Origin of the sequence: Porphyromonas circumdentaria (assembly GCF_900167105.1) — a bacterium.
Taxonomy (GTDB): domain Bacteria; phylum Bacteroidota; class Bacteroidia; order Bacteroidales; family Porphyromonadaceae; genus Porphyromonas; species Porphyromonas circumdentaria.
In genome coordinates this window covers 1-55,444 of record NZ_FUXE01000001.1, presented here as the reverse complement: position 1 = coordinate 55,444, position 55,444 = coordinate 1, and the positions used below count along the sequence as shown (strand labels likewise).

49 protein-coding genes, 1 tRNA gene and 3 pseudogenes are annotated in these 55,444 nt (G+C 43.2%); 34 read left to right on the top strand and 19 right to left on the bottom strand.

What is annotated here, in order from left to right; genetic code table 11:
• A partial coding sequence (locus B5D06_RS00265) for a tetratricopeptide repeat protein (protein WP_159442652.1) occupies positions 1–795 on the top strand: 795 nt, incomplete at its 5' end.
• A gap of 313 nt (positions 796–1,108) precedes the next feature.
• Here the strand turns inward: B5D06_RS00265 and mobC are convergent.
• Genes mobC through B5D06_RS00250 form a run of 3 tightly spaced genes read right to left on the bottom strand, consistent with a single transcriptional unit; the run spans position 1,109 to position 4,824 of the window.
• Positions 1,109–3,112: a conjugal transfer protein MobC gene (gene mobC / locus B5D06_RS00260; RefSeq protein WP_078736134.1), complete on the bottom strand. Its 2,004-nt coding sequence runs from the start codon at positions 3,110–3,112 to the stop codon at positions 1,109–1,111.
• A 51-nt stretch (positions 3,113–3,163) separates the two neighbouring features.
• Positions 3,164–4,447, bottom strand: a complete 1,284-nt coding sequence (mobB, locus tag B5D06_RS00255; RefSeq protein WP_078736026.1) for a conjugal transfer protein MobB — start codon at positions 4,445–4,447, stop codon at positions 3,164–3,166.
• Positions 4,444–4,824 (bottom strand): plasmid mobilization protein, encoded by a 381-nt coding sequence (locus tag B5D06_RS00250; protein WP_018964953.1) that lies wholly within the window; start codon positions 4,822–4,824, stop codon positions 4,444–4,446. The genes mobB and B5D06_RS00250 overlap by 4 nt, the downstream gene beginning before the upstream one ends.
• Here B5D06_RS00250 and B5D06_RS00245 point away from each other — a divergent pair.
• The 19 genes and pseudogenes from B5D06_RS00245 (at position 4,823) to B5D06_RS00150 (ending at position 21,454) form a co-directional block, all read left to right on the top strand.
• On the top strand, positions 4,823–5,026 hold the full coding sequence (locus B5D06_RS00245) for a hypothetical protein (RefSeq protein WP_039446385.1): 204 nt from the start codon (positions 4,823–4,825) through the stop codon (positions 5,024–5,026). The genes B5D06_RS00250 and B5D06_RS00245 overlap by 2 nt on opposite strands.
• Positions 5,027–5,373: 347 nt before the next feature.
• Entirely contained in the window at positions 5,374–6,159 is a 786-nt protein-coding gene (locus B5D06_RS00240) for a ParA family protein (protein WP_078736025.1), read from the top strand.
• A 3-nt stretch (positions 6,160–6,162) separates the two neighbouring features.
• On the top strand, positions 6,163–6,624 hold the full coding sequence (locus B5D06_RS00235; protein ID WP_078736024.1) for a DUF3408 domain-containing protein: 462 nt from the start codon (positions 6,163–6,165) through the stop codon (positions 6,622–6,624).
• On the top strand, positions 6,624–7,349 hold the full coding sequence (locus B5D06_RS00230; protein WP_078736023.1) for a hypothetical protein: 726 nt from the start codon (positions 6,624–6,626) through the stop codon (positions 7,347–7,349). Before B5D06_RS00235 ends, B5D06_RS00230 begins: the two co-directional genes overlap by 1 nt.
• 148 nt (positions 7,350–7,497) lie before the next feature.
• A pseudogene (locus tag B5D06_RS00225) lies at positions 7,498–7,698 on the top strand (DUF4134 family protein); the annotation flags it as partial.
• A gap of 630 nt (positions 7,699–8,328) precedes the next feature.
• The gene (ltrA, locus tag B5D06_RS00215; RefSeq protein WP_078736133.1) at positions 8,329–9,996 is read left to right on the top strand and encodes a group II intron reverse transcriptase/maturase; all 1,668 of its coding nucleotides are present in this window, start codon (positions 8,329–8,331) and stop codon (positions 9,994–9,996) included.
• Positions 9,993–10,214: a DUF4134 family protein gene (locus B5D06_RS09135; protein ID WP_050776220.1), complete on the top strand. Its 222-nt coding sequence runs from the start codon at positions 9,993–9,995 to the stop codon at positions 10,212–10,214. The genes ltrA and B5D06_RS09135 overlap by 4 nt, the downstream gene beginning before the upstream one ends.
• Positions 10,214–10,546 (top strand): DUF4133 domain-containing protein, encoded by a 333-nt coding sequence (locus tag B5D06_RS00205; RefSeq protein WP_078736021.1) that lies wholly within the window; start codon positions 10,214–10,216, stop codon positions 10,544–10,546. Before B5D06_RS09135 ends, B5D06_RS00205 begins: the two co-directional genes overlap by 1 nt.
• On the top strand, positions 10,543–13,047 hold the full coding sequence (locus B5D06_RS00200) for a TraG family conjugative transposon ATPase (protein WP_078736020.1): 2,505 nt from the start codon (positions 10,543–10,545) through the stop codon (positions 13,045–13,047). Before B5D06_RS00205 ends, B5D06_RS00200 begins: the two co-directional genes overlap by 4 nt.
• 22 nt (positions 13,048–13,069) lie before the next feature.
• Complete coding sequence (locus B5D06_RS00195) at positions 13,070–13,699, top strand: DUF4141 domain-containing protein (RefSeq protein WP_036844577.1); 630 nt, start codon at positions 13,070–13,072, stop codon at positions 13,697–13,699.
• 3 nt (positions 13,700–13,702) lie between these two features.
• Positions 13,703–14,746 carry a conjugative transposon protein TraJ gene (traJ, locus tag B5D06_RS00190; protein ID WP_026292168.1) on the top strand — a complete coding sequence of 348 codons (1,044 nt, stop codon included), beginning with the start codon at positions 13,703–13,705 and terminating at the stop codon, positions 14,744–14,746.
• A 24-nt stretch (positions 14,747–14,770) separates the two neighbouring features.
• Complete coding sequence (gene traK / locus B5D06_RS00185) at positions 14,771–15,394, top strand: conjugative transposon protein TraK (RefSeq protein ID WP_078736019.1); 624 nt, start codon at positions 14,771–14,773, stop codon at positions 15,392–15,394.
• Between the two features lie 4 nt (positions 15,395–15,398).
• A complete protein-coding gene (locus B5D06_RS00180; RefSeq protein WP_078736132.1) occupies positions 15,399–15,695 on the top strand; it encodes a hypothetical protein in 297 nt (98 codons plus the stop codon).
• Positions 15,667–16,893: a conjugative transposon protein TraM gene (gene traM, locus B5D06_RS00175; RefSeq protein WP_078736018.1), complete on the top strand. Its 1,227-nt coding sequence runs from the start codon at positions 15,667–15,669 to the stop codon at positions 16,891–16,893. Before B5D06_RS00180 ends, traM begins: the two co-directional genes overlap by 29 nt.
• A 26-nt stretch (positions 16,894–16,919) precedes the next feature.
• Complete coding sequence (gene traN, locus B5D06_RS00170; protein ID WP_078736017.1) at positions 16,920–17,870, top strand: conjugative transposon protein TraN; 951 nt, start codon at positions 16,920–16,922, stop codon at positions 17,868–17,870.
• Entirely contained in the window at positions 17,870–18,442 is a 573-nt protein-coding gene (locus B5D06_RS00165) for a conjugal transfer protein TraO (protein WP_143742525.1), read from the top strand. The genes traN and B5D06_RS00165 overlap by 1 nt, the downstream gene beginning before the upstream one ends.
• A 14-nt stretch (positions 18,443–18,456) precedes the next feature.
• The gene (locus B5D06_RS00160; RefSeq protein ID WP_078736015.1) at positions 18,457–18,909 is read left to right on the top strand and encodes a DUF3872 domain-containing protein; all 453 of its coding nucleotides are present in this window, start codon (positions 18,457–18,459) and stop codon (positions 18,907–18,909) included.
• Positions 18,902–19,342, top strand: a complete 441-nt coding sequence (locus B5D06_RS00155; protein WP_078736014.1) for a glycoside hydrolase family protein — start codon at positions 18,902–18,904, stop codon at positions 19,340–19,342. The genes B5D06_RS00160 and B5D06_RS00155 overlap by 8 nt, the downstream gene beginning before the upstream one ends.
• A gap of 150 nt (positions 19,343–19,492) precedes the next feature.
• Positions 19,493–21,454 carry a hypothetical protein gene (locus B5D06_RS00150; RefSeq protein ID WP_078736013.1) on the top strand — a complete coding sequence of 654 codons (1,962 nt, stop codon included), beginning with the start codon at positions 19,493–19,495 and terminating at the stop codon, positions 21,452–21,454.
• Between the two features lie 145 nt (positions 21,455–21,599).
• Here the strand turns inward: B5D06_RS00150 and B5D06_RS00145 are convergent, their stop codons facing one another.
• Genes B5D06_RS00145 through B5D06_RS00130 form a run of 4 tightly spaced genes read right to left on the bottom strand, consistent with a single transcriptional unit; the run spans position 21,600 to position 24,052 of the window.
• Positions 21,600–22,865 carry a PcfJ domain-containing protein gene (locus B5D06_RS00145; protein WP_078736012.1) on the bottom strand — a complete coding sequence of 422 codons (1,266 nt, stop codon included), beginning with the start codon at positions 22,863–22,865 and terminating at the stop codon, positions 21,600–21,602.
• A 4-nt stretch (positions 22,866–22,869) separates the two neighbouring features.
• Positions 22,870–23,292 (bottom strand): PcfK-like family protein, encoded by a 423-nt coding sequence (locus B5D06_RS00140; RefSeq protein ID WP_078736011.1) that lies wholly within the window; start codon positions 23,290–23,292, stop codon positions 22,870–22,872.
• Positions 23,293–23,313: 21 nt separating this feature from the next.
• Entirely contained in the window at positions 23,314–23,613 is a 300-nt protein-coding gene (locus B5D06_RS00135; protein ID WP_078736010.1) for a hypothetical protein, read from the bottom strand.
• 7 nt (positions 23,614–23,620) lie between these two features.
• Positions 23,621–24,052 carry a hypothetical protein gene (locus tag B5D06_RS00130; RefSeq protein ID WP_078736009.1) on the bottom strand — a complete coding sequence of 144 codons (432 nt, stop codon included), beginning with the start codon at positions 24,050–24,052 and terminating at the stop codon, positions 23,621–23,623.
• A gap of 1,393 nt (positions 24,053–25,445) precedes the next feature.
• On the opposite strand from B5D06_RS00130, the gene B5D06_RS00120 reads away from it, so the two are divergent.
• The 4 genes from B5D06_RS00120 to B5D06_RS08975 all read left to right on the top strand — a co-directional run bounded on the left by B5D06_RS00120 (position 25,446) and on the right by B5D06_RS08975 (position 28,701).
• The gene (locus tag B5D06_RS00120; protein WP_078736008.1) at positions 25,446–26,378 is read left to right on the top strand and encodes a polyprenyl synthetase family protein; all 933 of its coding nucleotides are present in this window, start codon (positions 25,446–25,448) and stop codon (positions 26,376–26,378) included.
• Complete coding sequence (locus tag B5D06_RS00115) at positions 26,363–27,094, top strand: hypothetical protein (RefSeq protein ID WP_078736007.1); 732 nt, start codon at positions 26,363–26,365, stop codon at positions 27,092–27,094. Before B5D06_RS00120 ends, B5D06_RS00115 begins: the two co-directional genes overlap by 16 nt.
• 16 nt (positions 27,095–27,110) lie before the next feature.
• Positions 27,111–28,364: an MFS transporter gene (locus B5D06_RS00110; RefSeq protein ID WP_078736006.1), complete on the top strand. Its 1,254-nt coding sequence runs from the start codon at positions 27,111–27,113 to the stop codon at positions 28,362–28,364.
• A gap of 190 nt (positions 28,365–28,554) precedes the next feature.
• Complete coding sequence (locus tag B5D06_RS08975; protein ID WP_184227843.1) at positions 28,555–28,701, top strand: hypothetical protein; 147 nt, start codon at positions 28,555–28,557, stop codon at positions 28,699–28,701.
• Here the strand turns inward: B5D06_RS08975 and B5D06_RS00105 are convergent.
• The 4 genes and pseudogenes from B5D06_RS00105 to B5D06_RS00090 all read right to left on the bottom strand — a co-directional run bounded on the left by B5D06_RS00105 (position 28,672) and on the right by B5D06_RS00090 (position 31,325).
• Positions 28,672–29,006, bottom strand: a pseudogene (locus tag B5D06_RS00105) (hypothetical protein). The gene B5D06_RS08975 and the pseudogene B5D06_RS00105 sit on opposite strands and share 30 nt — an antisense overlap.
• A gap of 134 nt (positions 29,007–29,140) precedes the next feature.
• On the bottom strand, positions 29,141–29,611 hold the full coding sequence (locus tag B5D06_RS00100) for a DUF1896 domain-containing protein (protein WP_078736005.1): 471 nt from the start codon (positions 29,609–29,611) through the stop codon (positions 29,141–29,143).
• Positions 29,612–29,646: 35 nt separating this feature from the next.
• On the bottom strand, positions 29,647–30,870 hold the full coding sequence (locus B5D06_RS00095) for a site-specific integrase (protein WP_078736004.1): 1,224 nt from the start codon (positions 30,868–30,870) through the stop codon (positions 29,647–29,649).
• 370 nt (positions 30,871–31,240) lie between these two features.
• Positions 31,241–31,325: transfer RNA gene (locus B5D06_RS00090), tRNA-Ser, on the bottom strand.
• Positions 31,326–32,415: 1,090 nt separating this feature from the next.
• On the opposite strand from B5D06_RS00090, the gene B5D06_RS00085 reads away from it, so the two are divergent.
• The 7 genes and pseudogenes from B5D06_RS00085 to B5D06_RS00060 all read left to right on the top strand — a co-directional run bounded on the left by B5D06_RS00085 (position 32,416) and on the right by B5D06_RS00060 (position 38,635).
• Entirely contained in the window at positions 32,416–32,904 is a 489-nt protein-coding gene (locus B5D06_RS00085) for an SPOR domain-containing protein (protein ID WP_078736003.1), read from the top strand.
• Entirely contained in the window at positions 32,905–33,936 is a 1,032-nt protein-coding gene (gene murB, locus B5D06_RS00080) for a UDP-N-acetylmuramate dehydrogenase (RefSeq protein WP_078736002.1), read from the top strand.
• Between the two features lie 31 nt (positions 33,937–33,967).
• Positions 33,968–34,636: pseudogene (locus tag B5D06_RS09005) on the top strand (MBL fold metallo-hydrolase); the annotation flags it as partial.
• Between the two features lie 156 nt (positions 34,637–34,792).
• Positions 34,793–35,488, top strand: coding sequence for a lipoyl(octanoyl) transferase LipB (gene lipB / locus B5D06_RS09000; RefSeq protein WP_234989530.1), 696 nt, complete (start codon positions 34,793–34,795; stop codon positions 35,486–35,488).
• Between the two features lie 113 nt (positions 35,489–35,601).
• A complete protein-coding gene (locus B5D06_RS00070) occupies positions 35,602–36,504 on the top strand; it encodes a diaminopimelate dehydrogenase (protein ID WP_078736000.1) in 903 nt (300 codons plus the stop codon).
• An 18-nt stretch (positions 36,505–36,522) separates the two neighbouring features.
• The gene (gene lgt, locus B5D06_RS00065; protein WP_078735999.1) at positions 36,523–37,395 is read left to right on the top strand and encodes a prolipoprotein diacylglyceryl transferase; all 873 of its coding nucleotides are present in this window, start codon (positions 36,523–36,525) and stop codon (positions 37,393–37,395) included.
• Positions 37,396–37,420: 25 nt separating this feature from the next.
• The gene (locus B5D06_RS00060) at positions 37,421–38,635 is read left to right on the top strand and encodes an FprA family A-type flavoprotein (RefSeq protein ID WP_078735998.1); all 1,215 of its coding nucleotides are present in this window, start codon (positions 37,421–37,423) and stop codon (positions 38,633–38,635) included.
• Between the two features lie 128 nt (positions 38,636–38,763).
• Here the strand turns inward: B5D06_RS00060 and cmr6 are convergent, their stop codons facing one another.
• The 8 genes from cmr6 to B5D06_RS00020 all read right to left on the bottom strand — a co-directional run bounded on the left by cmr6 (position 38,764) and on the right by B5D06_RS00020 (position 46,910).
• Positions 38,764–39,615, bottom strand: coding sequence for a type III-B CRISPR module RAMP protein Cmr6 (cmr6, locus tag B5D06_RS00055; RefSeq protein ID WP_078735997.1), 852 nt, complete (start codon positions 39,613–39,615; stop codon positions 38,764–38,766).
• Positions 39,612–40,049 (bottom strand): type III-B CRISPR module-associated protein Cmr5, encoded by a 438-nt coding sequence (locus tag B5D06_RS00050; RefSeq protein WP_078735996.1) that lies wholly within the window; start codon positions 40,047–40,049, stop codon positions 39,612–39,614. The genes cmr6 and B5D06_RS00050 overlap by 4 nt, the downstream gene beginning before the upstream one ends.
• On the bottom strand, positions 40,046–40,744 hold the full coding sequence (cmr4, locus tag B5D06_RS00045; protein ID WP_078735995.1) for a type III-B CRISPR module RAMP protein Cmr4: 699 nt from the start codon (positions 40,742–40,744) through the stop codon (positions 40,046–40,048). The genes B5D06_RS00050 and cmr4 overlap by 4 nt, the downstream gene beginning before the upstream one ends.
• A 13-nt stretch (positions 40,745–40,757) precedes the next feature.
• On the bottom strand, positions 40,758–41,945 hold the full coding sequence (gene cmr3, locus B5D06_RS00040; RefSeq protein ID WP_078735994.1) for a type III-B CRISPR module-associated protein Cmr3: 1,188 nt from the start codon (positions 41,943–41,945) through the stop codon (positions 40,758–40,760).
• A 1-nt stretch (position 41,946) separates the two neighbouring features.
• Entirely contained in the window at positions 41,947–43,551 is a 1,605-nt protein-coding gene (gene cas10 / locus B5D06_RS00035) for a type III-B CRISPR-associated protein Cas10/Cmr2 (protein ID WP_078735993.1), read from the bottom strand.
• Positions 43,541–45,067 carry a hypothetical protein gene (locus B5D06_RS00030; protein ID WP_078735992.1) on the bottom strand — a complete coding sequence of 509 codons (1,527 nt, stop codon included), beginning with the start codon at positions 45,065–45,067 and terminating at the stop codon, positions 43,541–43,543. The genes cas10 and B5D06_RS00030 overlap by 11 nt, the downstream gene beginning before the upstream one ends.
• A gap of 2 nt (positions 45,068–45,069) precedes the next feature.
• On the bottom strand, positions 45,070–45,282 hold the full coding sequence (locus B5D06_RS00025; RefSeq protein WP_143742522.1) for a hypothetical protein: 213 nt from the start codon (positions 45,280–45,282) through the stop codon (positions 45,070–45,072).
• 290 nt (positions 45,283–45,572) lie between these two features.
• Complete coding sequence (locus B5D06_RS00020; protein ID WP_078735990.1) at positions 45,573–46,910, bottom strand: nucleotidyltransferase family protein; 1,338 nt, start codon at positions 46,908–46,910, stop codon at positions 45,573–45,575.
• 852 nt (positions 46,911–47,762) lie between these two features.
• On the opposite strand from B5D06_RS00020, the gene B5D06_RS00015 reads away from it, so the two are divergent.
• Genes B5D06_RS00015 through ppdK form a run of 3 tightly spaced genes read left to right on the top strand, consistent with a single transcriptional unit; the run spans position 47,763 to position 54,989 of the window.
• Entirely contained in the window at positions 47,763–49,787 is a 2,025-nt protein-coding gene (locus tag B5D06_RS00015) for a fructose-1,6-bisphosphatase (RefSeq protein WP_078735989.1), read from the top strand.
• Between the two features lie 38 nt (positions 49,788–49,825).
• Complete coding sequence (locus B5D06_RS00010; protein ID WP_078735988.1) at positions 49,826–52,204, top strand: transglycosylase domain-containing protein; 2,379 nt, start codon at positions 49,826–49,828, stop codon at positions 52,202–52,204.
• A gap of 58 nt (positions 52,205–52,262) precedes the next feature.
• Complete coding sequence (gene ppdK / locus B5D06_RS00005) at positions 52,263–54,989, top strand: pyruvate, phosphate dikinase (protein ID WP_078735987.1); 2,727 nt, start codon at positions 52,263–52,265, stop codon at positions 54,987–54,989.
• Positions 54,990–55,444 lie beyond the last annotated feature (455 nt).

The window sequence follows — 55,444 nt, the reverse complement described above, 5'->3', positions numbered from 1 at the left end:
GAGCAACTAGCCTCTGAAACCCCGAAGGTCTATCTGCCCGACTTGGCGAGTAGCCTCAATAACCTAGGAGTTAACTACAACGATCAGAAGGATTATGGCAAGGCTCTAGAGGCTGGCTGTCGAGCTTTAGCCATATATGAGAAGCTGAGCGTAGAGAATCCTAAGACCTATCGGTCTAAAGTTGTATCAGTGCTATTCGATCTGGGATTCAGAGCTAACAAGCTCAAAGAGTACACCCAGTCCTCAGAGTACTACCAACAAGCAGCAAACATCTATGAACAGCTCTCGTCTGAGAATCCGAAGGCTTATCTGTCCGACTTAGCAAGCAGCCTTAATAACTTGGGGGCTAACTACAGTGAGCAAAGGGATTACGCCAAGGCGGTGGAGTACTACAGCCGTGCGCTCGCTATACGTGAGCAGCTCGCCAAGGGAAATCCCTCCTCGGTCTATCAGTTTGCTTTGATAAGGAGTCTTAATAGGCTAGGGGGTAGTTACAATGCCCAAGGGAACTATGCCAAGGCGGCGGAGTACCACAGGCAGGCATTAGCTATCTGCGAGCAGCTGGCCGAGCAGGATCCTGAGCGCTATCTAGGTTACTTGTCTATTGCGTTACAGAGTCTTGCGAGTAATTATAAGGAACTCAAGGATTATGGGGAGGCAGAAAGCCTATTGCTTAGATCCCTTGAGGTAAACAAACGCTTGGCACAGGATAAAAACGAGAGCAACACCATCTCGCTCCAGCACTACTCCTACAGGGTAAGTACCCAGAGGCTTGGGAGCTGTACAAGGCACTAGTACGCCTGCCTAACCCGTCAGCCGAAGGCAAAACCTTTGGGCACGGCTGTCTGAGTGATCTGGAGCGTCTTACGCAAGAGGGTCTAATCCCAGGTGAACACCTGGCAGAGGTCGCTCGGGTTGTAGAATGGCTTCGAGAGCGTTTGCCGTCGGATGAGAAATAAACTTTCAGCCCAAATTAAACCCTACAAACCAATGAACCATTTAAGGGCTTACAATATACCACAGTGTCAATTGGGATAAATTTCTTACCTGTTGGTTTCTTTTGTTTCTAGAAAAGCACAAGAACAATCGTTATTAAGAAGTAAAGATATTACACCTGGATTAAGTGACAGAATAGCGGATCCGCCTTAATCCGCCTGATTTCTGTATCCACAAGGCTTAGCACCTCTTGCTTTACTCGCTTATAGTTGGCTTCGATGGTCTCGTTGAGATTATCGGAGCCATCTTTGTTTGTGAACTCGGCAATGACGGGGATCGGCTCGTAGGCTTTGGTCTCGGCTGATACCTTAGCAACATCGACAACAATCTCTGCGTGGAAGATTTTCTGCTCGATGCGTTCGTCAAAGTTATCGGAGACCGCGCCGACAAACATACCCTGTGTGAGGTTGGAAATTTTGCTGGCAGGAATAAGGCTATCCATCTGTGTGGAGATAGAGGTAGACTTGTCGTTGCGGTTAATGGTCATCGATTGTCGTTGCTGTAGTACCTTACCGAAACGTTCGCTGAGAGTCTTGGCTGTTTCGCCCACGACCTGACCAGAGAAGACATTACCCACAGTATTCTGAATCACCTTGCTCTCCTTGTCACCGTAGTCACGAGTGAGCTGAGAGAAGTCCTGAAAACCGAGACATACGGCTACCTTGTTGCTTCGAGCCGTGGCAATGAGGTTGTCCAGCCCACGAAAGTAGATGGTGGGTAGCTCGTCAATAATGACGGAGGACTTGAGCTGCTTCTTCTTATTGATGAGTTTGACGATACGGCTGTTGTACAATCCGAGTGCCGCGGAATAGATATTCTGTCGGTCGGGGTTATTACCTACGACCAAGACCTTCGGCTCTTTGGGATTATTGATGTCGAGCGAGAAGTCATTTCCTGTCATGACCCAGTAGAGGGCAGGTGAAATCATACGAGAGAGTGGGATTTTAGCTGAAGCAATCTGCCCCTGTAATTGATCTTGTGCCCCGCCCTCCCAAGCATCCATAAAGGGCGAGAGGTAGTTGGCGAGTTCATCGTAGGCTGTGAGGATAGGAAAGATTTGAGCATAGGGGCGGTTAAGAAACTCAATAGCGTGCGGAAAGGTGCAATACTTGCCACCGTCGTAAATCTTGAGATACCAGATAATCGCAGCTAAGAGAATGATAGGCGACTCCACAAAGAAATCCCCCTGCTTCTGTATCCATGTGCGGTTAAGGTTCAGCATAATAGTATAGGCTGACTCGTAGGCGTCTGAGATGTCGGTCATAAAGGCTGGGTTGATGGGATTACAGCGATGGCTCTTGCGTGGGTCATCAAAGTTGATGACATAGAATCGGGGCTTCACTTCATACGCATCGAGATGATGACGCAGGTGGTTGTAAGCTATCTCCGAAAGGTCGGGGAACTTATAGTCGTAGATGTACATGGCAAAGCCCTTTTCAATCTGCTGCTTGATATAGTTGTTCACAATGGCGAAGGACTTACCCGAGCCAGGCGTACCGAGTACCATCGAGGCACGAAAGGGATTGACGATGTTAATCCAGCCCTTGTTCCATCGCTTTTTGTAGTAAAAGCGTGTCGGCAGATTGACCGAGTATTCGTTGGTCATTAGCCGTGTCTCCTGCATAAAGCTCTCGTTCTCGACATTGAAAACATCGTCCATGAGGTTGTTTTTGAGCAGGCGACTCATCCATACTCCAGCCATGAGGAGACAGATATAGCCCACTGAGAGGGTAAAGATGTAGAGCGAAGCTGCTCCGATCTTGCCGATGGGCAAAGCTAGTAGCCACCAGTTGAGGAAAAAGAAGACAAAGCCCACAGCGAGGACTACCCAAATCTTTGGCCAAGTGATTTTCTCCTCCTTGACACCCTTAGTGCCGAGACAAGAGAGGGCGAGGAAGACCACACAAAAGAGCTTTGTCCAAAGGATAGAGGAGAATAATCCTGTCGTTCGTTGAAAGTTCATCAGGATTTTGTCTGCAATGCCCAGCGTAAAGCCCCACTCATGAAAGGCTTCATAGCAGAACCAATAACAGTTGATGAGGAGGAATATCACGGATAATCCTCTCATAAAGTCCATAATTTTACCAAGGGCTCTCAAATCATCTTCTTGTGCCATAGTTTTAATATCATTTGAATGGTGTTCGAATCGTGTTATAATGCTGTTCATTTAGCCTTTTCTTCGCTTTAGTCTGATTTTGTTTTGCCTGCGGAGTTTGCGTTGCCAAGCCACCTCTTTCCAATCATCATTGCCTATTGGTAGAGATGTGTCACCTACCAGCTCTTCAAGGACTTCATCAATGAGATTATCGCCCGCTTTTTCTTGTACTAGCAGGCTCTGTGTAAGTTGCTTGTTGACTTGTTCTGAGGCTGCTATTTGGCCATAAAGCTCTTCGTTTAAGAAGTGGTTGTGCGTCAAGTCAGAGAAATAGGCTTCAAATTGATTGGCTCCATAGCCCTTTCCTAATCGAGAGCCATTGAGAGCCGCACCTGACTTATCGTCAATGAAAGTGATGCCGTAGATACGACCATTGTTATTCTTCCTGATGACTGCTCGTAGACCTTCATTCTCTAGTCTACGATGTAGCTCCTCCTCCGTTCGGGGAGAAGTTCTCATCACCTGTAAGACCCTTTGTCGTATGTTCGCCATAAGCGGTTTAATGTTCTGTTTGGATTGCTGTATCTTGTGTTGAACAGCAGAATAGCCTACCCCTCGTCCAATTTCTGAGGCATGGATAGGTGTACCTATCTTACTCCCCTTACCATCTATTGGGACATAGACCAGTCCGTTGTATCTCTTTCCTCGATACTCCGTTTTCACTTCCTCTACGGTAAGCTTATACTTAGTAAGAATTGCATTGAATTCCCCCAAAGAGCAGAAATGGTAGTGAGAAATGACGGAGCGGGCAACAGAGGCGATCTGTTCCCTTATATTGACTTTTCCCTGTTCCACACCTTGAATCGTTTCTATCTGATCTTTTCTTTGAGTTGTACTTGGAAGCAAGCCATACTTGCGTTCCAAGGTATCGGCTATCTTCTTACTTCGTCTCTTCTCAAATTGGTCATTCAGCTTGCACCCCTTTCCATCTATGCGTAGTGATACGATATGAATATGTTCGCGTGCAATGTCGTTATGCTTAAAGATGATATAGGGCTGCTTGCCATAGCCGAGTGCCTGCATGTACTCTTGGGCTATCCGAGCAAGAATATCGTCCGATAGTTTCTCATCGGGATGTGGATTGAGAGAGCAGTGAAAGACCACATTCTTCGTCCTGCATTTTTGGGGGATAAGTGCTTGCATATCGGCAAGAATTTCATTCATTGTGTACTTGCCACTAGTATTCTGATACAACCCCTGAGCCAAGAGTATTGTCGCCTCCTTAGCCTCCACTTTTTTGAAGTTGTAGCCGAGTGCTCCTCCGAGGTTTGCTGTGCCGGAAATCTTCGCAATCATCGCTTGCGGTAGTCTATAGTAAGGGCTATTGCCTGCTCTTGTAGGGCAATAATCTGTGAAGCATATTGCTCCAACTTTTGTAGCAAAAGTTGAGCTGTTTTCACCGAGTGGTAGCTGTTGATTGCCTTCACAACTTGATTGTAGAGGATGCCGATTTTATGAACTTGTGCCGTGAGTTCGGAGAGTTTACGATAGTATTCCACGGCTGATTTGTCTACGGTAATGACCTTAAAACTCTCTCCCAAAAGACGGGCACGCACGAAGTCTGACTTTGTTTCTGCTCCCGATTTGTGGAAGAGAGCAATGACCTTTTGTTGGTCTTTGGGATTGGGTAGGCGAGTATCCCACCTATCCCAACGTTCTATCTTTTCATTCATGGCTGTATTGTTGGTTAATGACGACTTTGGAGTCATTTTCTCCTCGCACCGAGGCAAGGGGGCTTTGTCGGCAGAAACGGAGTTTGTCGGACAAAGACACACCTTGCCGGTATCAAGAGATGATGCTGATGAAGCATCCACCCTCTTCGGGGGCTACTTCGATGGATATAGTTCTCCATTTTCTATTCCTCTGCAAAGTTAGAGGCTTGTTGTAACAGTCTCATCATAAGGGATATTCCGAGAATATCCTGCTATTTCCCGATGCTTCCCGAGGGGTTGAAAGCGACTGATTTACCAACTTATTTTGCAGCGGATTTAGGTCAGAACCGACTGACCGACCTAACTCAGAATAGACCAACCGACCTCCGTTTGTAAGTCGGTTCAAAAGTAGGAAAGTCACGATGTAGAGCAGTTATTGAATCCGTCAGTTAATCAAGATTTCAGTCGCTTAGTTTAGACTGAGTTATCTATTCACTAACGAATCAACCTCAGAGCATCGGTCGGTCACTAAATCCAAGAATCAGTTATTTCCGTAAACAGTTATCTGACATGAAAACACTCCCTATGCAAGCTCCCATTTATTTGGGCTTCGCCTCACAAAAAGGCGGTGTCGGCAAGAGCTCTCTTGCCGAAATCCTTGCCTCCATACTTTACTATGAGAAGCATCTCCCTCTCGTAGTGGTCGATTGTGACGGTACGCAGGAATCGTTCTATAAACTTCGAGAGCGGGAACGCAATCTCATTCAAGCTTCCAAGGAGCTGAGCGAACAGCTCAAAGTCTATTTTACCAAGTTTGGGCATCTGGCTTATCCCATTTTACGCTCCACCCCTGATGCGGCCTTGAAAGATGTCCAAAAGTATCTGGAAAGCTCGGAACGAAAGGAACGGTTGGTCATCTTTGACTTTCCGGGGCATGCCGGTACAGAAGCCCTTTTACAGCTCTCCATAGAGATGGATTATATCATCTCCCCCATAGAAGCCGATCCTCAGTCTCTGGTATCCGGTTTTGCCTATGCTCAAACCGTTCGGGACTTGGGTCTCAGTTTTGAAGACGCACGCATTCGAGACCTCCTGCTTCTTTGGAATAAAATCAATCGCAGTGCCAGTCCTGTGGTTGTCGACCACTATACAAAATATGCCCAAGAGGAGGAGATCAACCTGTTTGATACCCGTATCTACCATTCGGTGAAGTTTTCTCGAGAATTAGGTCAGGGAGGCGTCAAAGGCGTTTTCCGCAGTTCTTATTTACCACCCGTACCTGCCCTTCGTCTATCCACAGGGGTAGATGAATGGGTAGAGGAGGTTCTCCAACGTTTTCACCTTATCCTTGAATAAATCATGCCTTCCATCCAAGAAAAACGACAAAAAATATTGAGTGCCAAACTCCAAGAGATGGGCGATATCGGGGTTACGAAGCGTAGTGCAGAGGAGTCCCCCTTTTTCGACCACCCCGTTGAGTTAGAGCTACAAGAGGCTCCGATACCGACAGAGGAGACATCGGAGGATGCTATACCTACGATGACAAGATCTAAGGGCAACAAGGAGAGCGGATGCTCTTTTCAAGAGTACCAAAAACGCTTCTTTGCCCCCTCTCGTGATGGTATCGGGAAATCTGGCTTCACCATCCATGGGGAGATTCTGCAAACACTCCGAGATGTCCTTCGTGACGTCCGCTCCAAAGCGACACTTACAGCTTATATAGAGAACATCCTCTTGGAGCATCTCAAAGAACATCAGGCGATGCTTAATAAAACAGCGGCACAGTACAAACGCAATCCAACCATCAATTTAGACTTGTAATGATGCAAACGATACTATTGAATGTCCTGCTTCTCTTGGTTATCATTTGGGTGCTACTCCTCATTCTCTATACTTACTGCTCCAAATTCTCTCGAATGGGTAAGCAGGAGCAAGGGCAAGCAGCTCCTAAGGAGGAGCAGAACAGAGAGGAGAAACTACATGTTTTGGTGGGGAAAAGCAAGGGGCTTAGTCCCTCGGATTTCCCTAAAGTTCCCAAGACTTCCTCCTCCAAAAAAGCGCTTGAAAATGCCAATAACTTTGCGGAGTCCGAGGTGTCGGAGCAGCAAGAGAAAACCGAAGAAGTACCCACGATTAGTGAGGCAGAGAACGAACTCCATGTCGCTTATACCATGGACACCGTTGATGAGGATGAGGTCTTGAGAGAGGAACTGATGTTCACTCCCGATCCGACTCCGGAGGTTTCTCCATCGGCAATTCTTGCCCGTGACCTTGTGCGCATGGGACGCTGGAGCAAACATGACGACACTCTCGATGAAGAGGATGAAGCAGAAGTTCAGGCAACCCTCGGTAAAGTGCAAGGCACTGACTTGATTGAGAAGTACAAGGAAAATCTCAAGGCACAAGAATCGAAGCATACCAAGTTCTTGGAAGCCATGCGTCGTGCAGAAGAAGCTCAAATACAAAGCGATATGGTAAAAACGGAACACCTCCCAAGACAAGAACCTCAAGGAGACAACGAAAGAACCTTAGACTATTACCTCTAAAACACAAGCGGAGTAATGGATGGGGTAGCACATGAAGGCTACACGCAAGTAGTACCATGAAAACGAGCTACAGGGGTGCTCCCCATCCAGACCTCCCTACACAACAGAGAACAAACTATTCATAATCAATAACAATAAATCCAATAACATGAACAGAAAGAAAATCGCATTGATGTTGCTCCTTATCGCCACTGCGACGGCAGGAGCTTATGCACAGGGCAACGGTATGGCCGGTATCAACGAAGCCACCAAAATGGTGACGAGCTATTTCGATCCCGGTACCAAATTGATTTATGCCGTTGGAGCCGTGGTCGGCTTGATTGGGGGAATCAAGGTGTACAATAAGTTCGTGCGACGTGAAGTTGCGTAAGTGATTGTGTAACATCCTGATTACACCTCCAGTTCCGTCTGGAGTAGCCTACGGACACGTGCATGGGGAGTAATTCCTTTGTACGAAGCTGTCCCGACAAGGTAGCCTTTCCGAAAGGAGGAGACTGAACCGCGAGGGGAAGTCAACGGCTGATAATACCATTCAGCACGAGGAGCTTGGCTTAGCGGTATGGTCAACGAAAGTGAACTGTCCGATAAACATCGTAAAGTATAGCGAGCCAAAGGTATTGACAGGCTCGAACCAAAAAGGTAAGCAGTCGGCTGTTCCCTTGAATTTTGGGGACACACGGACATGAAGCACTGCCGGTGGAATAGACAGGACCTAACCTGCTTATTTGTCACTTATGTAAAACACGGTAAGCCCGTATCTCTCCCATCTTAATGGGTAAGCAAACCGTAAGGTGAGCCTACATGGGGTGCGGGTATAGGAAAGCGGAAAAAGCGAATGCCGTTCTGTAATGGAACGGATACGGATTGAGCCTCGGTCACGTGTGGCAAGGGCGACATCATCCGACACGAAAGTGGGCAGACTTCCGTATGGTAACACTTTACAAAATAGTTTACAGAACTTTTAAAGCAAGGAATGCAAATGAACAAGACGAAAGAATTGTGTGCGCCTGAAAACAGAAACCTCCACACACTCTGGTCGGAAATCGACTGGACACGGGCGGAGATGTATGTTCAAAAGCTGCAAGCACGTATTGTAAAGGCTCAGAGGGAAGGCAGACATAACAAGGTGAGAGCCTTGCAATGGACGCTTACCCACTCGTTCTACGCCAAGGCATTGGCTGTAAAGCGAGTTACTACCAACAAAGGCAAAGATACCGCAGGCGTTGACAAGGCTGTATGGTCATCACCGCTCGCGAAAGCCAAAGCCATCGGTTCACTCAAACGCCGTGGTTACCAACCGCAACCACTGCGCAGGGTGAACATCGAGAAGAAAAACGGCAAACTACGCCCCTTGGGCATACCGACAATGAAAGACAGGGCTATGCAGGCTCTCTATCTCATGGCACTCGACCCGATTGCAGAGACCACGGGTGACACCCACTCATACGGTTTCCGCAAGCACAGATGCACTCATGATGCCATAGAGCAATGCTTCATCCTGCTCTCTCGGACGTGTGCGCCCGAATGGATACTCGAGGGAGACATCAAAGGCTGCTTCGACCACATCAGCCACGAGTGGCTTCTCAACAATGTCCCAACGGACAAGGAGATACTACGAAAATGGCTCAAATGCGGGTTCATATTCAACGGCGAACTTTTCCCCACGGAAGAAGGTACGCCACAAGGAGGTATCATTTCGCCGACCCTCGCAAACATGGCTCTTGACGGTTTACAATCGCTTTTGGAAAACTGCATCGGAAAGTATAAGAAGAATTATAAAACTATTGTTCCCAAAATACATCTGGTACGCTATGCAGACGACTTCATCGTAACGGCAAAGGACAGAGAGACCATTGAAACAGTCATCCTGCCACTCGTGCGCAATTTCATGGCGGAGCGTGGATTGACACTGTCGGAAGAAAAGACGAAAATCACACATATCAGTGAGGGTTTTGACTTCCTCGGTTTCAATATCCGCAAGTTCCCCAACAACACACTGCTCACACAGCCGTCAGGCGATGCCAAGAAACGTTTCTGCGACAAAATCCGCAAGGTGATAGAAAGCAACAAGACTGCCAAACAGCATTCACTCATCAAAATGTTGAACCCGATTATAACGGGCTGGGGCAACTATTATAAATATGGTACGTCCGCAGAGACATTTCATCGGGTGGATTGGGAAATTCATCGAAAACTATGGCAATGGGCAAGACGCAGACATTCAAACAAGAGTAAGGGTTGGATTAAGGATAAGTATTTCAAGACCGTAAACGGACGGAAATGGCGTTTTGTGGCAGATATGGAGGAACGCTCGAAGATGCGTCAAATCACATTAGCATATCTTCCTGACATTCATCATGAAAAGTTCGCCAAGGTCAGACACTACGCAAATCCCTATGACCCTGCCGACAAGTCCTACTACGAATGGCGTGAGACCTATCGTATGAAGCAAACGCTCAAGGGCAGGGAAAGCCTCGTGAGGATTTGGAAAAGGCAGAACAGAACATGCCCTTTCTGTGGTGAACGTATAGACAGGGAGAGACCTTGGAGTATAACCGAAAGTATCATCGGGGGCAAAAAGGATTACAAACTTGTCCATACATCTTGCAAAACAAAAATGTCGAAACTTAAAATTGGTAGAAAATGAGACACTTGAATGAATATCAACATCATTTACGTGTGTTGCTTGAGCCGTATGATGCGAAAGTATCACGTACGGTTCTTAGAGGGGAAAGCCCCAGCAATGGGGCTGACCTACTCGACAGCTCGGGAGACCCTGACACAAGTAAGACGGCTGCTTCTTGGTTTGGGGCATGTATCTTCCTTATCGTGGCTGCCACCATCCTTAGAAGCTTCTTCCTCTAATGGGATCTTGGGAAATCAATAAAGGTGTAGGACACACAGTGGAGTTCAAGGGCTTGAAAGCTCAATACCTCTTTCTCTTTGCAGGAGGGCTTCTGGGGACTTTCATTGTCGTGGTCGTGCTGTATCTCTTGGGCATTAGTCAGCTCGTTTGCCTTGGCATAGGCGTATTGGGTGCCACGCTGGTGGTGTGGCAAACATTCGCTATGAACCGCAAGTATGGTGAACATGGGCTGATGAAGCTCGGAGCAGTACGCTCCCTCCCTCGTTACCTTTTGAACCGACGTACCGTTTGCCACCTCTTTCGTAACCTCAAATCACAAACGACAAGATGAGAAACAGCAGTAAGATGAGCACTCTGGAAGCGAAGTTTCCCCTACTATCGATTGAGCAGGGGTGCATCGTGAGCAAGGAAGCCGACATCACCGTTGCTTTTCGGGTGGAACTGCCCGAACTCTTCACGGTGACTTCGGCCGAATATGAAGCGATGCACTCGGCTTGGCATAAGGCGGTTAAGGTGCTGCCCAACTACAGCATCGTGCATAAGCAGGATTGGTTCATCACGGAAGAATACCAAGGTAAGCTCGCAGAGAGTGGGTTGAGCTTCCTTGCTCGCTCTTCGGAGCGACACTTTAATGAGCGTCCTTATCTGCACCACTCGGTCTATCTCTTCCTTACCAAAAGCAATAAGAAGCGTATGGCACAGCAGAGCAATTTCTCTACTCTCTGCCGTGGGTATCTTGTCCCCAAAGATATTGAGGATAAAGACTCTGTCTTCAAGTTTATGGAAGCCGTTGATCAATTTGAGCGCATCATCAACGACACAATGCTCATTCGTTTAGAGCGTATGACGGAAGAGGAGCTTGTGGGGACAAAGGAGAAAAGCGGTTTACTTGACCGTTATTTCTCTCTTTCCGATGAGCATCATGCTTCGCTGGAGGACATCCGATTGGGTGCCGACCTTGTACGTGTGGGCGACAATAGGCTTTGCTTGCACACTCTCAGCGACACGGACGACCTGCCAACGACTGTCAGCACGGATAGCCGTTACGAACGACTATCCACCGACCGCAGTGACTGCTGCCTCTCCTTTGCTTCGCCCGTAGGGCTGATGCTTCCATGTAATCACATCTACAACCAATACCTCTTCATTGAGGATAGCGATGCCAACCTGCAACGCTTCGAGAAGCAGGCAAGGAATATGCACTCCTTGGCTCGCTACAGCCGTAGCAACCAGATTAACGAGGAGTGGCTGCAAGAGTACCTCAATGTCGCCCATTCTCAGGGTCTCTGCTCCATCCGTGCCCACTTCAATGTACTGGCATGGAGTAGTGACAGCGAGGAACTGCGACAGATCAAGAACGATGTGGGGGGTGCCTTGGCTCTTATGGAGTGCAAGCCCCGACACAACACCATTGATGTGGCTACGCTCTACTGGGCAGGCATCCCCGGCAATGCTGCCGACTTCCCCTCGGAAGAGAGTTTCTATACTTTCATCGAGCCTGCGCTCTGCTTCTTCACAGCCGAGACAAACTACAAGAACTCACTTTCTCCCTTTGGCATCAAGATGGCAGACCGCCTGTCGGGTAAGCCCATACACTTGGACATCTCTGATCTGCCGATGAAAAAAGGTATCATCACCAACCGCAATAAGTTCATTCTTGGTCCGTCGGGGAGTGGCAAAAGTTTCTTTACAAATCACATGGTACGCCAGTACTACGAGCAGGGAGCACACGTCCTGCTTGTCGATACGGGTAACTCCTATCAAGGCTTGTGTGAACTCATCCATGGTAAGACGAAGGGCGAGGATGGTGTATACTTCACCTACACAGATGAGAATCCCATCTCTTTCAACCCCTTCTATACGGATGATTATCTCTTTGACGTGGAGAAACGAGAGAGTATCTGCACCCTGCTTTTGACTCTTTGGAAGAGTGCGGAGGAACAGATTACCAAGACCGAGGCGGGGGAGCTTGGTTCGGCTGTCAATGCCTATATCGAACTCATTCGTTCGGATAGAAGCATTACTCCCTGCTTCAATACCTTCTACGAGTATCTGCGTGATGTGTACCGAGAGGATATGGGTAAGCGAGAGATTGAGGTTACCCTCTCCGACTTCAACATCAACAACCTCTTAACGACCCTCAAGCAGTACTACCGAGGCGGTCGCTACGACTTTTTGCTGAACTCGGATAAGAACATCGACCTGCTCAGCAAACGCTTCATCGTCTTTGAGATTGATGCGGTGAAGGATAATAAAGACCTCTTCCCCGTGGTGACGATCATCATCATGGAAGCCTTCATCAATAAGATGCGTCGCCTCAAAGGCATCCGCAAGATGATACTCATCGAGGAGGCATGGAAGGCGATTGCTTCGGCCAATATGGCGGACTACATCAAGTATTTGTATAAGACCGTCCGAAAGTTCTTTGGTGAGGCAATTGTCGTCACGCAGGAGGTGGACGACATCATTCAGTCACCCATCGTCAAGGAGAGTATCATCAACAATTCCGATTGCAAGATCCTGCTCGACCAGCGTAAGTATATGACCAAGTTCGACGGCATACAGGCTATGTTAGGGCTTTCTGAAAAGGAGAAGAGCCAAATCCTCTCCATCAATCAGAACAACGATCCCAACCGTCTTTACAAGGAAGTTTGGATAGGCTTGGGTGGTATGCAGAGTGCGGTTTATGCGACAGAGGTATCGCTTGAAGAGTACCTCACCTACACGACCGAAGAGACCGAAAAGCTCGAAGTGATGCGCCTCTCGGAAGAATTAGGAGGAGACATCGAAATGGCTATCCGTCGTTTGGTCATGGAGAAACGACAGAAGTAAAACCCTTAAACAACAGTAACCTATGAAAAAGTACATCCTTATGGCTCTCCTTGGATTGAGCCTCTTTACTACACAAGCCCATGCTCAGTGGGTCGTAAGTGACCCTATGAACTTTGCGGGAAATATTGCCAATACGGTCAAAGAGATTGCCACAGCCTCCAAGACGGTCAAGAACACCTTGAACGGTTTCAAGGAGGTGGAGAAACTCTACAATGACACCAAGAAATATTACGATGCTCTCAAAAAGGTGAATAACCTCATCGGCGATGCCTACAAAGTGAAGGAGACCATCCTGATGGTGGGTGATATTTCAGAGATTTATGTCTCCTCCTATAAAAAGATGCTCAGTGATACGAATTTCCGTCCTACTGAGCTGGCTGCCATGGCTTCAGGCTACAGCAAACTTCTGGAACTGAGCGGAGAGAGTCTGAAGGAGTTGAAATCCGTTGCTAAGAGCAATGTCTTCTCTATGAACGACAGCGAGCGGATGCAAATGATAGACCGCATCTATAATACCGTTCGAGAGTATCGCTCTTTGGTGTCGTACTACACTCGAAAGAATATCTCCGTGAGCTATGTGAGAGCACGACAAAAGGGAGAGCTTGAGCAGGTACGATCCCTATATGGAAGTTCAGACATACGTTACTGGTAAGCCATGGATTTTTCAAGTTTACACGAACTGCTTCGTTCCACCTATCAGGAGATGATGCCCTTGGCCTCGGAGATGACAGGTATTGCCAAGGGGATAGCGGGCTTGGGAGCTCTGTTTTACATTGCCATACGTGTTTGGTCGTCACTGGCAAGAGCCGAGCCGATAGATGTCTATCCTTTGCTTCGCCCCTTTGTTTTGGGCTTCTGTATCATGTTTTTCCCTACGGTGGTACTTGGTACGATGAATGCAGTTCTCTCTCCCGTGGTGAAAGGCACAGAACAGATGGTACACAAGCAGGAGGGAACACTTGACAAACTGACTGCAGAACGTAACAAACTGCAGGAGGAGGCCTACCTGCGTAATCCCGAAACCGCTTATCTCGTCTCGAATGAGAAGTTTGACCAAAAGATAGAAGAGATGGGTATTATCGGTCCCGAAGATGCCGTAACCATTGCAGGGATGTATGCCGAACGTGCTGCCTACCAAACCAAGCGATGGTTCATGAAAAAGGTGCAAGACCTTTTGGAGCTTATCTTTCATGCTGCCGGTCTTGTCATCGACACACTCCGCACTTTCATCTTGATTGTTCTCTCCATCCTCGGTCCGGTTGTTTTCGGCATTGCCGTGTGGGATGGTCTTTCGGGGTCACTGACTGCATGGTTTTCACGCTACATCTCAGTCTATCTCTGGCTACCTGTCAGCTCCATCTTGACAGCCCTTCTGACAAAGATTCAAATCTTGATGATTCAGAAAGACATCGCCCTGTTAAGTGACCCCAACTACATCCCTGAAGTGGGCAGTTGGTACTATATGGTCTTTTTCCTTATCGGTATCATCGGCTACTTCTCTGTTCCGACCGTTTCGGGATGGATTATCGAAGCAGGAGGAGGTATCGGTTCTTATGGACGTAATGTGAATCAGACGGCTCAACGAGGAGCTCAGGGAGCTTATCTCGGAGGAAAAGCCGCTGCTGCAGGGGCAGGTGCTTCTATCGGTAACATCGGAGGTCGTATCAAAGGAGCTCTACTGAGAGGAAAAGGAAACTAATAAAGAAGAACAAACAGCATTTTTATGGAATTCAAATCACTCACCAATATCGAAACCTCATTCAAGCAGATACGGCTTTATGCCCTGCTTTTTGTACTGCTCTGCGTAGCAGTCTGCGGTTATGCGCTCCATGCCTCCTACTCTTTTGCCTCTCAACAGAGGGAGAAGATCTATGTTTTGGATGAAGGCAAGTCGCTCATCCTGGCACTCAGTCAGGATGCCGCAATGAATCGCCCCGTTGAGGCACGTGAGCACGTCAGACGCTTTCACGAACTCTTCTTTACGATTGCACCCGACAAGGCCGCTATCGAAGGGAATATGGAGCGAGCCTTTCAGCTCTGCGACAAGTCGGCTTTCAACTACTACAAAGACTTGGCAGAAAAAGGCTACTACAACCGAGCCATATCGGGCAATGTCAATCAGCGGATAGAGATCGACTCGATACATTGCAACTTTGAGAGCTACCCCTATGAGGTAACGACCTACGCTCGACAGTTCATCCTGCGTCAGAGTAACGTTACGGAGCGTAGTCTCATTACAACTTGCACGCTTCAGAACTCCGTCCGATCGGATAACAATCCACAGGGCTTCTTAATGGAGCATTTTCTTGTGCGTGAAAACCGAGATCTACAAACCTATAAACGTTGATGCCATGAGACAGACATTTACACGAGCTTATCTCCGTCTCCATCTTTGGTTGCGCCGGCGATGTGACAGAATGAGCCCTCGCAGACGAAAGATTTTTGTCTACACGCTGAGTCTGCTCTACCTCATTATCTCTTGTGTCATGATAGCCAACCTGTTTTTACCCAAGGCGGAGAAATCGTCCGCTAACATCATCGTGGAAGAGGTTGTCGATAGCCCTATCCCACGAGATAGCGTACGCCTCGATATGATTATGTACCAATTAGCTTGTAACAATGGAAAAGAAACAGAAAGAACAACTTAAGAAGATACTCATCTATAGTGGTATCGGCTTACTCTTTACGCTCTCTATGTGGTTTATCTTTCGTCCCTCTGAAAAGAGCGGAACAGAGGAAGAAAGGGGGCTGAATAAAGAGTTGCCTCAAGCCTCCGTGGAGCAGCTCCCCGAGAATAAACTCAAGGTCTATGAAATGGGAGAGCATTTGGAACAAGAGGAGATCTCCCGCAGTGAAATGGGCCAACTCTCCGATTACTTCGAGCGACAAGGAGAAGAGACGAACGACTCCGAACATACCTCCTCGGTCTCCAAAGTTGCCTCTTCGATGGAACGCTACGAGGAAAACAGTCGCCTTCTTTCCTCTTTTTATGATTATGACCCAAGAGATGAAGAGCGAGAAGCGATGCAGGCCGAGATAGAAGAACTCCGAGCTCGATTAGAGGTGCAAGAGAGCGAGCAGGATGAAGAGGAGAAACAGCTTGCCTTGATGGAAAGAAGTTACCAAATGGCATCCAAGTACATGACTCAAGCAACTCCTCCAAGTAATTCCCCTTCAGCTACCAATGCAAAGGAGGAAACTTCGGTTACCTCAGCTTCAACGACCCTACCCGAAGTGGAGTTGATGCCCGAACGGGAGCATTTGGTCTCTTCCCTTGAGCAACCGATGACAGACTCTGCCTTCATTGCCGAATATGCGGGAAGAGAACGTAACCTTGGGTTTCATTCGCTCTCGGCACAACGCCCCGCCCCCCTTCGTAACACTCTTCGATGCGTGGTGGATAGAACAACGACACTCCAAGAGGGAGACATTATTGTCCTTCGTCTGACGGAGGGAGCTCGGCTCCATACTCTCTCTCTGCCTCGCTACAGCCGTATCGTGGCTCAAGCTAAAATTGAGGGCAATCGTATGCGACTGCTTGTTCAAAGCATCGAGGTCGGAGGTTACATCTCCTCCGTCAAGCTCTCAGCCTACGACACAGACGGACAAGAGGGCATCTACATCCCCGGCTCTGAGAATCTATCTGCCCTCAAAGAAATGGGGGCGAACATCGGAGGCACTGTCGGTACCTCCTTCACCTTTGCATCTTCCGCTAAGGATCAAATCATCTCCGATGCCGCACGCGGTGTGATGCAGGGAGCTTCACAGCTTTTGCAAAAGAAACTGCGTACCGTTAAAGTGACACTTAAAGGGGGCTATCGCCTCTTTCTGCTACCAACTCAATAACAACCAAATCAGATATTATAAAGACAATGAAAAAACGGATTTTATCAGCCCTGATGCTCTGCTCATTCGGGCTAACGGCTTTTGCTCAAAAAGAATGTAGAGAAACAACACCTGCTCATTTACTCTCTTCAGGAGATCTCTTTCAAGGAATGAGCAGGGCGATTCCTGACGGGAGAGTCGTACTACCTTATGGCTTGGAAGTTACCTTCGACAAAACGGTGCACCTTATCTTTCCATCGGCCATTCGATATGTGGACTTGGGAAGCAATAACCTGATTGCAGGCAAGGCGGAGGATGCCGAGAATGTACTACGTGTCAAGGCTGCCGTTCGAGACTTAAAGACCGAAACAAATATGAGTGTCATCTGTGAGGATGGTTCTTTTTACTCATACAACGTAAAATATGCCGAAGAGCCCGAGAAGCTCAACGTTGAGATGAAAGACTTTCTCTCTCCGACAGACGGACGCCTACCCTCTAATCGTGCAGACATCTATTTCAAAGAGTTGGGCAACGAATCTCCCATACTTGTAAAACTGATGATGGAGAGTATCTACAAAAGTAACAAGCGTACCATTAAGCATATCGGGATACGACAGTTCGGAATGAGGTTTCTACTTCGTGGGCTTTATGCGCACAATGGGTTGCTCTATTTTCACACACGCATAGACAATGATACCAATATGCCCTACTCAGTGGATTTCATCACCTTTAAGGTCGTAGACAAGAAGGTTGCTAAGCGTACTGCGATTCAAGAGCATGTTCTGCAACCCTTGCGTGCCTATCATCAGATAATGTGGGTGAAAGGACAGAGTAGCGACCGAAGCATCTTTGCCTTAGAACAGTTTACACTTTCAGAAGATAAACAACTCGAAGTAACGCTCTATGAACGAAACGGAGGTCGCACGCTCTCTTTCTATGTGCAGAATGAGGATCTTCTGTTGGCTCGACGTATCGATAACCTTAAACTGAAGTGGTGATGAAAAGAATACTGTTTTTACTACTCATCGCAGGAGCTATGATATTTCCCTCATACGCTCAGCGTCTCATCCCTAAACAGCAAGGAGTGGAAATAGTGGGGAGTATTCTCCTTATTCGAGGAGAGAAACTCTTTCAACCTGAGAGGTTCGGAGTGGGAGTCGCCTTCACTCGCTATCTCAAGCAAGCGAACTATCTATTCCTTTCAACCGAATATGAACAGCAGACGCTACCTTATAGAACCTACGATGTCTTGATGCAGGATGCCCTACTGCAAGTAGGATATATGCATCCCATGCTCTCCGATAGGGGGAAGAATATCTTTACCTATTGCGGCATATCGGCTTTGGGTGGTTATGAAGAACTGAATAAGGGCAAAGAGCTACTACCCGATGGGGCAATGCTCCTTGACCGCTCTCGCTTTGTTTATGGCGGGGCGGTGCATAGCTCCATAGAGTATTTCCTCTCGGATAGGCTGCTCCTTGTTCTCAAGGCACAGGGGCGACTGCTTATCGGTTCAGATGTGCATCGTTTTCGTCCTGCAATATCGGCAGGTATTAAGTTTAACCTTTAAGCAACAAGAGAACAATGAAAAAGAAAATATTCAATACGCTGTGGGTCGTGGGGGTACTCACTTTCGCTGGGTTTTGTCTACCTGCTTGTAATCGGGAGCTGGATGTGCAGCAGTCTTACGACTTCGCTTTACAAACGATGCCCGTTCAAAAGGACATCAAGAAAGGCGAAACAGTCGAAATCCGTTGCTCGCTCAAAAGAGCAGGCAACTTTGCCGACACAAGGTACACCCTCCGTTACTTCCAACCCGAGGGCAAGGGCATCCTAAGAATGGACGATGGCTTCGTCTTCAAGCCTAATGACCGCTATCTCTTGACAAGGGAGGAGTTTCGCTTGTACTACACTTCGCAGTCGGCAGACCGCCAAACGATAGATGTGTATATCGAAGACAACTTCGGCAAAGTACAACAACAGACCTTTGCCTTCAATAATAAGAAGGCAGAGGAGGATAAAAAGCAAGATGGTTAAATGGATATTTGCATTCTGCCTGCTGTGCCTGTGGGCTTTGCCCTCTATGGCACAGAGGCGAGTGCGTTGGATAGACTTACCGTCTTTTGAGCGAGCTGTGCTTTGCGTCAAATACTTTGAGGGCTGGCACGGCAAGGAGCATTATCCCTATGTCGGCTATGGTCACCAACTCAAAAAGGGCGAGAAACTTACGGCAGGGATGACGGAGCGACAAGCCGATTCACTCTTGCGTGCCGACCTTTGGAAACGCTTTGAGATGTTTAAGGGCTATGGCAAAGATGCCTTGCTCTTGACGCTGCACTCCTACAATGTCGGTGTCGGTCGCTTGCTTGGCTACGGAAAACAAGGCAAAAGCAAGCTGCTTCGCAAGATTGAGCAAGGGGATAGGGAGTACTATAAGGAGTATCTATCCTTTTGCCATTACAAAGGCTAGGATTTGCGTGGACTACTTAGATACAGGAAGTCGGAGCTTGCCCTATTCTATATCCAATAAATCAAAAGATTTCTTTTTGTTAGGGCTATAATAAGTTATATTTGTATGGTATTTTGGTTAGCATTTAGTCAATACACAAAAAGGCATCTTATGGATGAAATTCTACGTACTTTATATCTGCGTTTAGATACTACGACCAACTACTTGGCAAAAAATGATGAGGCTCAATTGCTTGTGAAGATAATTTATCAAAAAACTAATGCGACTTTCAATGAAATCCTTGAAAGCTATCAAAGAATAGTACAAAATGCAAGCGAGCAACGATTGAAGGAATTAGTAGACGATTTATTGGAAAGGGAGGAAATATCCAAACGTCAAAAAAAATATTATATATCAAAGAATAAACGAGACAAGATAGAAAAAGCTCATGCAGAATCTCGAGAAAGATTTGTTCGAGTCGTCAAAACTTTTGAGCCGTATTTCTCGGAAACAAAGAACATAGAAATATGGCTCACAGATATAATGATGTGTTTTTTTAATGCTTTTTCAGATGACTGGATGTCTGATTTGTGTTACAATGTGAGTGCTGTTGCACGTCGTAAAGATAGCATATTAGATGTTATTCAAAAGCGTACATTAAACAACAAGCTCATTGATAAGAGAGATAAAGATTCATTAGCCAATAAGTTTATAGAACTTATTCTTAGGAAGGAGCCTGATATAACAGAATTCTTATGGGAATATGGAACTTCTGCTTTTGCTGCGAAACTTATAAAGAACTCATACTCTATTGATAATTTGACAATTGAAACCTTTAAGGATAGTTGTTGCATTCTCGATACTAATATATTAATGCACATCGGGTTAGAGTCTAGTGAATACTACAATTCATTTAAAGTTCTTGAGAACGTATTTTCTGAGTTTGGAATACACGCTGGAATTCTATATATAACCCAGCAAGAATATCTTACAGCGGTAAGATATAAAAAGGAGCAAACTCTCAAAGTTGTAGAACGGTATGACTGGGATGTTCTCAAAAAAACAGATGACCAATATCTTCAAACTGCTATACAAAGAGGTTGTACAACAGAAGATGACTTCTTGACTTTCTTCACACAACTGCTAAAAACACCAAGTTTTATAAATAAAAAAATCCCTATTAGCCTCTTGGATGATGATCGGACACTAGAGAGGAGAATCTCGGATGCCCAACAAGATGAAACAAAACGACAAGAATTAAATGCAATCTTTAGAAGTATTACTGGACATGACAAAAAAGAGAATGCATTACTACACGATGTTGGATTAATTAGTGGCGCAAACCATTTAAGAGAATCAGGTAAATATTTCATCATTTCCCAAGAAGTGTCTGTCAATGCCTATGCAAAGAAGAAACCTTCTGTTAATGATTTACCAGTCGCTATAAGAATAGAAACCCTGCTGAATGTTTTAGCCTTAAATGGAAGTAAACATACCATTAGTGATGATTATAAAATATTATTCGCAAATATAATTCGAGAAAATTTGCAGCCTAGTAAAAATACGTTTACGGTTCCAGACTTATCCATTATGCTGGAGAAAAATGAGCAAATATCGAAACTTCCATCAGATAAGATTGTCAATATTGCACGAGATATTCACAGAAAAAGATTATTGGGTGTTTCTGATGAAATAATCACAATGGATATGACAAGGCAAATTCAAGGCGCAAAAATAGAAGTCGTTGAAGACCTATCAAAGGCTCAACAAGAACTTTCTTCAGAAAGACGTGACAAGGAACATTACCGCATACAGGCAAGTAAAGGAGAGTCTGCTTTAAGAAAAAAAATAGACACCGAGGTTAGGGCTGAATATCGTAAAAAGTCTATTTCCTTTTGGATTAAGAAGATTGTGATACTACTCTTGACACCAGCATTATTAATTGTTATACTATGGCTTGCTGGGGTCAAAGAGCTTCTTAAAGAGCTGGCAATTGGGTTGCTTATTTTCGTAATCGGAGTGTTCTTTTCTAAGAATAAGAAGATATATAACGAACGAAAAAGAAGTAAGGAAGAAAATATCAATAAGGAAGTAGATCGTCGTCTTAATGAATTATTGAAAGAAGAGGGGTAATAACGTTTGATTACAGAGTTTTTACTCCCTTGCGACTTTCTTTTGCTTCTTTTCTTTAGGTCGCCTGCTCGGTTCAAAGACAAAGAAAAGAAGTCCCGAAGTGGTTTGTTTAATCGCTTCGGGGCTTTTTTTATAAGGGTAGGGCTTAGGCTACACGGCTCTGTATCTGCTTGATGTTTCGGTGTACGAGGTCTATGATGCGGTCGTGATACTCGGTGTTCTTGTTCTGCAAGCCACGGCATTGAATGACCTTCATCGTTTCAAGCGATACCTCAATGGTCTCTATCCGCTTGCCTTCAATGTGTGCCGATAGGATAAGGCTCTGTTCTTTGAGGTAGTACTCGTTGGTAAAAATGCAATGGTGCAAGACTTGCCCTTCCTCCATATACTCCTGCACACTCTCCAACACACGTACCTCAATCGTGCCGTCTGTAAAGGCTATGCCAAAGAAGTGGGATTTGAGGGCTTGAAAGCGCTCCTCATTCTCTATGGCTTTTTGTCGTCTTTGGGCTTCGGCTTCCTTATCTCGCTGTGCCTGCAACTTTCGCTGTGCCGTGTCGTGGGCATCCTGCAAGTCCTCGGGGCAAATGAAGTGGGCGTTGTGCGTGTCCTTGCCTAATCGTCTGAGCATATTCACATAGTCGCACCAAAGGGCAATATCCGTGATGTCGTAGCCCTTGCGCAGTGTGATTTTGTAGGCTTGCCAATACTCGTCTATCTTCCTTGCTCGGCTGAGGAAGTACCGCAGATGCTCCGTGCGTCCTGCCTTAATCAGTGTCTCGGCTCGGCTGTCCGTGAGTAGAGCTGGGATAAGCACAGAGGGGGCGATGTCGTGGCACTCGCCTGCAAAGCCATTCCTGCGAAGAGTGTCTATTGCCTTGACCTTGGGATATAGGGGGCAATGGGCGATAAAGCGATAGGCTTCATTCTCGTTACGAATAGCCATAGGCGAATAGTAGGCAAAGCTATCCACATAATGCCCCATAATTCTCTGTACGGCGACAATCGTCTGTCGTCCACTCTCGCTCCACCAATACTGCCCAATCTCAATGACTGAGGACACGGCTTGGTAGCCCTTCTCCATACCCACAATAAGTAGACACATACGCAAGACTTGATACCCTCCCGAAGTGGTTAGTACTGTAAAGTACTGCTTCTGTTGCAATTTCCTTTGATAGGTTTCTTTGACCTGCAAGCCTGCCCCACACTGGGGGCAGATGCAATGCTCGATAGACTCGTTCATCTGCCACGAATGCCCACAATCCATACAAGTGTTTTTCCCTTTGGGTAGGCGGTAGGCAAAGTGGTCGATACATTCACGGAATGCCCATTGCTTTTGTATCTTGGTTATCGGGTGGAGGTGCTTACTCTGAGCCAAGACGGCTTGCTCAAATTTATTTCGTGGTTTCATAGGCTTATAAATCAAATAGAGAGGGTTGGGGTATTGGGTCGCTGTTGATGCTTACCTTGGCTTTCACTCGCTTCGGCTCTTGTAACTTGCGTAGCTCTTCGGTTTGATACTGCTGTATCGCCTGCTTGCGTGCTTCGGCTTTCTCTTCTTCGGTGAGGACTATGGTGTGATTGACTACCACATTGCAGGCTACACGGCTACCCACTTCTAAATCGTCTTCATCATAGTAGTGGACTGCCATAGCGTAGATTTCATCGTCCTCAAAGCCATTGCACCCGCTCTGTCGCACCTGCTGTAAGATATAGGTGATGCAGTCCTCGATGTTCTTGCCGGGCTTCGCCAAGTTAGGAGTAAATAGGGGGTCTGTCATTGCTCTTTGATTAAGATACTCGGCTATGGTGCGTGTGAATTGTTCTGTTCCTTTCATTGTCTTGTTCTCTTTGGTGCTTTATTTCCCGATTGTCCATTCTCCATTTCGATAGACAGAGAGGCAGGCATATTCGTTACATAGCTCGTGGGATAGGCAACGCATATAGAGAGTGCCGTCGTGACTTAGGCTCTTGCCCAAGTCCTCAAATAGGCTTTTAGGGAAGTCCCAACGGCTGTATAGCTCGGCTTCAATCTGGAAGTCATCGTTTTGCTCATGCCAATCATCGGGGAAGTGTTCCTCTATAAATGCTCTAATTGCGTCTATCGTTTCTGCCTTCTCGCTTGATGCGTAGAATAGGTTGGTGCATATATTTGCCATAATCGTCTTAATGTTTAGGGATTTCTACTATCTGATTGATGTGCCTACATAGGTGTTTGCGTAGGCTGGTACGGTCGGGGGCATAGTACTCAGCCCATTGTCCGTATTGATTGACCAAGTATTTTTTCAGCACATCAAAGAAGTCAAATCGGTAGCCCATCACGGGGATGGCGGTACGGAAGTAAGTATTGCTATTCACGGCTTCACATAGCCAATCCTTTTCCTCACGGCTCATCGCTTCGCCATGATTAAGTTTTTCGCGCAAGAGGTAAGCTTTACACTCACGGAGGGTTTCCAAAGGTTGTACCTCCCACTGCACAAACTTAGTCGCCACTGCACGCTCACGCTCCCCAATCCCCGAACTTATGCGGTAATGAGAGGAGGAGCTATATCCTTTTCTGCTCATCGAAGATGTTGTATTTATTTTCTGCTTATCCATAGTGACATTTTTTTTATGCGTCCAAAGATCGGAGTATGCTGATTCCTTTTTTCGAGCAAAACAGAGGTAGTGGGGTGAAAGCAAACACAAGGTTTGGACGGAAAATACGACCTGAAGAGGAGCACAGCGAAGCGCAAGTGTGGAGATTTTCCAGACCAACCATAGGCTTGACCTTGAGGTAGCCCAAGCCCCATACTACCTTTGCGAAGAAAAAGAAACAGCATCCATCTGCCACGCATAGGGTGGAACGTTCTGGATAGCTGAGAGCAGAAGCGAACTTGTTCGAGTTCTGCCGAAGTGGACAAACGAAGATAAAATCAGCGAATGGTAAAAGAAATAGAAGTGCAAAGTTTAAAACCAATAGTGTTCTAAATAATTTCTCAGAATACATCCTAATTGGCTGACATTAAATTCTTTGTAAGTTTGCACATATAGAAATCAATTTTTAATATACTATATATCAAATGATTAACTAAATACTTTGGACACTATTGGCTTAAGGTACAAAAAAAGAGAAAAGGTGCTTATCCGTGCAAGATAAGAAGATAAGCATCTATAAAGATGTTGAGAACTAAAAAGACAATACTATTTCATAGCACAAGAAGTAAAATCACAACCAATACAACAATCCAAAAGAGGTCGTGCAAGAGGCTAAAAGCGATTTGTAAGAGAGAACGAACGATAAATCGCAGTACTATGAATCCAATAAGTATCGAAATGGCTATTACAACTTGTGGAGTAATGCCCTTGGATGGAAGAAACAAACCTCCTATGAGGACTAGCAAATAATAACGAGGTTTCAATAATACGAGAGCATATGATGCAACGTTTTTTTGCTGAAGCAGAAGGCTTCTTCATTGCACTATCAAAAGAAGAGGAGGTTGCTCAAATGAAGGTGGGGCTGTAAACATCGCTATTCATATTTCTGAAACGGTATACTCGGATGCCAAGGAGTTTTATTATTGTTGTTTGCACAAAACAAATAATATTCTAACTTTGTGAGAACGCAGAGTTCTTTTGTAATTTTGTTGTGGTAAGTTGATCGTAGCTGAAATAGATTGAGGCTATATTGAGGTGTAGAAATAATAGAAATGCTTGAATAGGAGGTTGGGCGAGTCATATGATGGACTAAATTTCTTGGTTACCAAGGTCTATTTTTCTGGATTTTTGTGTAAACAAAGTTTTGGAATGTGTCGCCTTGCTCTCTAATAAGTTTTTTTGAATAGGGTATAATCTCATTTAAAAGTCTATTCTTGGATTCATATGCCAGTTTAGTATGTTAAACACCTTCAATTGATACAGCCTTGTTTTTGGATGCTTTTATCTCACAGAATACAAAAGAATATTTGTTGTAGCTTAATAGTATGATTGTTTAAAAGTACACCACAGATAGATGAAAGAGGGATTCAACGTGACAGAAGATTTATTTTTATCACGGAAACGGAAGCTGACTGATGCAACTCTGAGAGAAATTTTTCAGAATTATGCAAGTGATATTGAACTAAGAGATAATCTTCTTTATCACTGTGGCTTGGAAGATAATGTCCAACCGACATTGGCTCATAGTAAAAGATTGAGAGCTTACTTATGCTTGAGTTTGGCTGAAGAAAAAGGTTTTGACATAGAGATAATAACCCCTCTAGCGTGTGTAGTAGAACTTATACACAATGCAACGCTCATTGTTGATGATATTCAGGATAATGGTATAATTCGATGTGGAAAAACAGCATTATGGAAAAAGGTAGGCATTCCTAAAGCTATGAATGCTGCTTTTTTTTTGGCTCAACTATCACTTGCATATTATAACTTGAAATGTAAAGAGAATCAATATTTTAATTACTCTGAACATATAATTAAAATCTTAGATAACTTGGTAAGTTCTCAACAGCTTGACATTGAAGAAAAAAAGGAAATGACCTTGCCTCTTTTTGAGAAAATCGCAATAGGAAAAACCGGGGCTTTACTACGATTATCTTTTTTGTTTGGTCTTATGCCGTTCAAATTTGAAGAAGATAAATGGGATGAAATACAAGAGTTTATAAATCATTTCTCTTGTGCCTATCAAGCTTTAGATGATTTGGCAGATATAAATGTCGCAAAAAAGCATGCTCAAAACTATCATCTAGATTCTTCGAATATATACTACTGCTTTTTTCAAAAAAATGAACGGCCAATTGATCCTAATGCTAATGAGAAAATTCAGATATATATAAAAGAAACAATAAATAAAGCAAACTTCTCTATAGAAAAGATGATTGAGAATAAGTTGTTGAAAACGAACAGCCAATTAAACGCAATGATCAATTCAATATGTCAGAGTATGTAAAGAATCCACAAGAGTATTACACTATTTGGGAGACAAAATATAGGGCAAGTATTACATTTGCCTGGTTAGTTTGTGGACTAGGAATTGTCTTTCCTTTGTTTGTGCTTTTTTTTATTGGTTCAATGGTTGATCCTAAAAACAGTCCGATACAATATGAGAATCCTAATCGTCTAATTATTTGGGTGATTTTGTTAATCCTTTTCTCTCTTGGGAGTTCTTTTGTTGTGGCATTTCTCCTTTACGGTAGGATATACAAAAAAATTATTCCACAACTTAAGGAAAATAATGAGGATCAGTGTCCTGAGACTCAAAATCTAATACGCAAAGAGTTTGAGAAGATAAATTCAATCGCAGATATAGTCCTATATATCTCAGGAGTCATAACGATTTTTCTTATTTATTGTTTGATCCAGGAAACAGGAGGCTTATGGCGAAGCCCTATGTCTTTTTACCTGAGTTTTATTCCTTCTGCTATTGCAATCGCTTTTAGATCATATAGAGGGATTGCTTTAATTGGAGCAGTGGTTGTTATTGCAATCATTCTTTTATTCTATAATCCAGAGTGGAATACAGTTATAGAGAGTTCCAATTTATACAAACAGGGGGCATTAGCAATGTTTGTATATCAGATTCTACTTGTGGTACTGTTGGAATATCTATCAAACAGAAAAGAAAGGAGAACTCTTGAGAAGATCTCCTCTTTATACAGAAATTAAAACTCTGACAAGAATAATGAAGAAAAATACCGTTTCTCGCCTTGCTTGGGTATCCTATGATTTTGCAAATTCGGCTTTTCATCTGTTGATCCCAACAGTTTTGTTCCCTTTGTTTTATCAAGGGATGTTATCACCTAATCCGCTTGTAAGTGACTTATTTTGGAGTATTATTGTTTCTCTACCTGTGCTTATTGCTGGTATTTCTGCTCCTTTTATAGGTGCGATGCTGGACCGAAACAAAAAAAATAAAACATTTTTTATTATATCCACTTCTGCATCAATTTTTCTTACATTTCTCTTGGGTTATATTTCTCCTTTGAATCACAACTATTTGTTGTTGATTATTTTTGCATTGTGTATGCTATCATTCAACCTTTCTCAATTCACATATGATGCATTTCTACCCAATCAGATTGAAGGAAAAGGGACCGCTATGCTGTCAGGGTTAGGATGGGGGTTCGGTTATTTAGGTGGAATTCTCTGTATGTTACCTATAGCTTTTATCATAAAGGATAAAACTCTCCCAAATGATTATTCAAGTTATCAGACATGTTTTCTCATTGTGGGGCTCTTTTATTTGGTTTTCTCTCTCCCTAGTTTTTTCCTGATAAATAGTACAAAAGCACGAAAAAAAAAGGAGTCTCTTGGTATATCTCCTTATATAAAGGTTTTTTCAACTATAAAAAACTGGAAAAAAAACAGACATATTTTCCTTTTTCTAATAACCTTCTACCTCATTAATGATGGCTTGTCTACTTTGGTATATTTCACATCCATCTTTGCTTCTAAAACTCTACAAATGAGCGCAAAAGAAATCCTCACAGCTTTCTTATTCGTTCAATTAATTGGAGTTCCTTCAACAATTTTTTTCTGTTATTTGAGTGAACGAATTGGCTATCTAAAAATGTTCGCCAGCACAGTGATTCTTTGGATTTTTATAAGTCTTGGATTTTTGATCGTCTCAAACACTGTTGAATTTTATGTTCTTTCCTTTGTTGTAGGCTTAGTTATTGGAACAACTCCTGCCTTAGGGCGAGCAATACTCTCTAGCTATTTAACAAGACATGAAGATGCCATAGAGTTTTTTGGATTTAATGCTTTTGCTAGTCGAATCTCTGCGGTTCTAGGTCCCCTCTTGTTTGGGATTATATCTTCTACATTTGAGAGCCAAAAATTAGGTCTTCTAAGTCTGATTGTGTTTTTTGGATTAGGTCTTGTGGGATTGAAACTTCAACAGAAATTTTCTTCGTCAAGTACAGTGTACAAATGAAGTTCATTATTCTTTTTTGGTACTCATCGTTGTCTAAGCCATGATGTGTAGACTAAAGAGCGAATGAGGTACAATCATAGGGAATCTGAGTATCAACATCTCAAGTTTTACTTTTTCTCTTGTTGATTGAATCTAGTATCATTATTATGTTGTTATCAATATCACCTATAAGATCTTTGGAGATGCTTCTATGATTTTTATTCACTTGCTCCCGAGTATCCCCATGCTACAAGAACTTTATCGCCAACACAGAGGGACTCTTCCTGGTTCTGACCAAGATATTGAGGATTGGAAAGCGTGTACTATATCAGAGTATGCAGAGCAAAATTGCGACTAAGACAACTATCCAGAAGAAGTAGTCGAGAAGCGTGAAGATAATTTGTAGTAAGGTGCGAACTATGAAGCGTAGCACCAAGAAGCCACGAAGATGCCGATGACGGTTACGACTTGAGGCGTAACGAGCTTCGAGATGAAGTAAATTGCACCGGCAACAACTGAGAGTAGGAGCACTAGTTCAATGATACGTCTCCAGTCGATAGAGCGAGAATTCTTCGTTGGCTCTGCCTTAGGCTTATCGTTGGTAGCCTTAGCCCTAATGAAGATAGGACTGTGAACATCGTGATTCATTAGTTGAGTATTCATATCCGGGAGCATTTTAGAGTGTCAAGAGCTCCACAAGATGCACCGAAACACAAAGACAAGGGCATGCCTCTTGGCGTGTGAGGCGGAGTGTATATCTTGGCTCTTGATGCTCCAATGCTCCCGATAGGATTAAGTTACTTCGATGCTTCAGCCTTCTCCATCGTAGGCAAGTTGTTATTCTCGATAAGCTCGACAATCGTGCCTGTGAGTTCGGTGTAGAGAGCCTCGTACTCAGTGCTTCCGTCGAAGTCGTCTGTGAGGTCATACTTCGCGAAGACTGCCTGAATGAATTGATTGCCAAGTAGAATGGGAGCAAGTTTTTCTGGTAGTGGTTCGGGCAATTCTTCGCTGAACTCATTCTCTAAAATAGACACAAGGGTATTGTGCTTAGAGAAGTGTAATCCTTGGTAAAGGACTTCGCTCGACATCGCCTCAGCTTCGAGGTGGGAGAAGCCCTGAGATATGGCATCGCAGTAAGCGGTGAGTGCTGCATCGACACGAGCCGAAATAAAGGCTGCGTCTGTCATTAACTCGGGGTGATAATCATTGAGGTAAGTTTCCAACTTCAGGCGGAAGTAAGAAAGCTCTTTCTTAGTCTGATTCATAATATCATTCTGATTTTAGATGAAACAAGTCTTTGTTAGATGCCCATAGCAGTATTGAATTTATCAAGTTTTTCGGCGAGTTGCTCCATATCATGCTCTATTTTTTTGTTAGTGATACGGGCATAGATTTGCGTGGTCTTTATGTTGGTATGCCCTAACATCTTCGATACGCTTTCGATAGGTACACCTTTAGAAAGCGACATCGTTGCAAAGGTGTGGCGAGCTAAGTGGAAGGTCAGATTCTTCTTGATTCCACAGATGTCGGCAATCTCTTTGAGGTAGGCATTGGTCTTCTGGTTAGAGAGCATCGGGAAGAGGTTCCCCTCTCGATAAGTTTGGTCGCCATATTTGGCGATGATACTTTTAGGTATGTCCAGGAGGAGAACATTGGTCGAAACACTAGTCTTCTGACGCTGCGTCATAATCCACTGCTTGTCGCCTATAGTGACGATGTGGTCGGGCGTGAGGTTGGCCACATCAATATAAGCCAGCCCTGTGAAGCAGGAGAAGATAAAAATATCCCGAACGAGTTCGAGACGTTGTAGTCCGAGTTGCTTGTTCGCTATTTTGAGAATCTCCTCATCGGTCAAGAAACCTCGATTGACAGGTTCCAAGTGGAAGCGATGATTGAGGAAGGGATCATGATGAATAACACCCATCTTACCCCCAAGGATAACAATCGTCTTGAATGTTTTCATAGTCTTTGTCGCCGTGTTGGGATTTTGCCCAACAATGGTACGCAGATAGATGTCAAACTCACGAATGACCGTAAAGGTCAATTCTGATAGTTTGAGGTCGGAGCGTTTGTAGTTCTGCTGTAAGAACTCAGCAAAGCGACGCTTACATACATTATACTTCTGGAGTGTGGCAGGAGCGATAGATAGTCCGACTTGCTGTGCGATGTCTGCGTTGTGCTTATCGAAAAGTTGCATTATCGTGTCAATGTCAACTTTCTTCCCTAAGAATTCGGTTTTGATACGCTCCAAGCATAAGTCGTCGCTATCCTCCAGTTTGCGATAAATGTTTTGCAAGCCATTGCGGATATTGTCCAGCTCCAAGTTAATACTGAGGGCTTCGGTAGTACGTCCCTTTATTTTCTCGTTTACACAGTCCCACTGTGTTTTCACGACAGCGATGCCCGTAGATCCAAGGGATAGACGCTCGTTGTTGAGGTAAATTCTCAACATCACAGGAGTCTTGCCATCCTTGTTGACATAGTTGCTTCTAAGATAGAAGGCTGTTCTAAAAATAGACTTCATACACATCTGTTTTTAAGAGTTGTAGCCAAGGCGAGAAAAATTGTAGCCACGGTGACCATAAATTGTAGCCAAAACGTGAAAACTAAACCTCTGTAACCATGCTACAAAGTTCTACATAATGCTTTGAATAACAGCAATGTATGAGTACTCTAAACGAACTCCCTACGTACTCTTGGCTACAATTTTCAATCGGCTCGAAAAAGTGTAGCCAGATTGTAGCCATTTGAGAGTATTTTGGGAGTATTTGCGACCTCTGTACGTACTCTGAGAAGATGTGTAGGTATAAAAGAAAAGTATCGTAACTCATTGAAATTACGATACTTACTGATTTTGTTGGTGTTTTCTGAACTCTTGTTCAGAGTACCTCAAGCGGAGAGAGAGGGATTCGAACCCCCGGAGCCTCTCAGCTCAACGGTTTTCAAGACCGCCGCAATCGACCACTCTGCCATCTCTCCTTGAAAACAAAAACCACCAGAAAAGAAAAGGTGGTTCTGAATTCGAGTGCAAAGGTATATCTATTTTTTGAACTACACAATACTACAAAAGAAATCTTTCAAGAATATTAAGTCCAACACATCCACACTATGAAAGTCCCCCTCTTTTTAATTTGTTCGTAAACTACGGCAACAACTCCTAAGGGATTTGAAAAAGCGTATTTTATCCCTTTGTTTTGTATTTTGTAGCAGATTATGGAAGCACCCCTAAACTAATAAAAAGACAATAAAGTCCCGATTTTATTTGTTCAAAATACAGAATAAAAAGCCTACTGGTAATTGGAAAAGAGAAATAGCAACTCTTCAATTATGGGATTCGTAGTCGCATCTCCTTAACACTAAGCTCCACTACAGAATTATAAGGGGTTCGAATAAATTTTCTCCAAGTCGCCTTTAACGGAAAGACTTGAACAAAAAATTCCGAAGTACCCTATTAAAATCATTTTTCTCCTGAACAATTCTTTATTTGCAATCTAAATATATATATATTCAACTTGAAAATATGTATACTTAATCTGAATATACATATATTCAATCTGAAAATAGAGTTTTATTCGTAACGTTTTCTGTTTATAGTCTCGAATAAACAGAGTTATACAAGTGTCAAAAAGATTTTTCAAAAGCCTTTTTACAGAGCTTTACCTCATTCGTGATCGGAGGAATTCTGTGAAGTCGAGGATAATGTGCACTAACTCACTCTACTACTAGCACCTTAGTAAAGATTAAGAGTGAAAAAAGAGCGTACACAAAGGAAGAGTAAATCAGAACGCCAATGATAATACCTCAATTAGACATCATGCAAGGGGAACCTCCTACAAATTATATGTAAATAGCATTATCAACGAAACTCAAAAAGCTATTGGATTATCCCCAACGGTCGTAAGTGTTATACCAAAAGAAAAGCATTAACGAGGCTCTATTTGTTTTTCTCAAGCCTGTTGGTAGGAAATACAATAAAAAAGCTCCGCTACCCATCATTTACTTTATAAAAACTAACTACCTTTGCCAGAAATAGAACGAAAGTATAAACATCCTAAGAAGTACTCAAAACATGAAAAAGTCAGTATTTTTTATTTTATCGTTGGCAGTTATTGCCCTATTAGGTTCTTGCAAGCCTAAGCAAAGTACTTACCGTCAAGTCTACGAACAGGCTAAACAAAGAGAAATCGCTCAAAATCAAAACTCAAACCAAGCACCTGAAGCTACAGATGCTAACGTTATCGTTTCAAAACCCATACAATCTTCTGCCTCTCTTCGCAGAGAGCGTTTAAGCGCAGTGGCAGGAGAAGACTCTAGCCGTTTAAAGAGATATAGTGTGGTAATCGGTAGTTTTCAAAACAAAACCAATGCACAATCTCTCAAAGAGCGCATGGAAAATGCAGGGTTTCAACCTGTCCTTGCAGAGAATGAACATGGTATGATTCGCGTTATTGTGTCAAGTTTCTCCTCTCGTGAAGAAGCGGTTTCAAGCAGAGAAAGAATTAAACAACAGTTTGCACCTCAATTCCAAGATGCTTGGCTCTTAGAGTTATCTCGCTAAATGAACATTCGAGAAAAAGAATCATTGATCAGCCACAATACTTTTAAGGTAAGTGCTGTGGCTGATTGGTGGATCGAGTACTCCTCTTTGGAAGACCTGAAGCGTTTATCTCAAGATGAGTATTTCCAAACACAGCAGTTCCTTCCCATAGGTCAGGGAAGTAATTTGCTTTTTTTACACGACTATCAAGGTGTGATACTCTCCTCGCAAATCAAAGAGATTGATATAATCAATGAAAGCGAGAGCAAAGTTTCCCTGCGCGTAGGATCTGGGGTAATTTGGGATGACCTCATTGTATGGGCTCTGGAGCACGGCTATAATGGCATTGAAAATCTCTCTTGGATACCTGGCACAGTGGGGGCTGCTGCTGTACAAAACATCGGAGCTTACGGAGCAGAGATAGAGGAGTTTATTGATTACGTCGATACCTTTGACCTAAAAGAGGGCAAACAACACACGTTTACCAGAGCGGAGTGTAATTACGGTTACCGTTATAGCCTATTTAAGGAAGAAGAGTACAAGCATCATGTCATAACCCATGTACATTTTACTCTGCCTAAAAACAATCACGTAAACCTTTCTTATCAGGCACTCGAAGCCTATTTTTCCCATCAAGCCCCTACTCCTTTGGCCGTGCGAGAAGCGGTGATTGAGATACGAAAATCTAAATTGCCCAATCCCGAGAAATTACCTAATGCAGGGAGCTACTTTATGAATCCGATAGTACCCATAGAGGTGTATGAGAAACTTTCGAAAGAGTACTCCGACATGCCCTACTATCCTGCAGAAAAAGGTATAAAACTCTCTGCTGCATGGTTATTAGATCAAGCTGGATTAAAAGGATATAAAAAAGGAAATATAGGCACCTATGAGAGACAACCCTTAATCATAGTCAATCTCGGTAAAGCAGAAGGAGCTGAAATAGCCCAATTTGCAGAAGAATTATCCAATAAAGTCTTCGATAAGTTTGCCATTCGTTTAACACCTGAGGTACGATACATCGGGAAATTCAAACAAGACATGACAGAATAATCTACCCTAAAGCACCCCTCTCGAACACTTTATGAATAAGTTGAGCTCTATAACATTATTGGGATCGGGCACCAGTACAGGCGTTCCCGAAGCAGGGTGTTATTGTGCCACTTGCCTCAGCAAAGACCCGAGGGATAAGAGAAGCAGAACCTCCGTGCTACTACAAACCGTAGAGGGCAAACGTATTCTTATCGATTGCAGTCCCGATTTTAGGCAGCAAGCCATAAGAGAGGGGATAAGTTCTTTAGATGCCGTCATTTTAACGCACGAGCACTATGACCACATAGGTGGGTTGGACGATTTGCGTACGATTGCTTGGCAGAAAGACCTCCCCATATATGGCGAAGAGTCGGTATTAAACTCTATCCGTCATCGCCTCCATTACTATTTCAGTCCCCATCCCTATCCAGGAGCTCCTCGATTAAAACTTCATACTATAGACGAGACCCCTTTCGAGATAGAGGGCTTAAAGTTTATCCCCATACGACTATTACATGGGCGACTTCCTATTTTAGGCTTCCGAGTAGAGAATTTTGTCTTTATAACTGATCTAAAGAGCATTGCACAGGAAGAGTTGGAGAAAATGACCGATGCAGACACACTCTTTATAAACGGATTACGATACACCAAGCCTCACCCTACCCACCAAACCATAGAAGAGGCTGTAATCCTCGCCCAACAATCAAAGGTAAGACAAGCTTATATCATACATCTCTCCCATCATACTCCTCGCACAGAAGAGATGGACAAACGCTTACCCGAGGGTGTTTCTGCTTCTTACGATGGCCTTCACTTGGTTAGAAACGAGCAAGGAGAGTATATCCCTCAAAGCAAAAGAACTTCGGACTTTTTGGACATGTCACTACCCTATCACTATAAAGATTGTGGTCACATCGAGTATGAAAAGGCCTATCAGCTTCAAAAAAACTTATTTGAGACCGCCATTACCCACAAGCAGAATAAAGCGGTTGCAGACAATTATCTGCTCTTCTGTGAGCATGAACCCGTTTTTACGTTAGGAAAGCACGGAAAAGAACAGAATATGCTCCTCTCTGAAGCTCTTCTCTCTCAAAGAGGAGTTAAGCTACACCGTATAGATAGGGGGGGGGATATTACCTACCACGGACCAGGTCAAATAACGGGGTACCCGATATTTGACATCGAACAGTTTGGCATGGGTATTAAACAGTATGTCTACACCATTGAGCAGTGTATCATAGAAACTCTTTTGCTGAACGGTATCGTAGGCGAACGCTTGGAGGGAGCTACGGGAGTTTGGCTTGAACCTCATACAGAACGAGCAAGAAAAATTTGCGCCATCGGTGTTCACGCCTCTCGCTTTATAACATTACATGGTTTTGCGTTGAATGTTTTCACAGATCTCTCCTATTTTTCATGGATTAACCCATGCGGTTTTACCAACAAAGGAGTTACCTCTATGGAAAAAGAGATGAAATCAACTACTTCTATGGAGCTTGTTAAACAGCAATTGGAAGAAAGTTTTAGGAGAAACTTTACCTCTGCTTATCTTGCCCACAACGCAAAAAACTGAGGGCGAAAGATGGACAATGTTTTGGCAAAAACAGAAAAAAGAATCCTATTTCTTAATAGACTTTGAGTTATGAGGATTAGCAACAAGATATAGAACAACTTTAACACGACATAATGAATAAGAAAGTAAAAGTAGCAATTGTCGGATACGGCAACATAGGTAAATACACATTAGAAGCAATAAAGCAGTCTGAAGACTTCTCTCTGGCAGGTATAGTTCGTCGCAATCCTAACGAAGAGCAACCCCAAGAGTTGGCGGGAATACCCGTAGTAGGCTCTCTCGGAGCATTGAAAGACGTAGACGTTGCCCTGCTTTGTGTACCTACCCGCTCGGTAGAAAAGTATGCCGTAGATGCCTTGTCAAGAGGAGTTGCTACAGTAGACACTTTCGATATACACGGAGATATCCTCGAATTACGTCGTACCCTAAACGACGTTGCCTGCAAACACAAAACAACAGCTGTTATAGCTGCAGGTTGGGACCCTGGGAGCGACTCTGTAGTTCGTACTATGATGGAAGCAATTGTTCCCCGAGGGATTACCTACACCAACTTTGGCCCAGGTATGAGTATGGGGCATACGGTTGCCGTAAAAGCTATCGAAGGAGTAGAAAAAGCCCTCTCTATGACGATTCCCGTCGGCACTGGTATTCACCGTAGAATGGTGTACATCGAGTTAAAAGAGGGCTACTCTGCTGGCGAAGTTATACAACGGATCAAAGAGGATGACTACTTCAAACACGACGAAACTCACGTGCTTATAGTTGATGACGTAGAGGCTCTTATCGATATGGGACATGGAGTACATATGACACGTAAGGGCGTTTCAGGAGCTACCCATAATCAGCTCCTTTCATTCGATATGAAAATCAACAACCCCGCTCTTACAGCGCAAGTTATGATATGTGCAGCTCGTGCAGCAGTGCGCCTCTCTTCCGGAGCCTACACCCTACCCGAGATAGCTCCGATAGACCTACTGCCTGGCGATAGAGAACAATGGATTAAGAAATTATGTTAAGTATAATATAAAGAGCTTATGTTACCTATATTAAACGCTATAGTGTGGAATCCAGACCCCGCTCTATTCTCTATTTTCGGTAGGGAGATACGGTGGTATAGTCTTCTATTCGGGTTAGGGCTCTTTTTCCTTGGGCCATGGATTGTTTCCCGTATCTGGAAGAAAGAGCAACTACCCCAAAACTGGTACGATCAACTCTTTTGGTACGTAGTATTAGGTACGATTGTAGGGGCCCGATTGGGGCATTGTTTCTTCTACGAACCTATGTACTATCTGGCCAATCCTATAGAGATATTAAAAATTTGGGAAGGAGGCTTGGCAAGCCACGGCGGGACGTTGGGGATTATTCTGGCTATCTGGATTTTCTCTCGCAAAGTAACACACCGCCCCATGGTCTGGACGTTGGATCGATTGGCTGTTCCAGTTGGTCTTGTTGCTGCCCTTATCCGTATAGGTAACCTCATGAATAGCGAGATATTTGGAAGACCTACAACGCTCCCTTGGGGTTTTCAGTTTGTACGTTCTCCCGAATACTTAAGCCTGAATACAACATTGGGATGCCATCCTACGGCCATATACGAGGCTCTTGCCTATCTTATAGTTTTTGCCGTTTGTATGTGGCTCTACTGGCAGCGAGATGCAGCGCGACGTCGTCCAGGACTCATCGTCGGGTTCTTCCTTTTGGGCACTTTTTCAGCCCGCCTCATTATCGAAGGTGTCAAATTGGTACAAGAAAGCTGGGAGACACAGATGATAGAAACAATCGGTCTTAATCAAGGACAATTACTTAGTGTGCCTTTCATTATAGCAGGTATATACCTCATTGTTCGAGCACTGAGTAGACCAGAACAATTGAACAAAGTAACCGATTCACTACACGAAAAAAAATAATTAATATATAGTAATTCATTAGACAATGGTTCCACAAATAAGTATTACGGACTCTATCTATTACGTAGGTGTCAATGATCGTACCAAAGATCTTTTTGAAAGTTTATGGCCGCTTCCCTATGGAGTAAGCTACAACTCCTATCTTATCGTCGATGAAAAAATCACGCTGGTCGATACCGTTGATATCTGCTATTCAGAGCAGTTTTTCAGACAAATAGAGCGCGTCATAGGAGACAAACCGATCGATTATCTCATTGTAAATCACATGGAGCCAGATCATAGTGGCTCTATCGGCATGCTTAAACGTCGCTACCCCAATATGCAAGTGGTGGGTAATAAAAAGACTTTTACCATGCTTAAGGCTTACTACCCCGATATTACTTCCGATCTGGTAACAGTAGCAGAGGGAGATTCTTTAGATACAGGACATCACAAGCTCTCATTTGTCTTTGCTCCCATGGTGCACTGGCCAGAAGTTATGTTCACTTACGACGCTACAGACAAAGTTCTTTTCTCGGCAGATGCTTTCGGAACGTTCGGCACGTTGGACAGTCATATCATAGACAGCGAGCTCGACATAGAGCACTATTACCAAGAAATGTATCGTTATTACGCTTGTATCGTAGGCAAGTATGGATCTTTTGTACAGAAGGTTCTCCAAAAAGTTAAAGAGCTAAATCTCCCTATCGATAAAGTTTGCTCTACCCACGGTCCTATTTGGACAAACTTTGGATTTCAGCGTGCCTATGATATCTACGACCAGTTAAGCCGATATGCTACAGAAAAAGGGGCGGTGGTACTTTACGGAAGTATGTACGGCAATACAACTGTGATGGCAGACACTATCGCTCGCGGTTTGGGAGAGGCAGGTATAAAGCATGTTGTATGCCACGATGTTTCTCGTACTAACCCGTCTTACATTTTGCGAGACCTATTCCGTTACCGTGCTTTCATAGTAGGGAGCCCAACTTATAGTAATGAAATCTACATGCCGATACTGAACATACTGAATATGATTCGCCTCCGCGAGGTGAAAGATCATATCTGTGCAGTATTTGGTTCTTGTACCTGGGCGGGACAAGCTGTACGCAAGATTGTTCCCATCATGGAAGAGCTGAAGTGGGAGATTGTGGGAGAGCCTCTCGAACAAATGGGTGCCCCCGAAGAAGCAGACTTGAAAAAAGCTTTTGAGTTGGGACAAGCTGTAGCTCAACGCCTGCACGAACTCTATAAAGAGTAGATTTTACGCCAATAATTGCTTATCCTTTAGGAAAGGGACAAGACAAAAACTAAACCCTCGGAGAAGAAATTCCTCCGAGGGTTCTTTCTATAAAAAGCTTTTTGCTTCAAAAAACAGGGCTATACAGACTATACAAATTGACCATAACCGACATTTGTTTTAGCCCCAAGGCCAAACTCACAGATAATGGCTTTGAAGAGGTCTTCTGTAAATTTTGCTGTTAGCCCTACTTTATGATCTTTGAGGATAAAGCGAAACTTATAGGTAACACCTGGATTAACCCTCAAAAAGCGTATAGGATTGGGATTTTTCAAAGGGTCAGGATGGGGGGTGATATAGTCCTCTCCAAAGAGTTTGTTATCTACTTTTACAGGAATGGCATCGAGAAAAATATCTCTGTCGTAAATGGAAAGTTTCTCTCGCTTATTTACATCCACAGAGCGTGGAGAAATAGACATGTCTCCATCGTCAATAAGCTCCTCTCCCTCAAATACTGTCTTAATTAATTCTTCACGTAGGACTTTTTTATCGAGTAGCTTGTCGGGAAGTTTATTCTCGTCTTTAGGCTCATAATTTGCAAGGAAGTCCCACTCTTCGATGGCAGAGCGTAGCATCCCTTTGATAGAAGAACCAGGGATAACGGGCAAACCCGATGTATAGTCGAAGTACATCCCAAGGTTGTAAACCTCTGGATCATCCTCTTTATCCCCCTCATCCTTAGGTTTGTTTATCTCGTGATGATAGCCCACACCACAGAGCAACCCTGGATAGCAGGTCTTTAGCTCGAAGCTCTTTATCCCTTGGATATTCACTGCTTCGTTGTAGGGGGGTAGGATAGCATTCTTTAGTTCATCTCTATCTTTTTCGTCCTTATCCTTATTTTCTTTTTTATTGAACGTAGAGAAGTTGGTTACAATGCCCTTGCTATTGAGTTTTATCGTATTGAAATACTCTCGATAGTACCAGTATCCAAAATTCATTGTGCACCTCCTTTTTGTTGTTCTGTATTGCTTGTCTCAGGTTCTTCAGCAACAAAAGTCCGAAGTGCCAACTTGAGAGCTACCGCATACTCAAGTATTTTGCGCTCCCACTCCTTGGCCTTGCCCCCTAAATCTTTTATACTTCCCCCCTTTTTGTCTATTACAAGTTCGATAATCGCTGTGGGGGAGTCATTAGTCATATTTTCCTTTCCGCCCACTTCCATATAGTATAAAGCTCTGAGCCATAAGGTTCGCTTCTCCTTATTGTAGAATATGAGCGTAGGAAGAAGTCCCGACTGAATGATAGTAGGACCAAGAGCATTGATATATCCCTCGTGGACTTTCTCGAACTTCTTATCCTTGCCCACAATACCTACTCCCTCAATGGCTTGCATAGCCTTGGGAATTAAATCCTGAATGACTTTCTTATTCATTTTTTAGAGGAATCTTCAATGTTAGTAATCTTGCAAAAACCATAACCAATAGAGCCATTAGCCCCTATTTGGATAACTCCCTCTTCGATTATCTTGTTGAACTCTTTGAAAATGTCTTCATTATCGTAGGATACGAAGAAGACAAAACGGCTCTCGGCAGGCACGACCTCTTCGTACCATAGGTTCTTACTCTCTCCATTGTCCAATTTGTTGCGGGCTATGACGGGGAGTTGCTCAAAGTCCTCATTGGACAAATCCTTTTTAGTCTCCTTAGGTAACATCTTTTCAATATCGAATGGAGCAGAAAGAAGGTTTGCTAACTCCTCTATAGGCTTTTGCAGGGCTTCGTTTGTTTTGAGAATGTAACTGATATTCTTTTCAGTTGTCTGAACAGGATAGGCTAATAGGTTAGCTTGGAAGAAGGTGAAGTTGCCAATGTTGTGCTCTTCTTCATTCTTCTCATTACTATTTTTCTTATCCCTGTTCACATCAGCCCCAAACACATAGTCAAGCTTGGTAAAGCCTTGCTTCGAAAAGAACTGTCTCAAAGCTCCTTTGAGGCTGGAGGAGTAGATGCAGGGCGTCCCTGTGGTTACATCTCGTTGTACACATTTGTCCACTACTTCGTAGGTGGCATCTCCCTTACCCACGTGCATATTGGTAAGGCATCGAATGATATAGGTGGCAGTTTTCATGTTTATATTCTGTTTATTTTATTGTTTTTGATGGATTGACTATTTCGGCATGATTATAGCCGATGGTATAGAAGTTGGTGGATGCTGCGAGGTGCTCACAGAATTGATCCGCTTGCTCTTTAGTATCGAAGTAAAACACGGAGCCTCTGGCATATAGTTCATGTTGATGACTTAGAGCCGTTTCATCTTTTTCGAGGTACTGCTCCTCTCTTTTCTTCTTCTTGTTGTAGAACCTTTGTGTTCCTACGTGAGTGAGCAAACAGGCAAAGTCTTTCACTTCCGTGCTTGCAAATTTTACCCCTTCAAGGTGATTAGGCTCAATCTTAGCATCGGATAGGAGTACTACGGTATAGTGCTTCTCATCGCTCGTAAGAGCAGAACCCTTAATGTTGAGTTGGAGATCCTTTGTCTTTTCGCTTACCTCCATGAGGAAAGGTTGTCGCTCTCCACCGAGGTAGACAATTCTCTTATCTAACTCTGTGTATTCGATTTCTCCCTCTGTCTCTAAAAGCACCGCAAAGCAGAAGTCGTGCTCTCGCACGGGTGATTGCTTACACTCGTTGGTCTTTTCGCTCTTTAGCTCTTTGAAGTTTTTGAAATGGTAGTATCTCTGACGGAAGAAGGCATCGTCGTTCGTCGTTCCTTTATAATCTTTGCGTATCCCGATGCGCTCATCTTTTACAAAAAAGTCCTCTTCGTTAAGGAGCGTAGAGCCATTGGGTGATAGCCAGCAAGATGCCAGCTCTTTCTTGGGGTCATAAGCCTCAAAGATGGGAGGGCATCCAGCTTCACAAGAGAGGTGTAAGAGATTGTATGGAGCTTCTTCTTTCTTCTTTTGAAACCGTCTACCCACAGGTAGGAAGTACTCTTCCTTACCCTCATTGTTCTTCTTCTTGTCTATGATAAAGACAGGAGAGAGCGATTGGATAACACCAAACTCCAACTTCTTCCCAGCGAATGGAGAGAAGCTCTGTTCGCCAATCAATTCGCCAGCTTTATTTTTATCTTGGATTTTATTATCCTTGAATACGTCCTCTCCCGCTATTTGTAACAGTTGATAGCGCAAAAGCCCCAACAAGGCAGTTTGCTGTGGAAAGTGGGAGGAGTACACAAAGTAGTCGGCATTATCATCGCCAAATGTTTTCTTCTGCCCAAAGAAAAACTTGTCCAAAGGCGTAAGTTTAATAAGATAGGTAGACATATTATTTCTCTGTTTTAGAAGTTACAAATTGACAGTAGCGCAAGATGCCGTGCAGGAGTTTCTTTTTCTCTTTCAACTCGCGAGGAGCATCTTCGGAGCGATGCATAGAGTAGATAAAATCCTTGAGGAGGGAGAAAAACGTTTCGTTCTCTTTGTGAATTCCTTCGTCAAAAAAGTTGTCAAAGACCGCATTGATACGCTCTTTGTATAGCGCAACCTCGTCGGTGAAAATTGTCTCATACATATCTTCTATCCAATAGATAAGACTGTTGAGCATACTCTCATCCTCCTTAAAGGCTCGTATAAGCTCGGTTGCCTTTTTGTATAGCCCTGTTTCTTGTTTACACTTATCGGTACTATGCTTGCAGGGGAGCAAGAACTCTATCCGCTGCCCACTGTGCTTTTGTATGGATATAGCTACGGCATCTCTCGTTGCATCTTTTGCTTTCCTCAACATACTTTCGGCTATGTCTATTGCCTCAGACATAGGACTCTTGTAGTAAAAGATACTTACGCCGTAAGACATCGAAAGCCCTTCGCCTATTTCCTTTTGGATAAATAGGTCATCTATCTCCTTAATAAGGTTGAATACATCCTTTTCGGTATTGCCCTCCAATACAGGAGCAAAGAGAAAGAGATCATCCCCTCCGATATAGACAGGTATAGCCTTTGTTTCTTGTATTAACGCATCGGCTACATCAACAGAGAACTCGAAGAACGATTTTGTAAATTTCGTTAGCTCATCATCCACCTTTTTATCCTCGTCCTCTTGTACTTTGAGATTTTTGATATATGTCCCAAAGCCATCTCCGTCCGCCTTTATGACTGCCAAATATTTGTAGCAGTTGCGAAAACCAGGCTTTGAGGTTAATTGGGTGTACTCTACCTCTCCGTTTTCATCTTTGGGAGGAGCTTGTTCCCATCCCGATACGGCTATCTCCGAAGTGCTTGGGAAAGCTCTTTCCTTGGAATAACCTTGTAAGAACGAATTCTTCGAGGACTCGATAAAGAGCTCTATATAATCTTCGTTGGTTTGAATGGGGGCTTTGTTGAACAACTCTTGCGTGTCTAAGTAGCTATTGAGTCGCTCCAAAATGCCACAATTGGAGTCAAGCTCTACCGTTATGCAGGAGATAGAGAAGTAGCTCTCTAAGAATTTGCAAATGTACTTCTTACCCGTTGAAGTATCGGTGTTATACCGACTTTTTATTTCTTCAAGCTCCTTCTTCCTCTTTGGGTCACTTTCCGTAGCTATCTTTTGCTCAATCTCCTTTTCTTTACTCTGAAGAATAGGTATGAATTTTTCGAGAAGTTCCTCGAAAATCTCTCCTTTTATAGTGTCGAGTTCTCCCTCTTTAAGTACTCCCTTTGCAAAAAGTCTATCGGGGAATAAGCCTACCTTTTTAGAAATGTTTTGAAAAGCATTATTGTCAGTTTGCACTGGAGAGATAATATTAATCCCTTTTTTGTGCATCCTCACGATTAGTTCGTGCATTATCCAAGAGAAGAGGTAGCTCGCCGTCCAAAAGGACTTTACGCTCCGAGCCTTAGCCAAGGTCTTACCTATTGGTCCTATGGTTATTGCTGTATATACATTATCTTTCATTTTCTTTGAGCTCATTCTGAAGTTTATTGTAGATAGCTTTTATACCGTCGAAAATATCCTCACCACCCTTTTTTACTGTTACTCTTAGCTCGGGCTTTATATTTGAAAATATATATTTAAGAACGTCTTTCAAATCAATATCTGTTGGGACTTTTAAGGTTAAAGGCTTTTCTTTGAGAGGGATAAGGTTTTTTTTGCCTGTTGTATCTTTTTCTTTGCCTGTTATATCTTCTTTTTTTACTTGGAATGCTTCCACACTGACTTCGCTACCTAAAAATTTGTCCCATCCAGAATATTCTGGAAAAACATCAAAAAATACAGTAAACCCTTTGTCGAAGCGAATAGGCTTAAACTGGATGGGTGACTTCAAACGAGAAAACTCTTTTACCCCTTCATCCGTTTCTTTTTTGCAAGTCTTCTTAACCTGATACTTTTTCCCCCATACTTCATCGGCGGAGAACCCTAATAGATCTCTAAAATCATTTTTCTCTTTAGAAGAAATATCCTTTACTTTATACTTCGTCTTTTCCTCGTCAAGTTTCTGGGGAAAGAAATATTCTTTAATGCTCTTTTTGTCCCATTGCTTCTCTTCAGCGGTCGTTGCGTAGTAATGCAGTGCTGACTTGAAGTAAAGGATACTTCTGTTTTGTTCTCCTCTCCTTCTATACTCATTTATGCCACTTCTAAGGCTTTTATAGAAGTAATTTATTCTATTCATAACCTCTTTGTAGTCTTTGCTTGAAATGTCGAAGGAGTATTTATAGACAGCTCTAATGTTAGCTACCCCCTGACTTTTTATTGTGAACGAACCGTATCCTTTGGATTGTCTAGCACCAAAGTTATGGAGCATAAAAAAGTTGGTGATGAGATTGTTCACCTCTTCTCTTAGTCCAGCATTCTGAAAGTGCATTACCCCTTCAACTGGAGTATTGACCAATGTTGCTAATTGTACCTTCTGCCAGTTTTTCTCAAACAACCTTTCTTTATCCTTTATATCCTTCGGAGTGTCTCCATCCTTTTTTGTGGGTTCTGATTTAGCCTTGTCCTCATTGGCAAAGTAAGAGGTCAAGGGTAGTATCTCAACCTCTTGCACCCCTAATTTCTTCTGTACATGACTTTTTAATGTATCTGCATCTTTCGGGTTACTACTCATTGGCAAGAAATATTGCACTTTCGCATCAGAGCTTAGCTTAAAGGAGAGTTTGTAGTTCAAGGCTCCCTCTTGTCCGGGGATGAGACAAAGTTCCAATTTTGCATCCTTATTCCCTTTTTTCTTCTCTTCCTCGTACACTCTACGAGCATCTGCATCTTTTTTTTGGAGATGCTTTTTACCCTCCTTGTAACACTCCTCTTCATTTACTTTGGGGTCATTCACAAACCTCTTGCCTATCTGCGTCAAGATAAACTTGTCGAGCTTCGGTTTGACTTCGGAGGCGCGAAGCGTTGCCCCTGCATCCTTGGCTTGGAAGTGGATGATAGGCGTATGCTGTTCTAATTCAAATTTTAATTTATACATAGCTATAGATTTAGATCTTCTGACGTATAGGATTTTTGTCCTTGGGCTAACTGTTTTCTTGCTTTTTCATAGTCTTCTGGGGCTATATACAGAGGGGTTAAAGCATTTTTCTCTGCTTCAGATTGGAAGTATAACAGTTCTTTTGCAATTTCTTCTTTAGAAAGAACTCCTGCTTTGATAAGATTCTCAAGGTCTCGACTCTTTTTCCATAACATATTGACCTTCTCTGCTCGTACAAAATACTCTAAGGAATTTTCTTTAGAAGGAACCAATAGAGAGGATAGATTTAGTACAATGGCAATGAAGCCCAACATTGTCGTGATTGAGAGTCCCCACTCACTTACAAAAGAAGTTATCGTAAGTATGGATAATACTAACGCTAAAGTATTTATTATCGTTACAATCCTTTTATAGCGAATTTCCCACTTCTTAAGTCTCGCAAATGCGTTGAAACAAGAATAACAATAGATGGCAAAATCCGCTCTATATTCTCGTATTCGCTGAATTAAAAACTCTGTTCGAAGTTCTTCTTCGCAAGGATGCTCTCTACTTTTCTTTCGAACCCCAAAGAAGTAGCGGGGTATTTTACTCCATAAAACCATATTTTTTCAATTTCTAAAGTAGGGTGAGACACCCAACAATTACTACGAATAAGATTCTCTATATTACAAATCACATCAATATTTATACCTCCTATATTGAACTTGCCATAGTAAGAACGAATCGTTCTTGAAGGATAAAAAATTATTTTCTCAATGATAAAGGGAGTGAACAAGTTATTTACTCTTTCGATATCTCTACTATCTGCAATAATAATATCTATGTCACTACAATACATTTTAGTTCTTCTTAGTACTTTGGATGCAGAACCTGTTACAGCCCAATCTATCTGGTTTGTATCCAAGATGTGTTTTATAATAGGAAGTACAGTATGTATAGAAAGAGTGATATCGGAGACTGGTAATTTCTTTCGAATGTCAACCCAAGTCTCATTTAGCTTTTCTCTATGTTTTTGATATAACCTTTCAGGGATACTGGGGGATTTCAGATTTATATGAGCATAAGCACTATACACATTTTGAAACTTCTCTACAGTATCAATTCTAATAGACATTAATTCCTTGATAAGGGTGTCTATAAGTGAAATAATGCTTTTTGCAGAAAGTAGAGATTCAACAAAATTGAATATCAAAGAGGATACAGATATAACACTCACCATATAGAAAACCAATGAAGAAGAATCTCGGAAACAAATTATTATCAGTGGTAATAGAAAAAGAGTTAATCCTATAACAAAACCTGCTATCTTCCTTTTATATTCGTACATTTTTGAAAAAAGGTACCTATTCCAAATACAGTTTTCAAGCATCCTATGGCTTGTTTCTTGATAGCTATTTATTTCTTTCGGAGAGTCGTAGTATTTTGTCTTTTCATTGTATAAGGAGTATATATCTTCCTTTTTTATGACTTCTGGTAGCTCTTTATAGATTAATTCTCCTATTCTTCTTCTATTTGATAAGTTGTAGGTTAATTCATAGTTCCCAATTTCTCTTGCCTCTCTATTCCAATTGTTTGCTTGGTATCGAAAGCACCATTGTAAAATGGTAAAAAGAGAGGCAATTATACTGCTTAATAACTCTATATCATCAATAGAAATACCCTTAAAAACTTCAAAACTAAAAACTCTAGTAATACTCTTAAAAGTGGGTATAAGAAGAAGAATACCTACAGCAACACATCCAAAAAACCGGCTCTGATATTGCTTATACTTAGACTTTTTGAATAAAAAACTTCGGATATCTTGTATAGTGTGCAAGCCTCTATGTTTGTAATCGATTCTCATAATTATCTCTTGTTACTACAGCCTAATAAATACCTTTTCTTTATCTATTTATAATGAGCATCTATTTATAGCTTCTTGAACTACCGCTTATCGGATGATAGGGCAGGGGAGGAACGCTTGTGGGACAGCTATACCAAGGGCAATAGCTCCGCATCATTATGTTTGTAGAACTGAGACCAAATTTAATATAAATAAACGGATATTGCGCCCTTTAGATGGATGATTTTTTTCGATGAGAGTGTAGGGGAGTCTCTTCGTCTTTCTGTTGTTGTATAACTCTCTATATAAGGTTTGTGCGAGATGTGATACTCTGACTTTTAACGCTCCAATAGTAGAGGATAGAAAGGTATAACCCTTTCACTCAAAAGAGTCAATCCTTTCCGAAGTTTGCACGGATGGTTTTGCGCCAAACCATTAACCCTTTTGAGTAAAAGGTTCCGTGCAATAATCTTTTTCCTCCCACTCTAAAAAATCAAAAGATAGGTATTAAAAGCTCTTTCCTCTCGAACAATTCTTTATTTGCAGATTGCATATATATATTCCAAGTACTGAATATATATATATTCAGATTGAATATATAAATTTGCAACCTTAGAATAAAGAAATCCTCTTGAGAAAAGCAATTTTTAGAGAGGTAGAATGTATTTATTCTACACGTATCAGCAAAGTTCTTGCAATACCCCCACTAAAAAGAGGGCTGAGTAACATTTAATATTTACTACTGTCACAAGTTGCGATATTTTCTATTACAAGAGCTGTCGTATTGTTGTCCGAACTTACAATATACAAGAGATAAGTGAATAAAAAACAGTAACTTTGGAAGTCAAAACAGACATAGCGTATGTAATAGTTATGGAAAAAGAGGCAATTGAACAAGTAGATTCACTTCAAAAAGATCTTCGTTATTTACAGCTCCTATCGGAGCGTTTTCCAACATCTGCCGAGGCTACTTCGGAGATGATCAACCTCGAAGCAATTTTAAATTTACCCAAGGGTACGGAACACTTCCTTGCCGATGTACACGGAGAGCATGAAGCTTTTAATCATGTTTTGAAGAATGCCTCTGGAAGCATCCTTCGGAAAATAAAAGAACTCTTTGGCAGACAAATGTTGGAGCAGGAGATGGCTGAGTTTGCGACTTTGGTCTACTATCCCAAAGAAAAGTTAGGACTTGTAAAAGAGGAGAATAAATCTCTTGAAGATTGGTATAAGGTAACCTTAGACCGTCTTATCAAGTTGTGCCGTAAGGTGAGTGAAAAGTACACTCGTTCGAAGGTAAGAAAGTCCCTACCACCGCACTATAGTTATATTATCCAAGAACTTTTGCACGAAGAGGGAGTAAACCCCAACAAGTCTGCTTATATAGCCAGTATTTTCTCTACAATTATATCGAGTGGAAAGGCAGACGACTTCATCATATCGCTCTGCGACACCATCAAACGTTTAGTTATAGATCGCCTGCATGTGGTGGGAGACATTTTTGATAGAGGTCCTGGTGCCCAGTACATTATGGATACTATTATGCGCTATCACAACGTGGATATTCAATGGGGGAACCATGATATTCTGTGGATGGGTGCTGCTGCGGGAAATGCTGCCTGTATGGCCAATGTAATTCGTATTGCATTGCGTTACGCTAATCTCGATACTATTGAGGAGGGATATGGAATCAATATGCTTCCGTTGGCTCGTTTTGCTATGGAAACCTATGCAAACGATCCTTGTGAACGCTTCAAGCCTAAAATGGGAGACTCGGATATTAGCTACGATGAGAAAAGTGCCTATCTAATCAGTCAAATGCATAAGGCGATTGCTATAATACAGTTCAAACTTGAGTACCAATTGATAAAGGATCACCCCGAGTATGAAATGGATAGTAGAAATCTCTTGCATAAAATTGACTGGGAAAAGGGAACATTGGACCTTACGGGAATGAAACCCAACGGAGGGTATGGACACCACCCGATGTTGGATATGAACTTCCCAACGGTAGACCCCAAAGATCCTTACAAGCTTTCTCCTGGCGAAGAGAGTTTGGTCAATCAGTTGGTAACCTCTTTCTATAGAAGTGCCAAACTACATGAACACATAAAGGCTTTGTATCGTTTGGGAAGTATGTATTTGGTCTGCAATGGGAACCTCTTATACCATGCTTCCATGCCGTTGGATAGTAACGGAGAGCTCAAAGAGATACGCGTGGGTAGCTCTACTTACAAGGGGCGCGCGCTACTCGATAAGATAGATTCAGTGGTACGTGATGCTTATCAAGCTCTGCCAGATACAAACACTAAGAAAAAGTCGGTAGACTATATGTGGTATCTCTGGTGTGGAGCCAACTCTCCTCTCTTTGATAAGTCTGCAATGACCACTTTTGAACGTTATTTCATACAAGATAAAGAGACCCACACAGAAGAGAAAGGTTATTACTACAAATATCGTAATCAAGAGAAAGCCATCGAGCTTATTCTAAAAGATTTTGGATTGGAGGGCCCCGACAGCCACATTATTAATGGGCACGTACCCGTCAAAGCTAAAAAAGGAGAAAAGCCCCTTATGGCAGGAGGTAAGTTGTTGGTGATTGATGGAGGTTTTAGTAGAGCTTATCAGTCCAGTACTGGCATTGCGGGATACACTTTGATATTCAACTCTCGAGGGCTACAATTAGTTCAACATGAACCTTTTAGCAGCACAAGAGAAGCAATTGAAAACTTAGACGATATTAGAAGTGTTACTATAATAACAGAGCAAACTTCGCACCGCATATTGGTTGAGGATACCGATGTGGGTAAAGAGTTGCGCTCTCAAGTAGATAATTTAAAAAAGCTCCTTTTGGCTTACGACTTAGGTCTCATTAAAGAGAAAGAGGCAAGTAAGTAAGTGGCTTTTGACTTTTTACTCTAATTATTTCAATTAGGATGCGTAAGCTAATTAAACTGCTTTGGCTATTTTTCTTGGCCCTTTGGGCATGCGGACTTTTGCTCTTTGTGTTGATATGGAACGGCATAATAGGTTATATGCCTCCCATTGAGCAACTACAAAACCCCATAGATAAGTATGCCTCTCAACTGATATCTGCCGATGGTGAAACTTTGGGCTCCTATGCCCGAAGTGGTAACAATCGTATCTATTCTTCCTATTCGGAGCTATCTCCCGAACTTGTCAAGGCCTTAATTGCCACAGAAGACGTTCGTTTTGAAAAGCACTCAGGGATTGACGCAAAAGGATTGTTACGTGCTGTAGTAAAGAGAGGTATTCTACGTCAAAGGTCGGGAGGGGGCGGAAGTACCATTACCCAACAGCTGGCTAAGCAACTTTACTCACCTAAAGCAGACAGCCACTTAGAGCGCATGCTACAGAAACCAATTGAGTGGGTTATAGCTGTACGCTTGGAACGCTATTATACCAAAGAGGAAATCATATCGATGTACCTCAACCAATTTGACTTCCTCTACAATGCGGTGGGAATACGTTCTGCTGCACAAACCTATTTCTCTAAAAAACCCTCAGAACTTAAACTTGAGGAGGCAGCGATGCTCGTAGGAATGTGTAAAAACCCATCTCTTTATAATCCCATACTGCACAAGGATAAGAGCCGAGCTATCGGCCGTCGTAAGGTCGTATTGAATCAAATGCAGAAAGCTGGGTATATTACCGCTTCTGTGGCAGACTCTGTAGCCTCTCTTCCTCTACAAACCAAATTTCATCGACTAACACATACAGAGGGAGTGGCTCCCTATTTTCGGGAGTATATACGCCTTCTTTTGACCGCTAAAGAACCTCATCGAAGCGACTACGGAGCTTGGGCTGGACAACAATACAGTTTAGACTCTCTGGCTTGGGAAACAAATCCTTTATACGGGTGGTGCGAGAAGAATAGAAAGCCCGATGGCTCGAAATATGACCTCTACGCCGATGGGCTTCGTATTTACGCAACTGTAGATAGTCGCATGCAACGTTATGCAGAGCAGGCTATTCGTGAACATATCGGAGGCTCCCTACAACCTCTGTTTGCAAAAGAAAAGAAAGGGTCCAAGACAGCTCCTTACTCTTCGCGAGTTTCTCTCAAAGAGCGAGAAGAGATGATTTTACGTTCCATGAAGCAATCAGACCGCTGGTATCAAGCCAAGAAAGCAGGATTATCAGAATCGGAGATTATAGCATCATTCAACAAGAAAGTACGGATGCAGTTGTGGTCTTGGGAGGGCACCATCGATGTAGAGATGACGCCTCGAGACTCTATTCTGTATTATAAGAACTTCCTTCGCTCCTCTTTTATGGCGATGAACCCACACAATGGGCACGTGTTGGCTTATGTAGGAGGTATTGACTTCCGCACCTTTAAGTACGATATGGTCAGCCAAGGTAGAAGACAGGTCGGCTCTACGATAAAGCCTTTCTTATACTCTCTTTCTATGATAGAAGGGATGACTCCCTGCGATATGATACTTCACAATCCTGTCACGCTCTATGATGCTAACGGTAGGCCATGGACTCCTCGAAGTGGAGGAGCTCGAAAAAGTGGGGAAATGGTAAGTATTCGTTGGGGCTTACAAAATTCATCTAACTGGGTTACTGCTTATCTAATGGGTAGGACCTCTCCCGCCACTTTCGTGCGTTTATTACGTTCCTATGGCATCACTGGACCGATTGACCCCGTGGTTTCTTTGGCTGCAGGTACTCCCGACATCTCTTTGGCAGAGATGGTAAGTGCTTATACTACTTTCGTTACCCAAGGCATACGGGTTACACCGCTTTATATAACACGGATTGAAGATCAGTTTGGTAATACCATTGCCTCTTTCACCCCTTCGATGAACGAAGTTCTCTCCGAAGACGCGGCCTTGAAAATGCTTGACATGTTGCAAGCGGTAGTCAATGGTGGTACAGGGGGGCGATTGCGAGGCAAGTATAATCTGACCATGCCTTTAGGAGGAAAAACGGGGACCACTCAGAACAATAGTGACAGTTGGTTCATGGGATTTTCTCCAGAGATAGTGGCCGGCTGTTGGGTAGGCGGTGAAGAGCGCTCAATACATTTTAATTCGACAGCCGTGGGACAAGGTGCAGCTGCAGCACTCCCCGTCTTTGCGAAGTTTATGGCAAAGGTTTATGCAGATCGTACATTGGGATATTCCAAAGATACCAAGTTCAATATTCCACTTGGCTACAGTCCTTGTACTGCAGAGGAAGAGGTTGAGCAGTATTCCATAGGAGGAGAGGTATGGGATTTGGATGTTGTCTCAGGTCCTTACGAAGAAGAAACTACAACACCACAAGAGGAGTTTTTCTGGTGATTTAACAAAACGATTTGAATTTATAAATAGATAAAGTAGAAATATATTTAAGAGAAAGATGGAAAAAAAACGAGTTTATTCCTTTGGTAATGGTAAGGCCGAAGGACGTGCCGATATGAAAAACCTGTTAGGAGGGAAGGGAGCCAACTTGGCCGAAATGAACCTAATAGGCGTACCTGTTCCTCCAGGATTTACTATTACTACAGAGGTTTGTGGTGAGTACTATTCTATTGGCGGGGAACGTGTTCGTGAATTACTCGATACAGAAGTAAAAGCAGCTGTAAAGGGGATCGAATCTTTGATGAATAATAACTTTGGAGACGTTTCTAATCCTTTACTTCTCTCTGTACGTTCTGGTGCACGTGCTTCTATGCCTGGTATGATGGATACCATCCTCAACTTAGGTTTGAACGACGAAGTTGTAGCAGGCTTGGCTCGTAAAACAGGGAATGAACGCTTCGCTTGGGATTCATACCGTCGTTTCGTACAGATGTATGGAGACGTCGTTTTGGGTATGAAGCCCACAGAGAAGACCGAGATAGATCCTTTTGAAAAGATTATTGAAGAGGTAAAGCATGAAGCTGGCGTTAAACTCGACAATGAATTAAGCGTAGAAAATCTTAAAGATCTTGTAGCTCGCTTCAAAAAAGCAGTATTCGAGCAGACAGGAAAGAACTTCCCCGTAGATCCCTACGAACAATTGTGGGGTGCAGTAATGGCCGTATTCAACTCTTGGATGAATGAGCGTGCGATTCTTTACCGTAAGATGGAGGGAATCCCTGCCGAATGGGGTACGGCTGTAACAGTACAAGCGATGGTATTTGGTAATATGGGCGAAAGCTCAGCAACGGGTGTCTGCTTTTCTCGTGATGCAGGAACAGGTGAAAACCTTTTCAACGGAGAGTATCTCATCAATGCACAGGGAGAAGATGTGGTAGCTGGTATCCGCACTCCTCAGGAAATTACCAAAATCGGTTCTATTCGTTGGGCTGAGCGTGGTGCTATCTCAGAAGCAGACAGAGCATCTAAATACCCCTCAATGGAGGAATCTATGCCCGCAATCTATGCAGAGCTTGATGCCATCCAACGTAAGTTAGAAGAGCACTATCTCGATATGCAAGATATGGAGTTTACTGTACAGGAAGGCAAACTCTGGATTCTTCAGACACGTAATGGTAAACGCACGGGTAGAGCAATGGTAAAGATCGCTTGTGACTTGTTGAAAGAAGGAAAGATTACCGAAGAGCAAGCATTACTTCGTATAGAAACAAATAAGTTAGACGAACTTCTCCACCCCGTATTCGACAAGAACGCTCTTAAAAGTGCAAAGTTGCTAACAAAGGGATTACCCGCTTCTCCAGGAGCTGCAACAGGTCAAATCGTATTTTTTGCCGACGATGCGGCAGCGTGGAAAGCTGAAGGAAAGAAAGTCGTTATTGTTCGTCAAGAAACCTCTCCAGAAGATTTGCAAGGGATGGAAGCCTCAGAAGGTATCCTTACGACTCGTGGAGGTATGACTTCTCATGCTGCAGTAGTAGCTCGTGGTATGGGTAAATGCTGTATCACAGGTGCTGGAGAAATGATTGTTGACTATAAAGAGCGTACTTTGACAGTAGGTGGTACCGTACTCCGTGAGGGTGATTGTATCTCTATCAACGGTTCCACAGGAGAAGTTTTCCTTGGGGAAGTGGCTACCGTAGCTGCCGAAATGGACGAAGACTTCAAGACAATTCTTGCTTTGGCAGATAAGTATGCCAAACTAAAGGTGCGTACCAATGCCGATACTCCTCGTGATGCTGCTAAGGCTCGTGAATTCGGTGCCGTTGGTATTGGTCTATGCCGTACAGAACATATGTTCTTTGAAGCCGATAAGATTAAGGCAATGCGTGAGATGATTCTCTCTAACACAGTAGAAGATCGTGTAAAAGCTTTGGATAAGATTCTTCCTTACCAACGTAAGGACTTCTACGAGATTTTCAAGACTATGCAGGGGTTGCCTGTAACTGTTCGCCTCTTAGATCCACCTCTACATGAGTTTGTTCCCCATGATGAAAAGAATCAACGTGAGATGGCTGAAACAATGGGTATTGAGTTGTCTGTCTTGCAAGAACGCATCAAGAAATTAGAAGAGCACAACCCAATGTTGGGTCATCGTGGATGTCGTTTAGGAAATACTTATCCAGAGATTACACGCATGCAAACTAAAGCAATCTTGGGTGCTTGCTGCCAATTGGTAAAAGAGGGAGTAGAGTGTCATCCTGAGATTATGGTTCCTTTGGTGGGTATCTTGTACGAGTTCAAGGAACAGGAAAAAGTAATCAGAGAGACTGCCGAAGAAGTTTTTGCAGAGGAAAATATCCGAGTAGACTTTAAGATAGGCACAATGATTGAGGTGCCTCGCGCAGCACTTACAGCAGATCGTATTGCTTCCTCGGCAGAGTTCTTCTCTTTCGGGACGAACGACCTTACTCAGATGACTTTCGGTTACTCTCGTGACGATATCTCTAGCTTTTTGCCAGAATATCTTGAAAAGAAGATCTTAAAGGTAGACCCCTATCAAGTACTTGACCAAAAGGGTGTAGGACAATTGATCAGCATGGCTACAGAACGTGGACGTGCAGTACGCCCCGATTTGAAAGTAGGTATTTGTGGAGAACATGGAGGAGAGCCCTCTTCTGTTAAATTCTGCCATCGTATAGGACTCAATTATGTTTCTTGTTCTCCTTTCCGTGTGCCTTTAGCTCGTGTTGCAGCGGCTCAAGCAGCAGTGGAAGAAAATAAGTAATTGAAGTGTAACTAATAAACCTCTTTGAAAAGAGGGAAATGTTTAGAAAAGAGGGCTTATATCTAACGTGTAAGCCCTCTTTCTGTTACTATGTCATTAAAGTATCCTTTCTTACGGACTTCACATAGATATCTGATAGTCTTTCATCCTGTGTAGCTGCATGAAAGGATACTGTCCTACAAAAGTGTGTAAGCCCCGTAGCTCTTAACTTTTTCGGACACTACCCATGAAGAAACTTGAGTTGTCGAACCTCCAGTATTTTTATAGAATTAGCCGTCGACGCTTTTTCATTAGAAGAAACAACACCATAATCATCGAAGCCCTCTTTATTTACATTACTTTTTTCTTGTAACTTTGCGGGTACTAATCGCACTATAATAGAATTGAAACAAACGGGCTTGGTAGATAGCACTGAAACGCTCAGGTACTAATCGCACTATAATAGAATTGAAACC

Excerpts from the sequence above, each read along its gene's own strand:
- mobC (WP_078736134.1), bottom strand. The coding sequence starts at position 3,112 with ATGGCACAAGAAGATGATTTGAGAGCCCTTGGTAAAATTATGGACTTT.
- mobB (WP_078736026.1), bottom strand. The coding sequence starts at position 4,447 with ATGATTGCGAAGATTTCCGGCACAGCAAACCTCGGAGGAGCACTCGGC.
- B5D06_RS00245 (WP_039446385.1), top strand. The coding sequence starts at position 4,823 with ATGGCTGTATTGTTGGTTAATGACGACTTTGGAGTCATTTTCTCCTCG.
- B5D06_RS00250 (WP_018964953.1), bottom strand. The coding sequence starts at position 4,824 with ATGAATGAAAAGATAGAACGTTGGGATAGGTGGGATACTCGCCTACCC.
- B5D06_RS00240 (WP_078736025.1), top strand. The coding sequence starts at position 5,374 with ATGAAAACACTCCCTATGCAAGCTCCCATTTATTTGGGCTTCGCCTCA.
- B5D06_RS00235 (WP_078736024.1), top strand. The coding sequence starts at position 6,163 with ATGCCTTCCATCCAAGAAAAACGACAAAAAATATTGAGTGCCAAACTC.
- B5D06_RS00230 (WP_078736023.1), top strand. The coding sequence starts at position 6,624 with ATGATGCAAACGATACTATTGAATGTCCTGCTTCTCTTGGTTATCATT.
- ltrA (WP_078736133.1), top strand. The coding sequence starts at position 8,329 with ATGAACAAGACGAAAGAATTGTGTGCGCCTGAAAACAGAAACCTCCAC.
- B5D06_RS09135 (WP_050776220.1), top strand. The coding sequence starts at position 9,993 with ATGAGACACTTGAATGAATATCAACATCATTTACGTGTGTTGCTTGAG.
- B5D06_RS00205 (WP_078736021.1), top strand. The coding sequence starts at position 10,214 with ATGGGATCTTGGGAAATCAATAAAGGTGTAGGACACACAGTGGAGTTC.
- B5D06_RS00200 (WP_078736020.1), top strand. The coding sequence starts at position 10,543 with ATGAGAAACAGCAGTAAGATGAGCACTCTGGAAGCGAAGTTTCCCCTA.
- B5D06_RS00195 (WP_036844577.1), top strand. The coding sequence starts at position 13,070 with ATGAAAAAGTACATCCTTATGGCTCTCCTTGGATTGAGCCTCTTTACT.
- traJ (WP_026292168.1), top strand. The coding sequence starts at position 13,703 with ATGGATTTTTCAAGTTTACACGAACTGCTTCGTTCCACCTATCAGGAG.
- traK (WP_078736019.1), top strand. The coding sequence starts at position 14,771 with ATGGAATTCAAATCACTCACCAATATCGAAACCTCATTCAAGCAGATA.
- B5D06_RS00180 (WP_078736132.1), top strand. The coding sequence starts at position 15,399 with ATGAGACAGACATTTACACGAGCTTATCTCCGTCTCCATCTTTGGTTG.
- traM (WP_078736018.1), top strand. The coding sequence starts at position 15,667 with ATGGAAAAGAAACAGAAAGAACAACTTAAGAAGATACTCATCTATAGT.
- traN (WP_078736017.1), top strand. The coding sequence starts at position 16,920 with ATGAAAAAACGGATTTTATCAGCCCTGATGCTCTGCTCATTCGGGCTA.
- B5D06_RS00165 (WP_143742525.1), top strand. The coding sequence starts at position 17,870 with ATGAAAAGAATACTGTTTTTACTACTCATCGCAGGAGCTATGATATTT.
- B5D06_RS00160 (WP_078736015.1), top strand. The coding sequence starts at position 18,457 with ATGAAAAAGAAAATATTCAATACGCTGTGGGTCGTGGGGGTACTCACT.
- B5D06_RS00155 (WP_078736014.1), top strand. The coding sequence starts at position 18,902 with ATGGTTAAATGGATATTTGCATTCTGCCTGCTGTGCCTGTGGGCTTTG.
- B5D06_RS00150 (WP_078736013.1), top strand. The coding sequence starts at position 19,493 with ATGGATGAAATTCTACGTACTTTATATCTGCGTTTAGATACTACGACC.
- B5D06_RS00145 (WP_078736012.1), bottom strand. The coding sequence starts at position 22,865 with ATGAAACCACGAAATAAATTTGAGCAAGCCGTCTTGGCTCAGAGTAAG.
- B5D06_RS00140 (WP_078736011.1), bottom strand. The coding sequence starts at position 23,292 with ATGAAAGGAACAGAACAATTCACACGCACCATAGCCGAGTATCTTAAT.
- B5D06_RS00135 (WP_078736010.1), bottom strand. The coding sequence starts at position 23,613 with ATGGCAAATATATGCACCAACCTATTCTACGCATCAAGCGAGAAGGCA.
- B5D06_RS00130 (WP_078736009.1), bottom strand. The coding sequence starts at position 24,052 with ATGGATAAGCAGAAAATAAATACAACATCTTCGATGAGCAGAAAAGGA.
- B5D06_RS00120 (WP_078736008.1), top strand. The coding sequence starts at position 25,446 with ATGAAAGAGGGATTCAACGTGACAGAAGATTTATTTTTATCACGGAAA.
- B5D06_RS00115 (WP_078736007.1), top strand. The coding sequence starts at position 26,363 with ATGTCAGAGTATGTAAAGAATCCACAAGAGTATTACACTATTTGGGAG.
- B5D06_RS00110 (WP_078736006.1), top strand. The coding sequence starts at position 27,111 with ATGAAGAAAAATACCGTTTCTCGCCTTGCTTGGGTATCCTATGATTTT.
- B5D06_RS08975 (WP_184227843.1), top strand. The coding sequence starts at position 28,555 with ATGATTTTTATTCACTTGCTCCCGAGTATCCCCATGCTACAAGAACTT.
- B5D06_RS00100 (WP_078736005.1), bottom strand. The coding sequence starts at position 29,611 with ATGAATCAGACTAAGAAAGAGCTTTCTTACTTCCGCCTGAAGTTGGAA.
- B5D06_RS00095 (WP_078736004.1), bottom strand. The coding sequence starts at position 30,870 with ATGAAGTCTATTTTTAGAACAGCCTTCTATCTTAGAAGCAACTATGTC.
- B5D06_RS00085 (WP_078736003.1), top strand. The coding sequence starts at position 32,416 with ATGAAAAAGTCAGTATTTTTTATTTTATCGTTGGCAGTTATTGCCCTA.
- murB (WP_078736002.1), top strand. The coding sequence starts at position 32,905 with ATGAACATTCGAGAAAAAGAATCATTGATCAGCCACAATACTTTTAAG.
- lipB (WP_234989530.1), top strand. The coding sequence starts at position 34,793 with ATGTCACTACCCTATCACTATAAAGATTGTGGTCACATCGAGTATGAA.
- B5D06_RS00070 (WP_078736000.1), top strand. The coding sequence starts at position 35,602 with ATGAATAAGAAAGTAAAAGTAGCAATTGTCGGATACGGCAACATAGGT.
- lgt (WP_078735999.1), top strand. The coding sequence starts at position 36,523 with ATGTTACCTATATTAAACGCTATAGTGTGGAATCCAGACCCCGCTCTA.
- B5D06_RS00060 (WP_078735998.1), top strand. The coding sequence starts at position 37,421 with ATGGTTCCACAAATAAGTATTACGGACTCTATCTATTACGTAGGTGTC.
- cmr6 (WP_078735997.1), bottom strand. The coding sequence starts at position 39,615 with ATGAATTTTGGATACTGGTACTATCGAGAGTATTTCAATACGATAAAA.
- B5D06_RS00050 (WP_078735996.1), bottom strand. The coding sequence starts at position 40,049 with ATGAATAAGAAAGTCATTCAGGATTTAATTCCCAAGGCTATGCAAGCC.
- cmr4 (WP_078735995.1), bottom strand. The coding sequence starts at position 40,744 with ATGAAAACTGCCACCTATATCATTCGATGCCTTACCAATATGCACGTG.
- cmr3 (WP_078735994.1), bottom strand. The coding sequence starts at position 41,945 with ATGTCTACCTATCTTATTAAACTTACGCCTTTGGACAAGTTTTTCTTT.
- cas10 (WP_078735993.1), bottom strand. The coding sequence starts at position 43,551 with ATGAAAGATAATGTATATACAGCAATAACCATAGGACCAATAGGTAAG.
- B5D06_RS00030 (WP_078735992.1), bottom strand. The coding sequence starts at position 45,067 with ATGTATAAATTAAAATTTGAATTAGAACAGCATACGCCTATCATCCAC.
- B5D06_RS00025 (WP_143742522.1), bottom strand. The coding sequence starts at position 45,282 with ATGTTATGGAAAAAGAGTCGAGACCTTGAGAATCTTATCAAAGCAGGA.
- B5D06_RS00020 (WP_078735990.1), bottom strand. The coding sequence starts at position 46,910 with ATGAGAATCGATTACAAACATAGAGGCTTGCACACTATACAAGATATC.
- B5D06_RS00015 (WP_078735989.1), top strand. The coding sequence starts at position 47,763 with ATGGAAAAAGAGGCAATTGAACAAGTAGATTCACTTCAAAAAGATCTT.
- B5D06_RS00010 (WP_078735988.1), top strand. The coding sequence starts at position 49,826 with ATGCGTAAGCTAATTAAACTGCTTTGGCTATTTTTCTTGGCCCTTTGG.
- ppdK (WP_078735987.1), top strand. The coding sequence starts at position 52,263 with ATGGAAAAAAAACGAGTTTATTCCTTTGGTAATGGTAAGGCCGAAGGA.